This is a genomic window from Hydrogenophaga sp. L76 (assembly GCF_057654755.1).
This window is the reverse complement of sequence record NZ_CM172807.1, coordinates 845,940-902,624: the sequence shown is the minus strand read 5'-3', so window position 1 is coordinate 902,624 and position 56,685 is coordinate 845,940. Positions and strand designations below refer to the sequence as shown.

Genomic DNA, 56,685 nt, shown 5'->3' with positions numbered 1-56,685 from the left:
CCGTGGCGCGCGCCCACGCGCTGTGCGAAGACGACGCGGTCATCGGTTCGGCCTTCTACGTGATGGACCATGTGGAGGGCCGCATCTTCTGGGACCCGACCCTGCCGGGCATGACGCCGGCCGAGCGCGGCGCCATCTTCGACGAGCTCAACCGCGTGCTGGCCGCCCTGCACAAGGTGCAACCGGCCAGCGTCGGCCTGGCCGACTATGGCCGCCCCGGTGCCTACCTGGAGCGCCAGGTGGCGCGCTGGACGCGGCAGTACAAGGCCGCCGAGACAGAACCCATCGAAGCCGCCGACCGCCTGATCGAATGGCTGCCCCGGCACATGCCACCCGAGGGCGAAAGCCGCATCGTGCACGGCGACTACAGGATCGACAACGTGATCTTCCACCCCACCGAGCCGCGCATCCTGGCCGTGCTCGACTGGGAACTCTCCACCCTGGGCGATCCCCTGGTGGACTTTGCCTACCACTGCATGAGCTGGCGCATGCCACCGACCTCTCGCGGGTTGGCGGGCGTGAACATCGCGGCCCTGGGCATCCCGAGCGAGGCGCACTACCTGGCCAGCTACCTGATGCGCACCGGCCGCAGCGCCGCGGTCCCCGCGCGCGACTGGAACTACTACCTGGTGTTCAACATGTTCCGCCTGGTCGGCATCCTGCAGGGCATTGCCAAGCGCGCCCAGTTGGGCAACGCGTCCAACGCCAGCGCGGAGGAAACCGGCAAGCGCGCCCGTCCCCTGGCCGAACAGGCCTGGGCGCTGGCCCAGACCCTCTAGGGCCTGTTCACACTATTTTTCCAAGATGCGTTGCGGATCAAAAAGGCCATGCGCAAGGCGCGAAACGCAGCCGGGGTCGCCCCCGGCAAGGCTTCGCAACGCCGCGCATGGCCTTTTTGGCCGCAACCCGAAGGGAATGGGTTGAAAACAGCGCCACTCGTTGTTGCACTCCTAGGCCAGACACCCAGTCTGGCCGTCGTCTCGCGCCTAGATTGGCGCTGTTTTCAACCCATTCGCACTTGGAAAAATAGTGTGAGCAGGCCCTAGTCTCAAACCACCTTTCCCGAACGGAGCCCCCATGGATTTCGACCATTCCCCCAAGGTCCAGGACCTGCAAGCCCGCGTGCGCGCCTTCCTGGACGAACACATCATCCCGGCCGAACCGGTGTTCGAGGCCGAAATGAAAGCCTTCCGCGCCGCCGGCAACCCCTGGCAGGAGCCGCCGGTGATGGAGGAACTCAAACACAAGGCCAAGGCCGCCGAGCTGTGGAACCTGTTCCTGCCGGAGTCGCCGCTGGGCGCGGGCCTGAGCAACCTGGAGTACGCGCCGCTGGCCGAGATCATGGGCCGCTCGCCCATCGGCTCCGAACCCTTCAACTGCTCGGCGCCCGACACCGGCAACATGGAGACCATCGTGCGCTACGGCACCCCGGCGCAACAGGAACGCTGGCTGCAGCCACTGCTGGACGGCCATATCCGCTCGGCCTTTGCCATGACCGAACCGGCCGTGGCCTCCAGCGACGCCACCAACATCGAAGCGCGCATTCAGCGCGATGGCGACCACTACGTCATCAACGGCCGCAAGTGGTGGACCTCGGGCGCCAACGACCCGCGCTGCCAGGTGCTGATCTTCATGGGCAAGACCAACCCCGACGCGCCCAAGCACTCGCAGCAGTCGATGATCCTGGTGCCCATGGACGCCCCGGGCGTGCAGGTGCTGCGGTCGCTGCCCGTGTTCGGCTACGACGACGCGCCCCACGGCCACGCCGAGGTGCAATTCACCGACGTGCGCGTCCCGGTGGAGAACATCCTGCTGGGCGAGGGCCGCGGCTTCGAGATCGCCCAGGGCCGTCTGGGCCCGGGCCGCATCCACCACTGCATGCGGGTGATCGGCCGCGCCGAGCGCGCGCTGGAAGACATGTGCCGCCGCGCCACCCAGCGCACGGCTTTCGGCCGCACGCTGGCCGAACAGGGCGTGACGCGCGAACGCATCGCGCAGTCGCGCATCCTGATCGACCAGGCGCGTTTTCTGGTGCTGCACGCCGCCTGGAAGATGGACAAGGTCGGCAACAAGGCGGCCAAACAGGAGATCGCCATGATCAAGGTGGCCGCGCCGTCGATGGCCTTGCAGGTGATCGACTGGGCCATGCAGGTGCACGGCGGCGCCGGCGTGAGCGACGACTTCGGTCTGGCGCGCTCCTATGCGTCCACGCGCACGCTGCGTTTCGCCGACGGCCCGGACGAGGTGCACCGCAACGCCATCGCGAAGGAAGAGATCGGCCGTTTCCTGGCCCGCCAGACATGAATACCCTGCACCACGACCACTGGCCGCCCGGACTGCCCCGGCAGCTGACGCTGCCCGAGACCAGCCTGTGGTTCAACGCCGAGGTCTCGGCCCGGCGCTACCCCGACAAACCCTTTATCGTCTACTACGACTCGCCACTGGGCTTTGGCCGCTTCCGCGACGATGCCGAGCGCCTGGCGGGTCACCTGCAGCAGGTCTGCGGCGTGCAGGCCGGCGACCGCGTGCTGCTCTACCTGCAGAACAGCCCGCAGTGGGTGATCGGCTACTACGCCATCCTGCGCGCCAACGCGGTGGTGGTTCCGGTCAACCCGATGAACATGAGCGAGGAGCTGGCGCATTACGTGGCCGACAGCGGCGCGCGCGTGGCCATCACCGCCCAGGACCTGCTGGCGCAGCTGACGCCCCATCACAGCGCCCATGGCGCCGCGGGGGCCGATGCGCTGGACCATGTGGTGGTCGCCACCTACAGCGACTACCTGCACACCGCCACCGACCTGCGCCTGCCCGACTTCGTGACCGCGCCGCGCCAGCGCGTGGACGGTGCCGGCCTGCACGCCTGGGCCGACGCACTGGCCGCGAACCACGCGCCCGGCCCGCACACCGCCGGCCCCGACGACCTGTGCGTGATGCCCTACACCTCGGGCACCACCGGCCACCCCAAGGGCTGCATGCACACACACCGCAGCGCGCAATGCACCGCCATCGGCGGCATGCAGTGGTTCGCACGCAACCAGGACTCGGTCGCGCTGTCGGTGCTGCCCTTCTTCCACGTCACCGGCATGGCCGGCGGCATGAACGGCCCGCTGTTCCTGGGCGGGACCATCGTGGTCATGTCGCGCTGGGACCGCGAGGTGGCGGCCGAGCTGATGCAGCGCCACGGCATCACCGGCTGGCAGGCCATCAGCACCATGGTGGTGGATTTCCTGGCCAACCCGCGCATCGGCGAATACGACCTCTCGCGCCTGGTCGGCATCCGCGGCGGCGGCGCCGCCATGCCCGCCGCGGTGGCCCAGAAACTCAAGGACCTGCTGGGGCTGGACTATGTCGAGGGCTACGGCATGTCCGAGACCATGGCGGCCACCCACATCAACCCGCCGCAGCGCCCCAAGGCCCAGTGCCTGGGCATCCCGGTGTTCGACGTCGATGCCCGCATCATCGACCCCGCGACGCTGCAGGAGCTGCCCCCGGGCGAAACCGGCGAGATCGTGGTGCACGCGCCGCAGGTCATGCAGGGCTACTGGCGCAACGAGGCGGCCACGGCCGAGGCGTTCCTCACCATCGACGGCCGGCGCTTCCTGCGCACCGGCGACCTCGCCCGCATCGACGAAGACGGTTACTTCTTCATGATGGACCGCCTCAAACGCATGATCAACGCCAGCGGCTACAAGGTCTGGCCGGCCGAGGTGGAGGCGATGATGTACCACCACCCCGCCATCCTGGAGGTCTGCGTGATCGGCGCGCAGGACCCCAGACGCGGCGAGACCGTCAAGGCCGTGGTGGTGCTGAAACCGGAACACCGGGGACAGGTCGGCGAGGCCGACATCGTGCAATGGGCGCACGATCACATGGCCGCCTACAAGAGCCCGCGCATCGTCGAATTCACCGAGGCCCTGCCCAAGTCGGGCACCGGCAAGATCATGTGGCGCCAGTTGCAGGAGCGCCAAAACCAGCAGGACACATCAGGAGCCACACCATGAGCACCCGTCAGAAAGCCCGCGCCGTCATCGCCCGCGCACACGGCGCCCCCGTCACCGTCGAAGACATCTGGGTCGACCCGCCCCGGGCCGGCGAGGTCATGGTGAAGATCTCGGCCTGCGGCGTCTGCCACAGCGACCTGTCAGCCGCCAAAGGCGTGATCCCGCTGCCACCACCGGTGGTGCTGGGCCACGAAGGCGCGGGCACCGTGGTGGCGGTGGGCGACGGCGTCAAGGGTCTGGCGGTGGGCGACCGTGTGGTCTCGTCTTTCGTCAGCATGTGCGGCCACTGCCGCTACTGCACCACCGGCCGCCCCCAGCTGTGCGACCAGGCGGGCAAGGCCGCCTTCACCCTGCCCGACGGCAGCACGCGCCTGACCGACATGGCCGGCCAGCCGCTGAACATCTTCTCGGGCTGCGGCGTGATGGCCGACTACGCCACGCTGCACCAGGACAACGTGGTGAAGATCGGGCAGGACGTCTCCATGGAGTGCTGCGCGCTGGTCAGCTGCGGCGTCATGACCGGCGTGGGCGCGGTGGTCAACACCGCGCGCCTGACGGCGGGCTCGATCGCCGTGGTCTTCGGCGCGGGCGGCGTGGGCCTGAACGCCATCCAGGGCTGCCGCATCGCGGGCGCGGCCATGATCGTCGCGGTGGACCGCGCCGACAGCAAGCTCGAACTGGCCCGCCTGTTCGGCGCCACCCACACCGTCAACGCCAGCGGCGACGAGAACATCGTCAAGACACTGAAGAAGCTCACCGGCGGCGGCGCCGACTACGCGTTTGAATGCGTGGGCTACGGCGAGGTGGTGGCCCAGGCCTATGGCTGCCTGCGCAAGGGCGGCACCGCGGTGGCCGTGGGTGTGGCCGGCGTCAAGGACACGACCTCGATCAGGACGCTCACGTTGTCAATGGAGGAAAAGACGCTGACCGGCAGCTACTACGGCTCGGCCCGTCCGCGCGAAGACTTCCCGCGCCTGATCTCGCTCTACCAGGGCGGGCGCCTCAAGCTCGACGAGCTCATCACCCACCGCTATCGCATCGACGAAGCGCCGCAGGCCTTTGAAGATCTGGCCCAAGGCCGCAACGCCCGCGGCATGATCGTTTTCGACTGACCCGGACAACCCCAGGAGACCCCCATGAAAGCCCTGCGCTGCAACGCCTTCGGCCCCATCAACACCCTCGTGGTCGAAGACATTCCGAGCCCCTCGCCCGCTGCGGGCCAGGTGCTGGTGGACGTGCACGCCGCGTCCATCAACTTCCCCGACGCGCTGATGGTCCAGGGCCTCTACCAGGTCAAGCCGCCCCTGCCCTTCACGCCCGGCGCCGAGCTGGCCGGTGTGGTCAGCGCGGTGGGCGACGGGGTGAGCCACGTGAAGGTCGGCGACCGTGTGGTCTGCTCCACGGGCACCGGCGCCTTCGCCGAACAGGCGGTGGCCGATGCCGCCAAGGTGATCCCTCTGCCCGAGGGCATGGACTACGCGGCCGGCGCCTCCTTCGTGCTGGTCTATGGCACTTCGCTGCACGCGCTGCAGACCATCGGCAAGCTGCAGGCGGGCGAGACCCTGCTGGTGCTCGGCGCAGCCGGCGGCGTGGGCATCGCGGCCATCGAGATCGCCAAGGCCCTGGGCGCGCGCGTGATCGCCGCCGCGTCCAGCGATGAAAAACGCGCCCTGGCGAAACAGGCCGGCGCCGACGAGACGGTGGACTACACCCAGCCCGAGTGGCGACGCGAGGTCGAGCGCCTGACCAACGGCCAAGGGGCCAACGTGGTGTACGACGCCGTCGGCGGCCCCTATGCCGAACCGGCCCTGCGCGCCACCGCCTGGCGCGGGCGCTACCTGGTGGTGGGCTTCGCGGCGGGCGACATCCCCAAGCTGCCGCTGAACCTGACCCTGCTCAAGGAGCGCGCCATCCTCGGCGTGTTCTGGGGCGCGGCCATGGCCAAAGATCCGAAGCAGCTGCTGGCCGATCTGAAGCAACTGGCCGGCTGGTTCCAGGCGGGCAAGCTCAAGCCGCCGGTGACCGAACGCGTGACGCTGTCGCAGGCGGCCGACGCCATCGAGCGCCTGGCCAGCCGCAGGGCGATGGGCAAGCTGGTGGTGCTGCCGCGCGGCTGAGAAGCGTCAAGCGCGGGATCAGCGCGCTTCAGCCGCCCGAGAGGCTGCCCGCGCCCTCCTGCAGCCCGGCGGCCAGGTGCCGGGTGCAGTTGAACAGGCGCACGGTGTGCGGTGTCGTGGCGTCCACCTGCGTGACCGCGGTGTTGCCCAGCCGCTCCCCGCGTTGGCCGGTGCCCGGCGCCAGCGGCAGGCCGGCCAGCCACTGGCCGATGGTCAGGCCGTGCGACACCACCACCAGCGCGCCACCCAGGTGCGCCTGCAGGGACAGCAAGGCCGCCCAGGCCTGGCGGCAACGCGCCGCGAAATCCGCTGCGGACTCGCCACCGGGCGGTGCGGCTTCCGTGTGCAGCGCATCGGCGGGCAGGCTGTCGTAAGGCAACCCGCGCCAGTCGCCAAAGTCGCGCTCGCGGAACGCGGGCGACAGCGCCACCTTCAGGTTATGGCAGCGGCCCGCGATCGCTTCGGCGGTCTGCCGCGCGCGCGCCAGGTCGCTGCTGACGATGCCGGCCACACCGTCGCCGGCGAGCCGCCGCGCCACGGCACCCGCCTGCTGCAGGCCCAGCGCCGACAGCGGCGTGTCGGGTGGCTGCAGCACACGCGCCGCATTCAGCGCCGTTTCGCCATGACGCACCAGGATGATCTGCATCGGCGCATTCTGGTCCATGCCTTGCCCCCGGATCAAGGCCGACCGGCGTGGGGCACGGCGACCTGCGTGAACTCGATGCGGCCCTCGCGCCGCGCGCCCGCTTCCGGGCCGAAGGCCGGCGCGGTACAGATGAACAGGGTGCGGCCATCGGCCCCTCCGAGCATGCAGGCGAAGCTGCCGCGCTCCCCGGTGGGGATCGTTTGCACCACACCGCGCTGTTCCATCACGCGCAGCACCCGGTGGCCGCGCGCATCGGCCACCCAGATGGCACCTTCGGCGTCCAGGCACAGGCCATCGGGGAAGGCGCCGGTCAGATCGGCCCAGACACGCCGGCCCGAAAGCCCGCCCTGGTCGTCCACATCGAACGCGGTCAGCCGCTGCGCGTGCGTTTCGGCCACCACCAGCGTGCGGCCGTCCGGCGTCAGCGCCATGCCGTTGGGAAACGTCACCTCGGTGGCGGCGACGTGCAGGCTGCCGTCGGGATCGACCCGCATCAGCTGCGTGCTGCGCACCGGCGCTTTCGCGTAGAGATCAAATCCGAAGTTGCCGACATAGGCGCGCCCCGCGGCATCGACCAGCAGGTCGTTGCAGTGCCCACCCACCTGCGGCGACAGGTCGGCCACACACTGCAAGCCGCCGTCGCGCAGGGCCAGCAGGCGCCGGTCGTGCATGGACACCACCAGCAGGCTGCCATCCGGGCGCCAGCCCAGGCCGCTGGGACTGTGCGGCACGGTGCATTCGACGCGCACGTCGCCGGCCATGTCGACCGACATCACCTGCGCCTGGAAGAAATCAGAAAACCACAGCCGACCCTGGTGCCAGCGCGGCGCCTCGGCAAACCCCAGTCCGCCGACCAGGGTGGTCAGTGTCGCGGACGGGGTGAGCCAAGGCATCGCCGTTCACTGGAAGCTGGCGATGGCCATTTCCTTGATCTTGCCGTTCTCCACCACCGCCACACGGGTCTTGGCGGTCGATCCGCCCTTGGCGTCCACTCCGTCGAGGTTGTGCGGGTTCTGGCTCAGCTTGAGGGCCTTGAAGCCCTTGTCCAGGTTGGCGCGGATCGCGGCCGCGTCGCTGGTGGTGCCGGCCAGCTTCATGGCCTGCGCGGTGGCCAGCATGGCGGTGTAGTTCAGCGACATTTCCGAGGCAGGGTCGCGGCCGGGATAGGCCTTGAGCCAGCTGCCCACGAAGGCCTTGGCGCCCGGGGTGGCGTCATCGATCAGCGGCAGCACGCCAATGGCGCCTTCGAGCATGGCGTAGTTGCCGCCCAGGATGGGTTTCATCTGGTCCATCTTGGCCTGGTCGATGATGACAAAGCCGCCCTTGAAGCCCAGTTCGCGCGCCTGCTTGACCACCAGTGCGGTCGGCTCCGAAGCGCCGCCGATGAACAGCACGTCGGGCTTGGACGCCAGCACCTTGCTCACACCGCTGTAGAAGTCGGTGGCGCGGTTGTAGCTCATGGGGTTCTCGGCCACCACCTGGCCGCCGGCGGCCGTCCAGGCCGGCACAAAGGCCTTGGTCCAGGCCTTGGCGTAGTCGTGGTCGGCGTTGGCCACGGCCATTCTCTTGCCGAACTTGGTCTGTGCGTGTTTGACGAAGGCCGGGATGTAGGAGGTGAATTCCGGCGGGATACGCAGCGTCAGCGGGTTGCCGCGGGCGGTGATCTCCGGCACGCTGGTGTAGGACAGCAGCAGGGTCTTGGTGGCGACGTTCTTGGTCTGGATGGCAAAGCTGCCACCCGAATGCGGTGTCATCACGGCCGGGGTCTTGTGCTCCTGCACCAGGCGCTGGAAGTTGATGCCGGTCTCGGCCGGGTTGTACTTGTCGTCCAGCGCGACCACCTCGAACTTCACCTTCTTGCCCGCGACCTCGAAGCCCGAGGCATTGAGCTCGTCGATGGCGAACTTCATGCCGTCGAGCGTGTTCTTGCCGTACTGCGCGGCGCCGCCGCTGAGCGGGCCGGAGTAGCCGATCTTGACGATCTCCTGCGCGTGGGCCGGTGCCGAAGCGAGGAAGCCTGCCACGGCGATGGCGCCGGCGATCTGGGTGAATTGCCTTCTGATCATGAGTGTCTCCTGGGGGTGGGTGGAAAGAATCGAGCGGCGCTCGTGGGTGGCAAACGATGAAGCGGTTCCGACGTGGTCAGGCGCCGATGTAGGCCTTGCGCACGGCCTCGTTGTTCATCAGGCTGTCGCGGTCGCCTTCGAGCACGATGCGGCCGCGCTCGATGACGTAGGCGCGGCTGGCGATCTTCAGCGCCGCATAGGCGTTCTGTTCGGCCAGCAGCACCGTGGTGCCCGTCTGGTTGATGCCCTTGACGACCTCGAACACCTGCTTGACCACCAGCGGCGCGAGGCCGAGCGAGGGTTCATCAAGCAGCAGCACCTTGGGCCTGCCCATGAGCGCGCGACCGATCGCCACCATCTGCTGCTGGCCGCCGCTGAGCGAGCCGGCGGCATCGTGGCACTTCTCCGCCAGGATGGGGAACAGGGTCATCACCTCGTCCAGGCGGCGCTGGTTCTCGGCCTTGTCGCGGTGGTAGACGTAGGCGCCGAGCATCAGGTTCTTGAGCACCGACATCTGCAGGAACAGCTTGCGTCCTTCGGGGCACTGCACCACGCCCTGGCGCACCACCTGCGAGGGTTTCATGCCCTTGAGCGAGGCATCGCCCAGCGCGATGTCGCCGCCCGAGATCGGCGTGAGGCCCGAGAGCGCACGGAAGATCGAACTCTTGCCCGCGCCGTTGGCGCCCAGCAGCACCACCAGCTCACCGGAGTTGACGTGCAGGCTGACGTTTTCCAGCGCGCGGAAGGCGCCGTAGTGGAGCGAGACATCCTTAAATGTCAGCATGGTCGCTCCCCAGGTAGGCGTCGATCACGGCCGGGTTGGCCCTGACTTCGGCGGGTGTGCCTTCAGCGATCTTCTCGCCGTAGCTGAGCACCAGGATCTTGTCGGCCAGGCTCATGATCATGTCCATCTTGTGTTCGATCAGGCAGACCGTCAGGCCACTCTTGATCATCTTGCGGATCAGCTCGGCCAGGCCCACGGTTTCTTCCGGGTTCACGCCGCCGGCGGGCTCGTCCAGCAGCACCAGGCGCGGCTCGGTGGCCAGCGCCAGCGCAAAGGCCACGCGCTTGCGCTCTTCCTGCGAGATGTCGCCAGCGAGCCGGTTTTCCAGGTGCGCCAGGCCCACGAAGTCCAGCGCGTTGCGCGCCTTCTCGCGGCAGATGCGCTCTTCTTCGCGCAGGCGGCCGGAGCCGACCAGCACGTCCAGCAGGCCCGAGCGCGTGCGCAGGCGGTGGCCGACGATCAGGTTGTCGAGCACGCTGGCGTTGTCAAACAGCGTGGTGGACTGGAAGGTGCGCGCGACGCCCAGCCGGGCGACCGCGTCGGTGCGCAGCGAGGTGATGTCGCGCCCGTCGTAGGTGATGGTGCCCGAGGTGGGCCGGTGCACACCGCTGATGAGGTTGAAGAAGGTCGTCTTGCCGGCGCCGTTGGGACCGATGATGGCGTTGATCTTGCCCTCTTCGACCGTGGTCGAGACGTTGTTGACGGCCGCGTTGCCGCCGAATTTTTTGGTCAGGTGTTCGATCTTGAGCATGGCGTTCACTCCTGCCCGGCGCTGCTTTGCGCCGCGGCCTTGCGCGCGCGCCATCCCAGCCAGGTGCCCACCACGCCGTGCGGCAGGTAGATCACCAGCAGGATCAGGATGGGGCCGAAGATGACGAATCGGTATTCCTGCAGGAACTGCAGGTACTGCGTGATCCACGGCACCGAGAGGGAACCGAGCAGCGGACCGATCAGCGTGCCCAGGCCGCCGACGAGCATGTACATGGTCATGTCGAAGGTGTGGGCGACGCTGGCCAGGTCCGGCCCGAGGAAACGCACGAAGCCGGCGTACAGCGCACCCGCCCAGCCTGCGTACAACACTGAGATCAGGAAGGCCAGCAGCTTGTTGCGCATCAGGTTGATGCCCAGGGCCTCGGCCAGGTCGTCGCCGTTGCGGATGGCCATGAAGGTGCGGCCCAGCAGCGAATTGACGATGCGCCGCATGACCCACACGCCCAGCACCAGGAAGAAGTACATCAGGTAGTACTGCGCGATCGGGGACTCGAAGGCGAAGTCGCCGATCGGCTCGGGCGCCGGGATGCCGATGATGCCGACCGGGCCATGGGTGAGGTCGTCCCACTTCTCGATCACCAGGTAAATGATGTAGCCCACACACAGCGTGAAGATCGAGAAGTAGTGGCCCTTGAGCCGCAGCGAAACCCAGCCCAGCGGCAGGCCGATGGCCACGGTGATCACGCCGGACAGGAAGAACGACAGCCAGTAGGAATAGCCGTGGTCCACGGTGAGGATGCCCACGGCGTAGGCACCGATCGCCATGAAGCCGGCGTGCGCCAGGTTGAACTGCCCCGTGTAGCCGACGATGAGGTTCAGCCCCAGCGTGGCGATGGCGAACAGGTAGGCGGTGGACATCACCGTGAGGTGGTAGTCGTTGCCGGCGACGAAGGGAAACAGCAGGCCGGCGAGCAGCAGCAAGGCCCAGCCCAGGGGACCGTGAAGACGGTTGAGCATGTCAGTGGGCTCCCTTGAAGATGCCCTGCGGACGGAACGACAGGATCACCACCAGCGCGACGAAGGCGATGATGTCCTTGTAATGGTCGGACACATAAAAAGCGCCGAATGACTCGGCAAAACCGATGATCAGCCCGCCCAGGATGGCGCCGGGCACGCTGCCCATGCCGCCCAGGATGATGATCACGAACGCCTTGGTGATCACCAGGTGGCCCATGGCCGGGTAGACCAGGTTGATCGGCGCGTACAGCGTGGCAGCGAACGCCGCCAGCACGCCCGAAACCGCAAAGGTCAGCATGGCCACGCGGTTGGCGTCGATGCCCACCAGCGACGCACCTTCTCGGTTCTGCGCCATGGCGATGATGGTCGAGCCCATCACGGTGCGCGTCAGGAACAGGTGCAGCGCCAGCATCAGCGTGAAGGCCGCGGCAATGATGAGCAGCCGCTGCGCCGGGGCGGTGACGCCACCGATGTCGAAGATGCCGGTGTAGGGCGTGGGCATGCGCAGGAAATCTGGGCCCCAGACCACCTGCACGCCCGCCTCCAGGAACAGCAGCAAGCCGATGGCCGCGATCATCGGGTGCAGGCCGGTCTCGTTGCGCAGCGGGTGGAACACCAGCCGCTCGGCCAGCGCCGCCAGCACCGCCACCACCGCCGCCGCGCCCAGCATGGCCAGCCAGTAGTTGACCTCCAGCCGGGTCATCAGCGTGTAGGCGATGAAGGCACCGACCATGTAGAAGGCGCCGTGCGCGAAGTTCGGCACATGCAGGATGCCGTAGACCAGGGTCAGCCCCAGCGCCACCAGGCTGTAGATGCCACCGAGCGTCAGCCCGTTGAGCACCTGCTGAAAAAAGATGTCCACGTTGCGAGCACTTTCAGGAGTTGATGGGGTGCCTGGCTGTTCATGCCGAGCGCGTTTTTGGCACTATATCCTGCACGGTGGAACAACAAGCAAGGGGAAAACCCTGCCAACATCACCTGTGTGACAGCAAAAAAATCCCTTGTCACGCGCGTTCAAGACATGTTGGAAACCCCAGCCGATGATTCTTGGTTCTGCACAGCAAACCCGTTCCACCGCCCCAACCCACATCACCATGACAAGCTGCGCCTCGCCATACCTGCTCTACGGCTCCGAACTGAGCTACTTCACCGGCAAGGTGCGCGCGTACCTGCGCCGGGCCGGTCTGCACTTTGAAGAAGTGCTCTCGGACGCCGAGGTGTACCGGCAGGTCATCGTGCCGGACGTCGGAGCGGCCGTCGTTCCCGTCGTGCGAACGCCCGAAGGCACGCTGCTGCAGGACAGCACCGAGAGCATCGAAACGCTTGACGCCCGCCACGCGGGACGCGGCGGTGTGCCGTCGGTCCACCCCGCAGGGCCGGTACAGAAACTGGTGAGCCTGATGCTGGAGACCTATGGCGACGAGTGGCTGGTCATACCGGCCATGCACTACCGCTGGCACCACAACCGGGACTGGCGGTGGCGCAGTTTGGCGCACTCAATGCGCCACAAGCCACGCCAGAAGAGCAACTGCTCATCGGCGCCCGCCGCGCGGCACCCTTTGCTGCAGCAGCCGAGTTGCTGGGCGCCACGCCCGACATGCCGGCCGCCGTGGAGGCGAGCTATGAACAGCTGCTCAAGGAGCTGGATACCCACTTGGCGCAGCACCCTGCCCTGCTCGGCGCCGCCGCCACCCTGGGCGACTTCGGGCTCATCGGACCGCTGTACGCCCACCTCTGGCGCGACCCGGCGTCCGGCGAGCTGATGCGGCGCCTGGCGCCCCATGTGGCGCGCTGGGTCGAGCAACTGCAGTTCCGGCCAAGCGGTTTGCTCGGCCAACCGCTGCCCGACGACGCCATTCCCGAGACGCTCAAACCGGTGCTGCGACGCATGGCCCGCGAACAGTTGCCGGTCCTAGTGGACAGTGCACACCTGGTCCGGCAATGGATGACCGACCACCCCGGCCAGCCCCTGCCGCGCACGCTGGGGCAACACCGGTTCACGCTGGAGGGCTGCACCGGCGAGCGCATCGTGCGCCCCTACAGCCTGTGGATGCTGCAGCGCGTTCGAGACCATCTCGCCAGCCTGAGCAAGGCAGACCATCATCGCCTGACCTCATGATCAACAACCTCCCCCATTCGTGTCGGTTGTGTACGGTCTGGTGGCATCCTGGACAGCCCGACCGGAAGGGATGATCCCTGCAAGAACACCGCGATCGACCCGGCCAGCTTCACGTCTCTGGCATCAGGTGACTTGGCAAGGGCCTGGCCAATGTGCAACCAGGCACGCAACGCCTCGGTCCGGGTGGTCCGCGATTTCGGGCTGCTCTTGTCCTCTGGCCTGGCTTTCCTCAAGCGTCCGTCATCCCTGGCCTTCAGCCGCCACAGTGCTTCCGAGTTCCTGGTCTGAAACCGCGTGGCCTGCCGGGTGGCTTCGGCCTCCACCCCATAGCCGCGCAATTTGTCGGCAAAGGTCTCGCGCCACCGTTGCAGATCGGCCTTGCGCGGGTTGAGTCGTTTGCCGTAGATCGACTCAGCCCGTACGCTGAGGTGCACATGCGGGTTCGCCTGGTGATCGTGCAGCACCATCACGTACTTGTGGTTGGCCAGCTCGGTCTTTGCAAATTCGCTCGCCGCCTGCTGGACGATCCGTGGGTCCATGCCGCGTGGCATGGACAACATGATGTTGAAGGCCTCGCGCCTGTGTCCTTCGTCTGCGATCAGGCTGCCGCCGTAGCGCCACTCGTCGCTCAGCTCGTAGACAGCCGACCGTCCTTGCAGGATTTCGCCCTGTTCGTTTTCCATGCCAAGACGGCCGTTCTTGCTGATGTACCGGAAGTGGGCTGCAATGGCCAGCATGCCCCGCCCTCCCCCGGTGACCTTGACCATGACCTGGGGTGCTCGCTTCACCACGGTGGATTCAATGCGCTTGCGGATGGCGTCCGCGCGCTGGTGCATGCCCCCATCACCCAGCCTGGGTTGCGGCCTGACCTTGACCACCCGGTTGCCAGGGTAGAACAGGCGATCACCCCACTGGACGAGTAACCCGTCGATGTCCGGTGATTGGCTCATGGCGTTCTCCTTGAAGTCACCGGTTGGACCGGTGGATGGTCTGTGGATGACCCACGCGGGCGCAGATCGGCCATCAAGGTTGCCGCCTGGGCGAGGTGACGCCGGACGTCTCCGTCCAGCGTGTCGAGCATGTCGCGGTAGGCCACTGCTTTTTGCACGTTGCTCTGGGCGAGCAGGCGCGAGAGGGTGTGGATGTTCCGGCTGAGGCTGGAGAGCTTCGCGTTGGACTTGATGAGTTCAACGATTTCTACGGTGCGGCTGGCGCCTGTGGTCAGGGCAGGAACACCCATGATCAAACCCGCCAGGTAGGCATCACGCGACATCTGTGCGGTGTGCGCACCGACCACCAGTCGCCTGGCCTCGGGGGTTGTCAATCTGATTGACAACTTGACCCGGGGCTCGTGCGACGCGCCAAAGCGCCCGGTATCGACGACCAACTGAGAGACAGACTCGGACTGTCCGAGTTCGCGGACCACAGCGCGTCGAACCAGCACCGACACGCTCTCCCGGCGGGCCTGAGCGCAGCTCACCAGCGCGGCCTTGAGGCCGCGCATGTCGACTGTGATGAAGTCGGGGTTGCGAGTCTTCATGGGTCCCTCAAAGTTCAAACGAGAGCGAAGCGAGTGGTTTGTGAAATCGGCGGCGGGCCGCCTATCTCTGCACTCATCCATGCAGACAGTCTGTCCCTGGATCGAGCACCCTGACGTGCTGGATTCGGGCGCAAATCCAGCACGTGAAAGGGCTGTAGGAGGGTCGAAGATGGGTGTCAACGCAAGGCACCCATCACACGACTGAACAGAAAGTGCTCAGCAACTGCACAGGTTGAACAGCCAGCGCACAGGCACTGCACAAACTGAACAGCAACCGATCAACTGCTGCACGAAAAATGAATAGAAATGACGCGATAAAACTGGTCCCGAACGAAGCGCCCGGCCGGAGCTCGCGCAAAGCTCGGCGCTTTGCGCCCGAGATGCGAGCGCTGCGTGCCCAGGGCTACAACTTCGAGGCCATTCGTCTGGCGCTGGCTTCCTCTGGTGTGCACGTCAGCAATGCAACTGTGCAGCGCGAAGTGGCCAGCCGGATCTTGGCCTTCTTGTGGCTGGTGTTGCTGCGGTGGCACTCTTTATCTGGCCTCCTCGACATAGGCCGGTGGTCCTGTCGCAGTGAGCCTCCCTGCCCGCGTCCACCCACGGCTGTCGCTGCACAGCCGAACTTGAAAAATCGAAGGTCGCTTGAAGGCTGAACTGAGTCACTCTCGGTTGACCTCTTGCACGACAGTGGCGGCCGTCAACGGTCATTCGACGGTCGACCTTACGTATGACCGCTTCACGCTGGAGACCGGGTACTCGCCCATCAATGCCCGCGGACCGGCAGCGAACGACCGGATGGGCTCAAGGCGACCAGGCACTTCCGCCACCCTTTGCTATCTTTCGTGAGGCTTGGCTGCATTGCCGCTCGGAACCGAACCAGGCACTAAGTCCGAGCCGTTGAATGCGATCATTCAAGGCCAGCGTCGAGAGTTGCGTTACTCTTCGCTCACGCCGACTCTAGTACGAGTGGCCAGGAGACTGCTGATGGAAGCCCAGGTCGCGAACAATTCGCCCCTGTATCTGTTTGAGAGATTTGAAGTCGGCGTGATCCACCTCAACGCCGAACGCAACGTGGTGGCAATGAACGATTTCGCCCGCAAGGTGCTGCCAGTGGGGGAGAAGCAGCCGTTCGACAAGCTGGTGACCTCGTTCCACCCCGAACGATCCAAACCCAAGGTCGACTTCCTGCTCGACCAGGCCTCGGGCTGCCCGGTCGCCAGTTCCACGCCCATGACCATGATCATCAACATCCCCGAACAGGTGTTGCTGATCAAGGTGACGCGGCTGGGCGACCACCTGGGCGCGACCACCGGCTTTGTGCTGGTGTTCTACGACGTGACCCAGGTCGTGAGTCAAGAGGCGCCGGTCACGGCCGAGCTGCCGGCGCCCGTGAACCTACGGCTCAACCGCATCCCCATGGTCGCGAACCACAAGGTGGCGTTTGTGGACACCGCCGACGTGCTCTGCCTCGAATCGCAGGCGCACTACACCCGCGTGCACGCGCGCGACGGTTTTCACTTCTGCAACCTCAGCATCGGCGACCTGCAAGCGCGCCTGGACCCGGCGCAGTTCATGCGCGTGCACCGTTGCTTCATCGTCAACCTGCAGGCAGTGGCCGAGCTGGGACGTGAGGGCAGCAAGACGCAGGTCGTGCTCAAAGGCAAACACCGCGAGCCGATCCCCGTGGCGCGCGGCGAGGTAGCTCGGCTGCGAGAAGCCCTGGGTCTACTGACCAGGTACTGAATCAAGCTGGTTTCAGCACCCTGGGACTTACCCGGATTGCCAGGCCAGACGCGCTTGATCTGAGCGTTTCGTGCAACGCAGCGTGCGGTTCGAGCGGAAAACAAGTCATTTTGTGAACCGATGAGTTAGTAACCCGACTTTGTTGTCGGGATACGGTTCTCCCCCAGACTGGGTTGTCGTTGACAAATGTCAATCGCGCCACCCCATCAAGAGGAGACAAGCATGATTCCACCGCGTTTCGAGTACCACGCGCCCAAGTCGGTCGGCGAGGCCGTGGCCCTGCTGGGCCAGCTCGGCTCCGAGGCCAAGTTGCTGGCCGGCGGCCACAGCCTGCTGCCCATGATGAAGCTGCGCTTTGCCGAACCGGCGCACCTGATCGACATCAACCGCATCCCCGAACTGCGCGGCATCCGCGAAGCCGGCGGCACCGTGGTGATCGGCGCCATGACCACGGAGAACGAGCTGATCAATTCCCCAGTGATCCAGGCCAAGCTGCCGCTGCTGGCCGAGGCCGCCAAGCTGATCGCCGACCCGCAGGTGCGCAACCGCGGCACCATCGGCGGCGACATCGCCCACGGCGATCCGGGCAACGACCACCCCGCCCTCTCCATCGCCATCGAAGCGTCCTTCGTGCTCGAAGGCCCGAGCGGCCGCCGCACCGTGCCCGCCGACGGCTTTTTCCTCGGCACCTACATGACGCTGCTGGAAGAGAACGAGGTCATGTGCGAGATCCACGCCCCGGCCTTCGCGCAGGGCACGGGATACGCTTACGAAAAACTCAAGCGCAAGACCGGCGACTGGGCCACGGCCGGCTGTGCGGTGGTCATGCGCAAGAGCGGCAACACCGTGAGCCACGTGCGCATCGCGCTGACCAACGTGGCTCCCACCGCGCTGCGCGCCGAGGCCGCCGAAGCCGTCTTGCTCGGCCAGCCGGTCAACGCCGCCACGCTGCAGGCCGCCGCAGACGAGGCCACCGCCATCTGCGACCCCGCCGAAGACCTGCGCGGCGACATCGAATACAAGACCGCCATGGCCGGCGAAATGGTCAAGCGCGCCCTGGCCAAGGCCTGGGCCCGTTGCGCATAAACACAGGAGACAACCCCATGGCCAAAAAACTCATCACCGTCCACGTCAACGGCAAGGCGCAGGAAAAAGCGGTCGAGCCGCGCACCCTGCTGATCCACTTCCTGCGCGAAGAACTCAACCTCACCGGCGCCCACATCGGCTGCGAAACCAGTCACTGCGGCGCCTGCACGGTCGACATCGACGGCCAGTCCGTCAAGAGCTGCACCCACCTGGCGGTGCAGTGCAACGGCTCCGAAGTGCTGACGGTGGAAGGCCTGGCCAACAAGGGCGTGCTGCACGCCGTGCAGGAAGGCTTTTACAAAGAGCACGGTCTGCAGTGCGGCTTCTGCACTCCCGGCATGCTGATGCGCGCCTACCGCTTCCTGCAGGAAAACCCCAACCCCAACGAAGAAGAGATCCGCCACGGCATGGCCGGCAACCTGTGCCGCTGCACGGGTTACCAGAACATCGTCAAGGCGGTGCAATACGCCGCCAAGAAGCTGCAAGAACCCGTCACGGCCTGATCAGGAGAACCCCACATGAATGCACCGGTACAAACCGCCGAAGCCCGTGAACTCGCCCTGGCTGGCATGGGCGTCTCGCGCCTGCGCAAGGAAGACGCCCGATTCATCCAGGGCAAGGGCAACTACGTCGACGACATCAAGATGGCGGGCATGCTGCACATGGACATCGTGCGCTCACCGATCGCCCACGGACGCATCGTCAGGATCAACAAAGAGAAAGCCCTGGCGATCCCCGGTGTGCACGCCGTGCTCACCGCCGACGACCTGAAGCCACTCAAGCTGCACTGGATGCCCACACTCGCGGGCGACGTGGCCGCCGTGCTGGCCGACGAAAAGGTGCACTTCCAGATGCAGGAAGTGGCCATCGTGATCGCCGACGACCGCTACATCGCCGCCGACGCGGTGGAGGCCGTGGAGGTCGAATACGACGAGCTGCCTGTGGTGCTCGACCCCTACGCCGCGCTGTTGCCCGACGCCCCGGTGCTGCGCGAAGACTTGGCCGGCAAGACCAGCGGCGCGCACGGCCCGCGCGAGCACCACAACCACATCTTCACCTGGGACGCGGGCGACAAGGCCGCGGCCGACGCGGCGTTCGACAACGCGGCGGTCAAGGTGAGCCAGCACATGTACTACCCGCGCGTGCACCCCTGCCCGCTGGAAACCTGCGGCTGCGTGGCCAGCTTCGACCCGATCAAGGGTGAGCTCACCACCTACATCACCTCGCAGGCGCCGCACGTGGTGCGCACGGTGGTGTCCATGCTCTCGGGCATTCCGGAGAGCAAGGTGCGCATCGTCAGCCCCGACATCGGCGGCGGCTTCGGCAACAAGGTCGGCATCTACCCCGGCTATGTGTGCGCGATCGTCTCCAGCATCGTGCTCGGCCGTCCGGTGAAATGGGTCGAGGACCGCATCGAAAACATCTCGTCCACCGCCTTTGCCCGCGACTACCACATGGACGGCGAGATCGCCGCCACCGCCGACGGCAAGATCACCGGCCTGCGCGTGAACGTGGTGGCCGACCACGGCGCGTTCGACGCCTGCGCCGATCCGACCAAGTTCCCGGCCGGCATGTTCCACATCGTCTCCGGCAGCTACGACATCCCGGCCGCGCACTGTTCGGTCAAGGGTGTCTACACCAACAAGGCGCCCGGTGGCGTGGCCTACCGCTGCAGCTTCCGCGTGACGGAAGCGGTCTACCTGGTCGAGCGCATGGTCGATGTGCTGGCGCAGAAGCTGAACATGGACAAGGCCGAGATCCGCGCCAAGAACTTCATCAAGAAAGAGCAGTTCCCCTACACCAGCGCCTTCGGATTTGAGTTCGACAGCGGCGACTACCAGACCGCGCTCGACAAGGTGCTGGCGGCCGTGGACTACAAGGGCCTGCGCGCAGAGCAGGCCGCCAAGCGCGCCGACCCGAACAGCCCCACGCTGATGGGCATCGGCCTCGTCACCTTCACCGAGGTGGTGGGCGCGGGCCCGAGCAAGATGTGCGACATCCTGGGCGTGGGCATGTTCGACTCCTGCGAGATCCGCATCCACCCGACCGGCTCGGCCATCGCCCGCATGGGCACGATCACGCAGGGCCAGGGTCACCAGACCACCTACGCGCAGATCATCGCCACCGAGCTTGGCATTCCCAGCGAGGTGATCCAGGTCGAAGAAGGCGACACCAGTACCGCGCCCTACGGCCTGGGCACCTACGGCTCACGCTCCACGCCGGTGGCCGGCGCCGCCATCGCACTGGCCGCGCGCAAGATCCACGCGAAGGCGCGTAAGATCGCGGCCCACATGCTGGAGGTGAACGAGAACGACCTCGACTGGGAAGTGGACCGCTTCAAGGTCAAGGGCGACGACAGCAAGTTCAAGACCATGGCCGACGTGGCCTGGCAGGCCTACCACCAGCCGCCCGCCGGGCTGGAGCCTGGCCTGGAAGCAGTGCACTACTACGACCCGCCGAACTTCACCTTCCCGTTCGGCATCTACCTCTGCGTGGTCGACATCGACCGAGCCACCGGCGAGACCAAGGTCCGCCGCTTCTACGCGCTCGACGACTGCGGCACCCGCATCAACCCGATGATCATCGAGGGCCAGATCCACGGCGGCCTGACCGAAGGTTTCGCGGTGGCCATGGGCCAGCAGATGCCGTTCGACGCGCAGGGCAACCTGCTCGGCAACACGCTGATGGACTACTTCCTGCCCACCTTCGTGGAAACGCCGCACTGGGAAACCGACCACACGGTGACGCCCTCGCCACACCATCCGCTGGGTGCCAAGGGCGTGGCCGAGTCGCCGCACGTGGGGAGCATTCCGACCTTCACCTCGGCCATCGTGGATGCGTTTTCGCACCAGGGCATGACGCACATGGACATGCCGCACAACGCGTTCCGGGTGTGGAAAGAACTCAAGGCAAGAGGTTTGAATCTGTGAACCACCCCCGCCGCGCTGCGCGCGACCCCCTCAAGGGGGCGGCGCTGGCGGCCGGGCAAAGCCCGATCCACGGCGCCCTGGGCTGGCGCGTGCTCAGGCGCTGCGTCTCGAGCTCCGGTGTGGCGATCCACTGATTCCTGATTCAACATAGGTACTCCGACATGGAAGTCAAACTCGACAAACGCTACCCCCTCGACGTGGACCCAGCCCGCGCCTGGGCCATCCTCGCCGACCTCAAGGCGGTGGCCGGCTGCATGCCCGGTGCAGAGCTCACCGAGCAGCTGTCCGACACCTCGTACAAGGGCGGCGTGAAGGTGAAGGTGGGCCCGGCGGTGGCCCAGTTCGGCGGCACGGTGGACGTGCTGGAACAAAGCGAGGCCGACCGCAAGATGGTGCTGCGCGGCAAGGGCGCCGACAAGGGCGGTTCGTCCGCCTCGATGGACCTGATCGCGGTGATCGAAGCCGACCCGGCCAACCCGGCGCACAGCGTGCTGCACGGCGACGCCTCGGTCATCGTCAACGGCAAGTTCGCTCAGTTCGGCGGCCGCATGATGGTGCAGGTGTCCGAGATGATCCTGGTGCAGTTCGTCGAGAACTTCCGCCAGGCGGCGCTGGCGCTGCCCGCGCCGGCCTCGGTGGAGATCGCCGAGGACGCTGCGGTGGCGTTCGGTGGCGCTCCCGAACAAGCCACGCCCCTCACGGTGGCCGCGGCGCCACCCCGTCCCGCCCCGCCGGTGGCGCAGGAGATCAACGGACTGGCCATCGTTTGGGCGCTCATCAAAAACTGGTGGCAGGGTCTCTTTGGCAAGAAGGCTTGAGCATGCAAACGCCGGCTGCACCGGGTGACCGCCAGCTGCGCGAGCAGCTGCAGCAGGTGGGTTACCTCGCTGACGCCGACCTCGCCACCACGGTGTGGTTAGCGGGCGAGTTGCAGCGGCCCTTGCTGCTGGAAGGCGACGCGGGCGTGGGCAAGACAGCGCTGGCCACGGCACTCGCCGAGGCCCAGGGCGCGGTGCTCGTGCGCCTGCAGTGTTTCGAGGGCCTGGATCTGGCGCAGGCGGCCTACGAGTGGAACTATGGTCGACAGCTGATGGCGATCCGCCTGCACGACGGCCAGCCCGGCACGGTGAAAGAGGCCGACGTGTTCAGCCGCGAGTTCCTGCTGGAGCGCCCGCTGCTCAAGGCCATCAGCCAGGACGGCCCCTGCGTGCTGCTGATCGACGAGATCGACCGCGCCGACGAGGCCTTCGAGGCCTTCCTGCTCGAAGTGCTGGCCGACTACCAGATCACCGTGCCCGAGATCGGTACGCTGCGCGCGCTTCACATCCCGCGCGTCATCCTCACCAGCAACGGCACGCGCGAACTCTCGGACGCGCTGCGTCGCCGCTGCCTGTACCACCACCTCGACTACCCCACGCTGGCGCGCGAGATCGCCATCGTGAAAACCGCCCTGCCCGAGGCCGACACCCGGCTGGTCGAAGAAGCGGTGCAGTTCGTGCAGCGGCTGCGCAATGAAGATTTGTCCAAGATCCCCGGTATCGCCGAGACGCTGGACTGGGTCAACGCGCTGCACCGCATGCACCACCACACGCTGCCCGAGGACATGGCGGTGCTGCTGACCACGCTGGGCTGCCTGCTCAAGACGCGGGAAGACCGCTTCGGCCTCGGCGCCGATCGCGCGCGCCAACTGATCGAGGGCCGGCGCACGGTGGGCGTGGCCGAAAAAGCCCCGGCCAACGCGGCCGCCTCATGAACACCACGCCCGCGCTTGCCCCCAGCGAAACCCTCGCCGGTTTCGCGGCACTGCTGCGCGACCACGGGCTGAGCGTGGGCGTGGCCGAGCAGCAGGCCATGCTGCAGGCGGCAATGGTGCTGGGTGGACCGAACGGCCCGCGCCTGAACGCGGCCTGGCGCGCCATCGCCTGCCACAGCGCACGCGAATGGCGGCTCTGGCCCGACCTCTTTGCCCGCTACTGGCACCCCGAGCGCCTGCGAGGCCAGGTGCGCGTGAGTGGGCAGACGCGACCACAGCGCGACCTGCGCCAGGCCGTGCAGCAGATGCACGAGCAGATGGACCACGCCGCGCAGCCACCGCCCACCGCCGCCAAAGCCGCACCCCAGACCGCCGCCGATGCGCCACACGCGGGCGCGGGCGACAGCGAGGCCGGCACGCCGCGTGCCATGGGCGGCGCCAGCCGCAGCGAGCCCCAGCTGGAAGCCCTGCACCAGCGCGACGGCCAGATGTGGCTGCCGCAAGAGCTGGGCGCCCTGCAGCGCCTGGCGCGCCAGATCACTGCGCAGCTGCGACCACTGCCGACACGCCGCTGGCGCAACGCCCACCCCGGCCAGCGGCTGGACCTGCGCCAGACCCTGCGCCGCAGCGTGGCCTGGGGCGGCGAGCCGCTGGCGCCGGCCTGGCAGGTCAAGCGCGTGGAGCCACCGCGCCTGTTCATATTGGCCGACGTGAGCCGCTCGATGGAGAGCCATGCCGCGCTGTTCCTGCGCATCGCACGCGCCTTCGCGCTGGAGGCCCAGGCCCGCGTGTTCGTGTTCCACACCCGGCTGGCCGAGGTCACGCCGCTGATGCAGCGCGACTCGGCCACGGTGCAAGAAAAGATCAACGCCGTGACCGCCGGTTTCGGCGCCGGCACCCGCATCGCCGCCAGCCTGCAGGACTTCGCCCGTGTGCACGCCCGCGCCCAGCTGCGGCGCGGCGCGCGCGTGTGGGTGATGTCCGACGGCTTCGACACCGACGCACCCGAACACCTGGCCGACGCGCTGCGCGCCCTGCGTGGCCACGGCGCGCGCATCACCTGGTTCCACCCCACGCGCCAGGCGCCCGCCGCGGCCGCGGTTCGGAACGCCCGCGAACACATCCACCGCTTCGTGCCGCTGGCCAGCCTCGCCGACCTGGTTGCGGCGCGGCCGGTGCTGCACTAGAAACACACCCACAGGAGACACGCCATGAACCGCAACCAATGGATCGCCGACGCCGCCCGGCTGCAGGCCGAAGACCGCGCGTTTGCACTCGTGACCGTGCTGCGCGCGCAGGCGCCCACCTCAGCCAAGGCGGGCGACAAGGCACTGGTCACCGCCGACGGCCAGATCCACGGCTGGATCGGCGGCGGCTGCGCGCAACCGGCGGTGGTCAAGACCGTGCGCCAGGCCCTGGCCAGCGGCCAGCCGCAGAGCATCCGCATTGCGCCCACCGACGAGACCGCCGAGCGCACGCTGGGTGACGTGCTGGAGTTCGGTATGGCCTGCCACTCGGGTGGCACGCTGGAGCTGTTCATCGACCCGGTGCTGCCGGCCCCTCAGCTGGTGGTGTTCGGCGACTCGCCGGTGGCGCGCGCGCTGACCGGGCTGGCGCCGCGCATCGGCCTGCAGACGGTGCTGGTGGTCGAGGGCGCGCAGGCTGGCGACTTCCCCGACGCGGCGCGTGTGATCGGCAGCGACAGCGCCGACGCGGTCGTGCAGGCCCTGCCGGACGGCGGCTTGGTGGTGGTGGCCACCCAGGGACGGCGCGACCTGCAGGCCCTCAGGGCCGCGCTGGCGCTGAAGCCGCCGACGCTGTGGTTCGTGGCCAGCGAACGCAAGGCCAACGTGCTGCGCCAGAGCCTGATCAGCGCGGGCGAAGACCCGGCGCAGGTGGCCGCCATCGTGGCCCCCGCGGGCGAGCCCATCGGCGCGCAGACGCCGGAAGAGATCGCGCTGGCGGTGCTGGCGACCGTGGTCGCGGCGCGGCGCGGTCGGCCTGCGCGTGCCGCCGCCACCCCAGAGGCAGCGAAGCCGGCGCCGAAGTTCAAGCTCGATCTGCCACCCATGGAAATGGGCAGCTGCTGCGGCGGCGGTGCGGCCAAGCCTGCGGAAGCAGAATCGGTCAGCGAAGCGGCCCCGCCGGTGGTGGCCACGAAGTCTTGTTGTGGAGGTAGCTGACGTGGGATGCATCCTGAAGGGCGGCGGCGGTCTGTACAGCCGCGTGGTGGTGGGCGCGGTGCTGCTCGCGGCCGGTTCGGCCTCGCGCATGGGTAACAAACCCAAGTGCCTGCTGGAGCTGGGCGGCGTTCCGCTGATCCGGCGCCAGCTGATCGCGCTCTCGGGCGCGGGCGTGGACGAGCTGGTGGTGGTGCTGGGGCACCACGCCGAGCGCATCGAACCCGAGGTGCGCGACTTCCCGGTCACGCTGGTGCGCAACCTGGACCCGGACGCGGGCCAGGTATCGTCGCTGCGGCTGGGCCTGCAGGCGCTGACCGGCAAGATCGACAGTGTGCTGGTCGCGCTGGCCGACCAGCCGCTGATCAACTCGCAAGACATCAACGACCTGATCGGTGCGTACAAGAAGCGGCCCGAAGGCACCGAAGTGGTCCAGCCCACGGTGGACGGCCTGCCGGGCAACCCGGTGATGTTGAGCCAGAGCGTGCGAGAGCAGATCCTTGCGGGCCTAGCCAGCGTCGGCTGCAGGCAGTGGCAGTCGGCGAACCCGCAGGCCGTGCACCGCTGGGCCAGCAGCAACCAGCGCTACCGCACCGACGTGGACATCCCGGAGGACATCGAGGCCCTGGCCGCCCGCACCGGTCACCGGCTCCTGTGGCCCAAAGACCTGCTGACCGAAGCCTGAGCCACCTGAGTCCATGACCCCGGATCCGCTGCTCCCGCTCTGGTCCACGCCGCTGGGCGTGCATCGCTTCGCGCAGGCACACGACATCAACCCGCTGCTGGTGCGCGTGTTCCGCGCCCTGCGCGCGAGCGACGAGCGCGCCGATCCGGCGGCGGCCTTCTACGCCAGCCGCGACGACCTGCTGCAGCGCATCCGGCTCCCCGAATGGGAAGCGTTGGTGAAATTCACCGTGGATGGCCTGCGCCAGACCGTCGCGCTCGCCAATCAGGGCGCCTGGCCCGAGGCCGCGCCAGGCCTGCAGATCGCCTTGCGCGGCCTCTGGTTCCAGATCGCCAACCGGGGTAGCCACCACGACGTGCACACGCACGGCAACTGTTCGTGGTCGGGCGTGTACTGTGTGCAGATTGACGAAGTGACACAGCGCCAAGCCCATCCGCTGCTGGGCGCCACCAACGGCGTGACGCGCTTCTACGGCCCACACTTCAACCACCTGGGCGGCGCCCACATGGACTTCGGCAACGCCTACCTGCAGTCAGCCCACATCGACATCGAGCCGGTGCCCGGCCAGCTGGTGGTGTTCCCGTCGTGGCTGCCCCACCAGGCCATGCCGTACGACGGCGAAGCCGACCGTATCATCGTCTCGTTCAATGCCAGCGTGCACGCGGTGGCGGGCTCCGACCAGCTGCACGGCTACAGCCATGTCTAGGATTCACTTGCCCCCCGAGGCCCTCGCGCTGGCCCGCTGGACCGCGCTGCTCATGGGCTGGGTGTGGCTGGGCGCACAGGGTCAGCGACTGGGCTGGTCGGTGGCCAGCGGCGTGCTGCCTGTGGCGCTGTGGTGGGCGCTGCGGCTGCTGTTCGCCCAGGCCGGCCTGCCCGCGCGGCTCGCGCCAACGGTTGCCCCCCTGCTGGGCGCCACCACGGCGCTGGGTGCGCTGCTCGTGGGCCAATGGCAACCCGCCGCCACCGGCCACGTGGCTCTGCTGGTGCTCGCCACCGTGTGGGCCGCGTGGTCGGCCTCGCTGGACGTGCCGGTGGCGCGCGGCGCGTGCCGCCGCAGCTGGTCGGGCGGGCCGCCGCTGCTGGCCGCGGCGCTCACCGCGCTGTGCACCACCGGCGCACTGCCAGCGATGCACAGCCTGTGGGCCGCGTCGGTGGTGCTGCTGCTCGCGGCGGCGCTGGGCCGCCCGCCCACGGTGCCCAACGCGCCAGACGCCGCTCCCTCCGCTGCCAGCGCCCTGCCGGCCACGGCGATGGGCCTGATGATGGGCACGCTGTGGCTGAACAATGCCTGGTGCAGCGCCGCAGGCTGGTCGCCGGCCACCGCGGTCATGGTGCATCTGGGCGCCATGGCGGCGCTGCCAGTTCTCACCCGCCTCGACCTGGTGCCGCGCCACCTGAGCGCACCGTGGGCCGAGCGCCTGCCGCTCGCGCTGCTGGCATTGGGTGCGGGCGTGTTGCTCGCCGGCACGGGTGCCACCCATGGGCTGGTGGGCATGGGCCTGCTGGCGCTGGCCTGGTCGGTGCACGCGGGGCGGCATCGGTCCGAAGCGTTCCCTCCCTCGCCTCTCGCTGTCGCTGGTTGGTCCTTGTGTGGACCGGCGCTGCTGCTCGCCGTGGGCTGGCTCAGCCCCACGACCGGCCCATGGGCCCAGCAACTGGCTTACAGCCTCATCGGCGGCGCTGCCCTTCTCGCGCTGCTCGCGACCGGTTGGCGCCCGACGCCACCCCACCCCCTTCCCCTTGCACGGAGCGATTCCCCATGAACAGCATCGACATCGACGTGATCCGCACCGCCCTCGACTGGCAAGGCCGTGGCCACCGCGTGGTGCTCGGCACCGTGGTGCGCACCTGGGGCTCGGCGCCGCGCCCGCCGGGTTCGCTGATGGTGATCCGCGACGACGGCCAGGTGGCTGGATCGGTCTCGGGCGGCTGCATCGAAGACGACCTGATCGGCCGCGTGGCGCGCGGCGATCTGGCACTGCGCCGGCCCGAAACCACCACCTACGGCGAGACGGCCGAGGAGGCGCGCCGCTTCGGCCTGCCCTGCGGTGGCACGGTGCAGATCGTGCTGGAGCCGCTCTCGCCGCAATCGCAATTGCGCGAACTGCTGAGCAGCATCCAGAACCACAAGCGTGTGCAGCGCAGGCTCGACATGGCCACCGGCCTGGTGCGCCACGAGCCCGCCCTAGAGGGTGACCGCGTCGGCTTCGACGGCGCCACGCTCACCACCGTGCACGGTCCGCGCCTACGCCTGCTCATCATCGGCGGCGGCCAGCTGTCGCGTTACCTGGCAAGCATGGCCGTCATGCTCGACTACCAGGTCACCGTCTGCGAGCCGCGCACGGAATACCACGAAGGCTGGGAGTCCGTGGTTGGCGTGACGCTGTCCACCACGATGCCCGACGACCTGGTGCTGGCCATGCACCTGGACCACAACAGCGCCGTGGTCGCAGTCACCCACGACCCCAAGCTCGATGACCTTGCGCTCATGGAGGCGCTGCGCACCCCCGCGTTTTACGTTGGCGCACTTGGCTCGCTGCAAAACAACGCCAAGCGCCGCGAACGCCTACTGGAGTTCGACGTTAGCCCAGAAGAAGCCGATCGCCTGCACGGTCCTGTGGGGCTGAACCTCGGGGCCCTCACGCCTCCCGAAATCGCCATGAGCATCGTGGCCGAGATGACTGCATTGCGGCGTGGCATGGACTTGAGCGGCCCGCTGAGCAACTGGGTGGGGTCCCAGACGATTTGCAAATCCTGTTAGGTGGAGCTGGCATATGGTGGCCCCTGTTGTTTGAACAGCATTCCCCGTTCTTTGGACTTCCCTGATCAGATAGACAACCTGTCCCTATCCTTTGAGCGTAGGAAGCAGAGATCACGCTCTACGGATTGGTAGCCTGCCCGAAAAAGAACCTGGAGCGCAGACAGTGAGGCGGCGCCGACCGGGTCGCGCAAACCTGTGGCCGCAGTCCCTCCTATAGAAGCCGTTCGAGTCAGTGTACGTCGCCACGCCGAAAAGCCGCTTCGAGGCAGAAGGCGTGAACTCACCTAGGCGCACCCACCAGCAGCACTCGCTGCAATGACGCAAGTGGAAAATCGAAGGTCGCTTCAAGGCTGACTGCAGCCGGTCAGATTTTTAGAGCCCAATCACAGCCGCCGCCCGAACCTGCCACTCCATGTCTGCCAGGCGGCCGACTGTTGCACCTCCAGCAGCGGCCACTCAACAGGGTTGAGCCACACGAAGGGCCGTGCGACTGCTAGCCGCTGAGGCCACCGGCTCTTCGGGCCCCGTAGCGACCGTTCTGTCCTGCTAACTAGCAGTCATAGGGGTTGGGCGGCGTGGCCTCATATCAACTCGCTCAACCATCCACGCCAGTAGCGCAGCCGCGCAAGTTCCTGCAAATAGCATGGGTAGCGCCATATCCCCCGCGAGACGCCAGCCGGCAATGCTCAAAAGCGCTGCGGTCGAACAAAAACCCACAAGTCCTACTGAGACGATTCGAAGCATGTATTGGAGACCCCCACGCCGCAAAAGCGCATGCGCGATTCCCGTGCAAACAGCAGGGAGCAAGCCAAGCAGGTAACTGAAGACCGCATGCATCAGCGCCATCTTGGTCATCGCAGCTAGCAAACGGTCGTTCATGCGTCCATCGAGTACCGCGCTCGCGAGAGGCGGTAGAAACTCAAACCCCCAGAACAACAGTCCGCCTAGAGGCGGTGCCAATAGCGCGTATAAAACAACGAGACGAAATGGTCGCATGAGATGGAAGGTCCGCTTCTGGCCGACTCCTGAAGTCTAGCCTTTGGAGCTGAGCAGCTACTCATCAAGATGGGATCGCCGGCCACTTTCGAAAAGGAAGCCCGCCCACCATGTAGGAGGGCACCCGAAGCAGCCTTTCCGATGCAGTTGGCCTTACGCTCCCACCGATCCATGAATCAAGTTCTGTACCGCGAAAACGCGCTGCAGCTGCACTGGAAATGGCTGCTGGTAATTGCCCATGAAGATGACGTAGACCAAGTCCAGCGAGGGAACCACAACCAGGCGTTGGCCTCCGTAGCCAATGCCCATCACTGCCGGAGAGCCGTCGCGGCGCGGCGCCAGGTACCAGTGGTAACCATACTGCACACCTTCAAAGGCCGGGATCCGTGGTGTGAGACTCGCCGTGATCCAGTCGGCTTGCACGATCTGATTGCCCTGCGAGGAGCCACGCTCCAAGATCAGTTGCCCGATGCGCGCCAAGTCGCTTGCCCGAAGCCGCAGCCCAGAAGCCGCTGCCGCTTCTCCATTGAAGCCGGGCGTCCATTCGGCCTGCTCAATGCCCAGTGGCTCGAACAGGCGCGAGCGGGCGAAGTCGAGCAGCGGTACCCCGGCGCCGCGCGCGACCAAGTGCCCCAGAATCGCGGTGGTGCCCCCGCTGTAGCGCCAAGCGGTCCCCGGCGCCGACTCGACTGGCCGCGACAGGACGTACCGGTAGCGGTCCGCGCTGTTCTCCATCGCGATCTCGCTGTTGCGCGGGTCGCTGTAGGGTAGATCCTCGTTCCACGATAGCCCCATCGTCATGGACAGCAGGTGGGCAATGTGGATAGCGCGCCGTTGTCGGTCCGGCGCCAGGTCGGCGTAGGCGGGAAAGGCGTCCAGCACGGGCGTATCGAGAGCGGGCACCTTACCTTCAGCCAGTGCCATGCCATACAGCAGGCCCACGATGCTCTTGCTGACCGAGCGAAGGTCATGCAGCGTGTCCGCGTCGAAGGTGACGGTACCCAGCGGAGTGCCCCAGCGTTCGTCCGTGCCTGTGTAGTAGCGCTCCAAGGCCACCTTGCCGTGCCGCGCTATGAACACAGCGTGCAAGTTCGCCAGCTCGCCACTGTGCACGCCCTGGTCCAGGCGTTCGCCGAGATCGAGCGCGACGCCGGCGACCGCGCCGCTGTTACGCGGCCAAGCCCCACCGGCCGCATGCAGCGGCGGGTGCCCAAGGACGGCCGCAGCGCCAACAGCGCCCAGCAATGATCGCCTGCTTGCGGAGGGGGGGGTCGATGTATTCATTCACTCTTCCCAGTAGAAAGGCACAGGATAGCTCGGGATGCTCGCCTCTGCGACTACCACCGTCCGGACCGGCCGATAGCCTTTGTTGGCCGATTCCTGAAATATAGCTTCTGCGCGCGAGCGTTCACCGGTCAAGGTGGGATGGCCGGATGCATACTGACAAGCGCATGATCTGAGACCCTCAACTCGATGGGAGACCATCATGGAAACCTCAGGCAATACAGTTCATCACGAACCGTGGAACAAGGGCAAGATCGTCGGGCAAAAGGCCCCCTTCAAGGTGAAGGACATTTGGGCTCTGCGTGTACGACTTCAAATGGAAGGTCGGGTCCGCGAGCTCGCACTCTTCAACCTCGGCATAGACAGCAAGCTTCGCGGATGCGACCTCGTCGCACTCAAGGTACGTGACGTGTCCCATGGTGATCAGGTGGCCACGCGCGCCATCGTCATGCAGCACAAGACCAAGCGCCCAGTCCAGTTCGAAATCACGGGAGTTACCCGAGAGGCCCTGCAGGCCTGGATCAAGCAAGCCGCGCTGAAATCAGATGACTTTCTGTTCCCCAGCCGGCTCCACGATTCGCCACATCTGGGGACTCGGCAGTACGCCCGGATTCTTGGGCGCTGGGTGTGTGACCTTGGCCTTGATCGTTCTGAATATGGGACCCACTCGATGCGAAGGACCAAGGCAACGTTGATCTATCGACGCACAAAAAACCTCCGAGCCGTGCAACTGCTGCTCGGCCACTCCAAGCTGGAATCGACCGTGCGGTACCTGGGCATCGAGGTCGACGATGCTCTTGAAATCTCAGAACAGACTGAGATCTGAGGTTTTCATGGGGGGCGGCCTTTGCTCCGGCGCTGGGGCGGCCGCCTTCAAAGGCAGCTATGTGGCGTCGAACAGGAGCAGATCTTTCGGCCAGAAGCTGTCGTCCGGTAGGTAGCTGTGAAAGGCAGTTCTAGGTTGATCACAGTCAATCAAGCACTGTGAAATTTGCGACAGATGTCGTTAGCCATCACTGTTGACGGTGCTTAACTTGCGCACAGGCGTCGTCTGCAAGCACCCCATACCTTCCAAGGCGGCCTCCACCGCCTCATCCAGCGGCGTATGCGGCTCATGCCCAAGCGTCGAGACCAGCTTGGCGTTGCTCATCTTTACCCGCGTGCTCCACAAATAGCGCATCTGACATAGCTCTCGCAGGGTCGGTACAAAGGGCGCAGCAAGCACGGTAAGCCACCAGGGGAAGGCTCTCACTTTGGGCTTGACTCCTCCGCGCTTGACTACCACGCGGCAGATCGCTTCCGCCAACTGGGTGCCGTCTGCGTCCCAATGACCGGCCATGTGGAAGGCGGCAAAGGGATCCAACGTGCTACGCAGCTGCAACAGCTCCACCATAGTGCGGGCTACGTCGGGTAGGTAAGACCACTGGTGGCCCATGCCGGGTGCGTTGGGCACACTAATAGACTTAACCGGCTGACCGGGCTTTAGCATGCCCTGCGAGAACCAGCTACTGCCCAGCTTGGGTCCGAAGAAGTCCCCCGCACGCACCAGGAGCACTCTGCAGTTCTGGCTGCTGGCCTGCTTCAGACGCTGCTCCATCTCCACACGTATGCTTCCCTTCCGGGTGATGGGCTGCTGCGGTGAATCCTCATGTAACGTGGGAAAGGAGCTGGGACCGTAGTTGTAGACTGTGCCAGGCAGCACGATAGTAGCTCCGTTAGCATGCGCGGCGGCGATGGTGTTGTCCAGCATGGGCAGTACCAGCTCACCCCAACGACGATAACCGGGTGGGTTGACTGCGTGCACTATGACGGAACAGCCTTCTGCTGCTGCCAGCACGTCCTCGCGGTTCATGGCGTCGCCGCGAATCCAGACCATGCCGTCGCGCCGCTCAATTTGCTGCTCACCGCTTCGGCGCAATGCACGCACTGTCCAGCCAGCATCGCGTAATTGCCGAGCCATTTCGCCACCAATGCCGCCGGTGGCTCCTAGAACCAAGGCCGTGTTGCTTTCCATTCATTACCCCCGGATGTGTTGCGATGGCAAGGAGTTTCTAGCGGGCACTGCTATTAAGCAATTGACCAAGATGTGATAGTCGCCATACATTTTCGTATGACCATCAACAACACCGATATTGGCTGGGAGCTGTATCGCACCTTTTTGGGCGTACTGGAAGAGGGCTCGCTGTCCGGTGCAGCGCGCTCCATGGGAATTGCCCAGCCCACCGTGGGGCGGCATGTCGACGCACTGGAAACAGCATTGGGCGTGACGCTGTTTACCCGTTCGCAAACGGGGCTACTACCGGTAATCCCCCCAATTTCCACAGTCCGCAGAAGTAGAACGGTTATGCAGCCATGGCCAGATGCTGCTTTGGGGTGAATCCGCCCAGGGCCATGTTCGGGCGGTCGTGATTGTAGGACCACATCCATTGCGTGGCGAAGTCCTGAACCTCTTCAAGGCTTGACCAGTGATACTGGGATAACCATTCGTATCGCACCGTCCGGTTGAACCGCTCAACGTAGGCGTTTTGCTGCGGCTTACCAGGCTGGATGTATTCGATCTGGATGCCCCATTCACTGGCCCAGTTCTGAATGGTGCCGCTGATGTTCTCCGGCCCGTTGTCGCAACGAATCACCAGCGGCTTGCCTCGCCAGGCAATGATCTGCTTCAGCGCCCGGATCACCCGCTCACTGGGCAGCGAGAAGTCCACCTCAATGCCAAGCGCCTCACGGTTGAAGTCGTCGATCACGTTGAACAAGCGCAGATTCCTGCCGTCCTCCAGCCTGTCGTGCATGAAGTCCATGGACCAGACCTGATTGATAGCCTGCGGCACGGCCAATGGTTGCGGCTTCTCCCGCATCAGCCGCTTGCGTGGCTTGATGCGCAGGTTGAGCTCCAGCTCGCGGTAAATGCGGTAGACCCGTTTGTGGTTCCAGCCAAAATTCTTCACGTTGCGCAGGTACAGGTAGCACAGGCCGAATCCCCAGTTGCGGTGGTTGTCCGTCAGGCGCATCAGCCAGTTGGCAATCTCCTCGTTCTCGGCGTTTTGTTTGCACTCGTAGCGGTAGCAGGATTCACTGATCGAGAACACCGCACAGGCGACTCGTATGGCGACGGCACGCTGCTGCACGACTTCCTTGGCCATCTCGCGCCGACGAGATGGCCGTGTTACTTTTTTGCGAGGTACTCGTTGGCGATTTCAGCCTTGAGCTTCTCCTCCAGATACATCTTCCTGAGGCGCCGGTTCTCGTCTTCAAGCTCCTTCATGCGGGCCATCATGGAGGTGTCCATACCGCCGAACTTGGCACGCCACTTGTAAAAAGTAGCGGTACTGATCCCCACCTCCCGGCAGATCTCTGGCACCGCCAGACCGGCCTCAACTCGCTTCAAGGCAGCCATGATCTGGCTGTCGGTAAATCTCGACTTCTTCACGTAGAACTTCCTTCTTGGAAAATTCTACTTCTGGGAACTTTGGTTTTTCGGGGGGATTACCTACCCACCGAGGCGGCGCTAGCGCTGCAGCCGTTTGCCCTGACCATGTACAGCGCTGCCGCTGCGCTGAAGCGCGCGGCCGAAAGCCAAGGCTCAGGTATCCAAGGCACAGTGCGAGTTACGGCCAGCGAGGTGATAGGGCAAGAGGTATTACCACCTATCCTGGCGAAACTGCAGGACACACACCCGGACCTGACGGTAGAACTGGTGCTGACCAACAGGGTGCAGGACCTCCTGCAGCGCGAAGCCGACATCGCCGTGCGCATGACACAGCCCAGACAGGAGCAACTAATTGCCCGATGCGTTGGAGTGATGCCACTTGGCTTTCATGCGCACAAACGCTATCTGGACAAGCACGGGACTCCCAGCTCTCTGGCTGATCTGGCTCAGCACGCGCTGATTGGCTTTGATGAAGAGACGCCGTTCGTGCGTGCCGCACGCAAGGCATTCCCAATCTGGAACCGCGAAAACTTTGCGGTGCGTACCGACAACGACATGGCACAGATTGCGCTGATCCGAGCTGGCTGCGGTATTGGCGTGTGCCAAATGCATATAGCGGCGCGCGACCTGAATCTGGTGAACATATTGCCTGGCAGCATTCCGCTGAGCCTGGAGACCTGGCTCACCATGCACGAAGATCTGCGCAATAACCCGAGCTGCAAGGTGACATTTGATGCACTGTTGAAGGGGCTACAAGACTACGTGACTCCCTAGCAAGTCGACATCGATCTGACCAGATGAGGTTGCTTGCCAATGACTGAAGAACCTGACTTAGTTGACGGTGTGAGAAAAGAGCCTTGGCGTCTACCAAGGCTCTTTTTCATATTTCCGGCGCTTTTACTACGCAGGCAGGGCGACCAGTGGGTTTCCGTACATAGGGTCATCCTTTTTTGAGGCCAGTGCCTTTTCAAGGTTGATGCCCAGGGCCTTGGCTACGCCTGCACCGTATGCAGGGTCTGCGGCGTGGCAATTGCGGATGTGACGGAACTTGATGAACTCTGGAGCGTCGCCCATGGCTCTGCCGGTGTTGCCAAAAAGCGCTTCCTTCTGACCGTCGTTCATTAGACGGAACAACTTGCCAGGTTGCTCGAAGTAGTTGTGGTCATCTTTGTCGTAGCTCCAGTGGGCTGCATTGCCGGTGAGCTTGAGCGGCGGCTCCGAGAACTGCGGCTGGCCCTGCCATTGGCCAAAGCTGTTGGGTTCGTAGTGCGGCAAAGCACCATAGTTGCCATCGACCCGCCCCTGACCATCGCGGTGGTTGCTGTGCACTGGGCAGCGAGCCTGATTGACAGGGATCTGGTGGTAATTTACGCCCAGTCGATAGCGCTGAGCATCGGCGTAGTTGAAAAGGCGTGCTTGCAGCATACGGTCCGGACTGACACCGATACCAGGTACCAGATTGCTAGGGGAAAAGGCCACCTGTTCAACGTCGGCGAAAAAGTTCTCGGAGTTTTTGTTCAGCTCGAACTCACCAACTTCGATGAGCGGATAGTCGCCCTTGTACCAGACCTTGGTCAGATCGAACGGATGCAAGGCGTACTTCTCCGCATCAGCCTCTGGCATGACCTGAATAAACATCGTCCACTTGGGATATTCGCCACGTTCGATGGCTTCATACAGATCGCGCTGATGGGTTTCACGATCCTGGGCGACCAATTCGCCGGCCTCTGCATCGGTAAGGTTCTTGATGCCCTGCTGGGTCCGGAAATGCATCTTGACCCAGAAACGCTCGCCGGCCTGGTTCCAGAGGCTGTAGGTGTGCGAGCTGAAACCGTGCATATGACGGTAGCTGGCAGGGATGCCGCGATCGCTCATGACGACAGTGACTTGGTGCAGAGCTTCGGGCAGAAGCGTCCAGTAATCCCAATTGTTGGTGGCGCTGCGCAAGTTTGTGCGAGGGTCGCGTTTGACGGCCTTATTCAGATCAGGGAACTGGCGAGGATCGCGGATGAAGAACACCGGAGTGTTATTGCCCACCATGTCCCAGTTTCCCTCTTCGGTATAGAACTTCAGAGCAAAACCACGGATATCGCGCTCGGCATCGGCCGCACCGCGCTCCCCAGCTACCGTAGTGAAGCGGGCAAACATCTCCGTCTTCTTTCCTACCTCGCTGAAAATCTTAGCGCGGGTGTACTTGGTGATGTCGTGCGTGACCGTGAATGTGCCGAAGGCACCCGATCCCTTGGCGTGCATGCGGCGCTCTGGGATGACCTCGCGCACAAAACCGGCCAGCTTTTCATTCAGCCAGACATCCTGAGCCAATAAGGGGCCGCGAGGACCTGCAGTGAGGCTGTCGCGGTTAGTGACCACGGGGGCGCCGAAGTCAGTAGTCATGTGGGTTACGGGGCACTTTTTGGTGTCGTCGCTCATGAATTTCTCCTAATTGGTTGTGGGGCCATCAACGACTATAGGCTAGTTGTTTGATCGCAAGTTTTGATGGTGCAATCTTTTACCTTGAATAGAAGAAAGCATTATGGGCCAGGTTCTGCACGGAAGTGCCACAACGACAAAGGTTGTCCGTCGATCAATACAAAATAGTCAACGCTTTCTGCGCGCCATGAAATCAACCTGAAAACGATAGTGAGGTGGAAGAAACGGACCCCGATCACAGGTCGGCCTATAGGGTCGCATGACTGCTTAGGGTCGCGAGCGTGAGTTCGGCCCTTCGAGCAGCTGACATTCGACCGCGAGTTGGCTGAGCCATCTGCGGCCAGCCACGCTGGATGACTGCAGCCCCTTCGATACCTGTCATTGATGCCGCCGTGCTGCCGGGTGAGCCGATGACGGCTTCGTGCCAGGCACCGTGAACCCAACTCCCGGGCGCGACCGGCTCCAAACGCTGCAAAGCGGTATCTGGAGCGCAAAAGGCGCTTCATGCTGGGTCCAGACAGACGCGCCGAGCAACGAAAACTACACAGGGTGTTGCTTCAGCCTACAAGTTCATGCCTTCTGCGTCGTTCGCCGCCGCATCGATCTTCGCCTTCCCCCTGACGATGATCTCCCTCGCGGAATCACCACGCATCCAGCAGTCCACCATGTCCGCCCAGACTTGCATGAGGGCCCGCCGAGGCCCGGACAACCGAGCATGGTTGTAGGCGGCAGCGACTTGGTCCTTTCTCTGGTGGGCCAGGCAGGCTTCCACCAATGCTTCCGGGAAGAGCGCGTCGTTGAGGCGTGACGAGAACGTTCGGCGCAGGTCGTGCACGGAGACTGGCAGAAACAGCTCCTGACTGGGTGTTCGATCCTTGTTGATCCGGTCCACCGAAGCGGCGATCGTCCGGTTCAGCGTGGCTTGGCTGATCGGCTCGGCGGAGTCATACCGGCTTGGATGGAGAAAGTTGCTCGACGGAAAGCAGGTTCGAAGCGTTGTCAAAATGTCCAGGGCCTGCTCTGCCAGATACACCGTATGCGGCTTGCCTGCCTTCATCCTTGCGGCGGGGATCAGCCACTGGGCCCGTTCCCAGTCCACTTCCGCCCAGGTGGCCCCGATGAACTCACCTTTGCGCACACCCGTCAGCAGCAAGAACCTGACGGCCAGCCGCAGTGTCGGGGCAGTGCCCGTCATCTCCAGTCCGTCGAGCAAGGTCTTGATTTCGTGGCGGCTCAGGTTGCGCTCACGCGGGACAAACGTCGCGTAGGCCTTCCGAGCGAGCGCTTCCGCCGGATTGGCGATGTCGACGCCCTTGCCATTGGCGAACCGGTAGATCTGCAACACCAGTTCCCTGGCGTGCACGGCAGGACCTGGGCCTCGTTCAGTCTTGACGCGGTCGAGCAACTCACCCAGCGCGACCGGCTTGATTTCATCGAGGTTCAACTTCCCGAACGGGCCGGCCAGGATGCGGTCGTAGATCGAACGCCGCAAAGCCAGAGTGCTGTCGGCCAGGCGCTCGGCGCCGCTCTTGGTGTCGGACTTGAACTCAAAGTACCGCTTCGCCCAGCGCCCGAAATTCATGGCGTCGGCGACTTCGCTGCGCTGCTCGACCTTGGCCCGGGCGGGTGATCGCCCGGAACTGACATCGACACGCGCCCGAGCCAGCAGGAGGCGCGCCTCCTCCAGTGTCACATCCATGCCGTAGGCCAGGTGAGATCGCTGAGCATGGCGGGCCACCGGTTCATGGCGTCCGATGGTCAGCGTCTCGCGTCGGCCGCTCAATCGGTAGTCGTAGCGGAAGGACCTGCTGCCACTGGGCGAGACGACGACGTAGAGACCGTTGCCTCCGTCGCTGACCTTGTAGGCCCTCTCGCCCGGCAGTAGTTCTCGCAGTTTGATTTCCGTCAATCCGTGGCGCGTTCTCGCGCTTACCAGCCCAACCCGCGCCCGTTCCATCGAGGTGTTCATGAGGTCTCCGATCCGTTGCATTTCGCAGGACCGAAATACCGTCATGGGGTCTGACGGTATCGCTGCAGGCCTGCCAGCTTAGGTGTCCGGATACCGTCAAGTCAACCGTCAGAACGCCTGGGACGCCCTGGGATTCGATGGGACGTCGCGGGACGCTAAGTCCTTGTCCCTAAAGGGAAATCGGGTTTTCCTGGGATGTTCCGAAACACCTTGGGACGATCTTGGCTCATTCCCACTCGATCGTCGCTGGCGGCTTGGAGCTCACGTCGTAGGTCACACGGTTGATGCCGCGTACTTCGTTGATGATCCGGCTCGACACCTTTTTCAGCAAGGCATACGGCAGCTCGGCCCAGTCGGCGGTCATGAAGTCGCTGGTCTGCACGGCGCGCAGCGCCACCACGTAGTCGTAGGTGCGGCCGTCGCCCATCACACCCACGCTCTTGACCGGCAGGAACACGGTGAAGGCCTGACTCGTGAGGTCGTACCAGCTCTTGCCGCTGGGGTGGTCGATGGTGGAACGCAGCTCTTCGATGAAGATGGCGTCGGCCCGGCGCAGCAGGTCGGCGTACTCCTTCTTCACCTCGCCCAGGATGCGCACGCCCAGGCCCGGCCCCGGGAAGGGGTGGCGGTAGACCATGTCATGCGGCAGGCCGAGCGCCACGCCGAGTTCGCGCACCTCGTCCTTGAACAGATCACGCAGCGGTTCCAGCAACTTCAGGCCCAGCTGCTCGGGCAGGCCACCCACGTTGTGGTGGCTCTTGATGGTGACGGCCTTCTTGCTCTTGGCGCCACCGGATTCGATCACATCCGGGTAAATTGTGCCTTGTGCCAACCACTTGGCACCTTTTGTTGATGCACCACTTGAAATGAGTTTGGCCGCCTCGGCCTTGAAAACCTCGACGAATTCGCGGCCGATGATCTTGCGTTTGGCTTCCGGATCGCTCACCCCGGCCAGGTGGCCGAGGAACTGGTCGGCGGCGTCCACGCGGATCACTTTGGCGTGAAGCTTGCCGACGAACATGTCCATCACCATGTCGCCCTCGTTCAGGCGCAGCAGGCCGTGATCAACGAACACGCAGGTGAGTTGGTCGCCGATGGCGCGGTGGATCAGTGCCGCGGCCACCGACGAATCCACGCCACCGGAAAGGCCCAGGATGACCTCTTCGTCGCCCACCTGGTCGCGGATCTTCTGCACCGCTTCTTCGATGTGGTCGCGCATCACCCAGTCGGCCCGCGTGGCGCAGATGTCGAGCACGAAGCGCTCCAGCAGCGCCCTGCCCTGCACCGTGTGCGTCACTTCGGGGTGGAACTGCACGGCGTAGTAGCCGCGATCCACATCGGCCATGCCGGCGATGGGGCAGCTGTCGGTGCTGGCCATGAGCTTGAATCCCGCAGGCATCTCGGTGACCTTGTCGCCGTGGCTCATCCACACCTTGAGCATGCCGTGGCCTTCCGGGGTGTGGAAGTCGGCGATGTCTTTCAGCAACGGTGTGTGGCCACGCGCGCGTACTTCGGCGTAGCCAAACTCGCGCGTGGTGCCCGCCTCGACCTTGCCGCCCAGTTGCTGCGCCATGGTCTGCATGCCGTAGCAAATGCCCAGCACCGGCACGCCCAGTTCAAACACCGCATCGGGCGCCTTGTCGTCCACCTCGTAGACGCTGGCGTGGCTGCCGGAGAGGATCACGCCCTTGAGCTGGCCGTCGGCGGCGAACTCGCGCACCCATTCGCTGCTCACGTCGCAAGGATGCACCTCGCAGTACACATGCGCCTCGCGCACGCGGCGGGCGATGAGCTGGGTGACCTGGGAACCAAAATCAAGAATGAGGATTTTCTGGTGTTGCATGGCGGACGGTGGACTTCAGAAAAACAAAGGTCGCCCTGAAGACGACCCGTGGTGGCGAGAGGCTGCTCCAACCCAGGGCAGCGCGGAACCGGCTTCGCCGGGCCGCCAGTGCCGCCCCTTGGGGGTGACGCCGCAGGCGGCGCGGGGGGGTCATTCAGCTCTGTAGTTCGGGGCTTCCTTGGTGATCTGCACGTCGTGCACATGGCTCTCGCGGATGCCGGCCGAGGTGATCTCGACGAACTCTGCCTTGTGCCGCATGTGCTCGATGGTCGGGCAACCGCAGTAGCCCATGGAAGCGCGCAGGCCGCCAGACATCTGGTAAATGATGGACACGACCGAGCCCTTGTAGGGCACGCGGCCTTCGATGCCTTCAGGCACCAGCTTGTCGGCATTGGGGTTGCCGGTGCTGCTCTCCTGGAAATAGCGGTCGGCGCTGCCCTGCTGCATGGCACCGATGGACCCCATGCCGCGGTAGCTCTTGTAGCTGCGGCCCTGGAACAACACGATCTCGCCCGGGGCTTCTTCGGTGCCGGCGAACATGCCACCCATCATCACGGTGTTGGCGCCGGCTGCGATGGCCTTGGCGATGTCACCGCTGTAGCGGATACCGCCGTCGGCGATCATGGGCACGCCGGTGCCCTGCAGGGCGGTGGCCACGTTGTCGATGGCCATGATCTGGGGCACGCCCACGCCGGCCACGATACGTGTGGTGCAGATCGAGCCCGGGCCGATGCCGACCTTGACGCCGTCAGCACCGGCTTCCACCAGCGCCATGGCCGCACCGCCGGTGGCGATGTTGCCACCGATCACGTCCACCTGCGGGTAGTTCTGCTTGACCCAGCGCACGCGGTCGATCACACCCTTGCTGTGGCCATGGGCGGTGTCCACCACGATGGCGTCCACACCGGCTTTCACCAGGGCTTCCACGCGTTCTTCGGTACCCTCGCCCACACCCACCGCGGCGCCCACGCGCAGACGGCCCGCAGCATCGCGCGCGGCGCTGGGGAAGTTGAGCTGCTTGGTGATGTCCTTCACCGTGATCAGGCCCTTGAGCTCAAAGTTGTCGTTCACGAGCAGCAGGCGTTCCAGCTTGTGCTTGTTGAGCAGGGTCTTGGCCTCGGCCGGTGTGGTGCCGTCGGGCATGGTGATCAGGCGCTCGCGCGGCGTCATGATCTCGCTGACCGGCAGGTCGTAGCGGGTTTCAAAGCGCAGGTCGCGGCCGGTAACGATGCCGACCACGCGGCCTGCCTCCAGCACCGGGAAGCCCGAAATGCCCAGGTCGTCGGACAGCTTCATGACCTCACGGATCGTGGTCTGCGGCGTGATGACCACCGGATCGCGCAGAACGCCCGACTCGTAACGTTTGACCTTGGCCACATGGGCGGCCTGCTCGGCTGGGGTGAGGTTTTTGTGGATGATGCCGATGCCGCCTTCCTGGGCAATGGCAATCGCCAGCCGGGCCTCGGTCACGGTGTCCATCGCAGCCGAGACCAAGGGCAGGTTCAGCTTGATGTTGCGGGAGAACTGGGTGGCGAGGGAGGTGTCCTTGGGAAGGACCTGGGAGTACGCTGGCACCAACAAGACATCGTCGAAGGTGAGCGCTTTGCCGAGTAGGCGCATGGGGTAAAGCTCCAAAAACACTATTGTATCCGGGCGCCCAGTGCCGTTGCGGAGTGCCCATGCCTTCCCGTGCAGCGTATGAGCGAAGCAAAAATGCCTCTGCGAATCAACTCTGGCACCGGCGCGGCAGGCCAGACGCCCTAGGCGCCGGATGGAAACGTTAAACTGGATGGATGGAACTCTCAACCTTTTCCCTGGCCGGTTACCTCAAGTTCGCGCTCGGCGCGTTGACTGTTTTGGCCTGCAGCAGCGCCCCCGCCCAATGGCTGTGGATTGATTCTGCCGGCAACAAGGTGTTCAGCGACACCGCCCCGGCGCCCGGGGTGCCTGACAAGAACATTCTGAAGCGGCCCGGCTTGCGCAGCGCCCCCGCAACGGTGGAAACTGAAACGCCGGTTGGGGCACCCCAGGCGGCCGCGCCCTTGAGCCCACCCAAACCCAGTGGGCGCGACGCGGCGCTGGAAGCGAAGAAAAAGCAGGCCGAAGAAGCCGAACTGGCGAAACAGAAAGCAGAGGCCGAAAAAATGGCCAAGGCACGGGCAGAAAACTGCGATCGAGCACGGCGTGCCAAAGCGACACTGGATTCGGGCGTTCGTGTGGCGACCACCAACGCCAAGGGTGAACGCGAGATCATGGACGACCAGGCTCGGGCGGCCGAAACCCAAAGGCTCAGCGAGATCATCCGCACCGATTGTGGCCCGGCTCCCCAGGCCCAAACCCAAGCCCAGTAAGACCACTGTCCGAGGGATGGATTCATCCCTCCAAGGACGATCAGTAGCCCGCTTTGGAGCCCGGCCGGCGCCGGGCAAACAAGCCTGCCCCGCGGGCACCCTGCCCCACAAAACGCTCCCTGCGTGCCACCTTCGGGTCCACCCGGAGAGCGCGGTACACCTCCACCCGATCACCCTCCCGCAGCACCGTGGACGGCGTGGCTTTGTGCCCCCAGATACCCAGAGCCAGCGGCTCATTCCGTATTTCCGGAAAAAGACTCAGCCAGCCGCTTTCCGTCAGCGCCTGGGCGACGCTGCAGCCTTCGGCAACCTGCAACACCCGTTCATGCACCGTGCGCGGCGCACTGGCGTAGACCAGCGTGACGTTCATGCGCCGTACACCGCGTCGGCGCGCTTCACGAAGGCATCCACCAGATTGCCCGCGATCTTGTCAAACACGGGCCCCACCAGCTTGGCCAGTGTGTTGCTGGAGAACCCGTAGGTCAGACGGAACTCCACCTTGCAGGCCCGCTCCGTACCGTCACCCAGGGGCGTGAAATCCCAGCAGCCTTCCAGATGCGAAAACGGTCCATCCACCAGCTCCATCAGCACCTGGCGGTCGTCCACGTGGGTGTTGCGGGTCGTGAAACTGTGGCGCAGGCCGCTGATGGACATGCCCACTTTGGCCACCATGCCCTCTTCGCCGCGTTCAACCACTTCGCCGTGGTCGCACCAGGGCAAAAACTGCGGATAGTGGTGCACATCGGTCACCAGCGCGAACATCTCGTGGGCGCTGTGCCAGAGCAAAACAGACTTTTGAATCGTTTTCATACAATCAGGCGGGCATTTCAGGCAAGCCGCCAACAATGACATGCCGCCCGGCAGCTTCTTCGCTGCCATTGTATTGGCCAGAAACGGCCGCAACTGACACTCCATGGCCACCAAACCCAGTAAAAGCGCGTCCACCAAGGGCGTCGACAGCCGCATTGCCGACAACAAAAAGGCGCTGTTCAACTACGCGATTGAAGAGCGTTTCGAGGCCGGCATGGTGCTTGAAGGCTGGGAGGTCAAAGCGCTGCGCGAGGGCAAGGTGCAGCTGACCGATGGCTATGTCGTCATCCGCGAAGGCGAACTGTTCCTGATCGGCTGCCAGATCAACCCGCTCAACACGGCTTCGACCCACGTCAGCCCGGACTCGGTGCGCACCAAAAAGCTGCTGCTGCACCGCGACCAGATCAGCCGCCTCATCGGCAAGATCGAGCAGAAGGGCTACACCCTGGTGCCGCTCAACCTGCACTGGAAAAACGGCAAGGTGAAGTGTGAAATGGCGCTGGCCAAGGGCAAGGCCGAGCACGACAAGCGCGACACCATCAAGGAGCGCGAAGGCAAGCGCGAGGTCGAGCGGGCCATGAAGAGCCGCAGCCGCTGACCTGGGCTGTCGAGCAATGGGAATACCGATGGAAGCAGGAGGAAGGCGTCTTTGAAATACCTGTTCATCCACCAGAACTTTCCAGGCCAGTTCCGTCACCTGGCGCCTGCGTTGTCGGCGCAACCGGGCAACCAGGTGGTGGCGCTGATGGTGCAGCCGAAGGGCGAGCCGCAGACCTGGCGCGGGGTGCGGGTGCTGCCCTACCCGCTTCAGGGCGCCAACACACCGGGGCTGCACCCCTGGCTGGTCGATATCGAAACCAAGACGTTGCGGGCCACGGCCTGCTGGCAGGCGGCGCGATCACTGCGCAACCAGGGCTTTGTGCCCGACGTGATCGTGGCACACCCTGGATGGGGTGAACCGCTGTTCGTGAAGCAGGTCTGGCCTCGGGCCCGGCTGGGGTTGTACGCCGAGTTTTTCTACCAGCTCGACGGCGCCGATGTGGGCTTCGACCCCGAGTTCGAACCACCCGATCCGCAAGCCGATGCCTGCCGCCTGCAGATGAAGAACCTCAACAACCTGGCCCACCTGGACCAGGCGGACGGGGCACTGAGCCCGACGCACTGGCAAGCCAGCACCTTTCCCCCGGCCTGGCGCGACCGCATCTGCGTGGCGCACGACGGCATTGACACCGATGTGCTGTGCCCCGACCCCGATGTGCGTTTTCCGTTGCCGAACGGTGCGCGGGCGCTGACCCGTGACGACGAGGTGATCACCTATGTGGCGCGGAATCTGGAACCCTATCGCGGCGTTCATGTGCTCATGAGGGCCTTGCCCGCCTTGTTGCGCGAGCGACCGAACGCGCAGGTGCTGCTGGTGGGCGGCGAAGAGACGGGCTATGGGGCCGCTGCACCTGCCGGGCGCACCTGGCGCGAGGTGTTCTGCAGCGAAGTGCAGGACCAGATGCCTGCATCGGATTGGGCCCGGGTGCACTTTCTCGGACGGCTGGAACGCGAGGCGTTCACCCGGCTGCTGCAGGTGTCGCGGGTGCATGTGTACCTGAGCTACCCTTTTGTGCTGAGCTGGAGCCTGCTCGAGGCCATGAGCGTGGGCGCCGCGATCGTGGCGAGCGATACCGCGCCGGTGCGCGAGGTGATCACGCCGGGTGAAACCGGGAGACTCGTGGATTTTTTCGACCGGGCGGGGCTGGTGCGATCCATTGGCGCGCTGCTGGACGACGCCAGCGAACGCCAGCGGCTGGGCGCCGCGGCGCGTGCCTTCGCCCAGTCACACTACGATCTCGGCCGCGTGTGCCTGCCGCAACAGCTGGCCTGGGTGCAGAGTCTGTCGGCCGGTCTCTGACGATCCGATCAGCTCAGGGACCGCAGCGGATGCGCGTGCGCAGGCCAGGGGCTGACGAAGAACGGCTCAACCATCTCGGGTGTCACCGCGTCAACGCGTGCGGGGTTCCAGCGCGGAGCGTGGTCCTTGTCCACCGCCAGCGCGCGGATGCCCTCCACCGTTTCACTCGCCGCGCCGGGGCGCAACTGGAAACAATGGCGCACCATGTCGCGCTCCATGCGCAAGGCGTCGGCCAGGCCCATGCGACGGGCCCGGCGCACCTGCTCCAGCACCACGTGCAGCATCAGCGGCGAGCGCTTGTTCAACACCGCCAGTGTCTGTGCCGCCCAGTCGCCAGGGGTCGTGGCCAGCGCTGACACGATCGCCCCCACGCTGTCCAGCGAAAACACCCGGTCGATCTCTGCCAGCGGCCAGGTGACGCGCGTGAAGACCTTTTGTTCGTGGTTGCGGCACCAGCGCTCGACGGCCTCGCCGCTTTCAAACGGCGTCTGGCCCAGCGTTTCCCACAAGCCGGTCAGGCGGCCGCTGTCCATCAAGGCATCGGCCAGGCCCATGGTCATGGCCTCGGTACCACCCAGTGCGTGTCCCGTGAGCCCGAGGTATTCCCCCAGGCGACCGGGGCAACGGCTCAGGAAATAGCCGCCCCCCACGTCGGGAAACAGGCCGATACCGGTTTCGGGCATGGCCAGTTTGCTGCGCTCGGTGACGATGCGCAGGCTGGCCCCCTGGCTGATGCCCATGCCACCCCCCATGACGATGCCGTCCATGAACGCGATATAGGGCTTGGCGTAGGTGTGGACCAGGTGGTTGAGCGCGTACTCCTCGGTGAAGAAGTCCTCCAGCTCGGGGTTGCCGGCCAGCGCTGCCTGATGGAAGAACCGGATGTCGCCGCCCGCACAGAAAGCACCGAACGGGCCTTCCTTGCCCATGCCGCGCACCACCACGGCCAGCACATGGGTGTCGTCGCGCCAGGCGATCAGGGCGGCGGTGATGTCGCGGATCATGCCCAGCGACAGGGCGTTGAGCGCCCTGGGCCGGTTCAGCGTGATGCAGCCGACGCGGCCGCGGACTTCGGCCACGACCTGGGTTTCGGAATGGGGCGTTTTGGTCATGGAAATGATCCTCGGTTCAATCGGTCTGGGATTCGCAGGCGTCGGCACTCAGGGTCTGTATGCGGGGTGTACCCGCGCGCGACCGCCAGCCCATCAGTTCGTTGATCACCAGGGCAACGATCACCAGGCTGCCCCCGGCGAGCACCTCGGGCCCCGGCACCTCGTTCGCCAGCCACCATGCAAGGACGATGCCGAAGATCACCTCCAGCAGGGCCAGCAGGGACACTTCGGGCGCCTTGAGCACGCGCGCGCAGACGACCGACAGCACGCAGGGAATGGCCAGTTGCACCAGACCCAGCAAGGCCAGCCAGCCGATGTCACCCCCGGTGGCCTCAAACGGCACCGCAAGCGCAAACGTGTAGAGCGAGGACAAGACCGCACCGAGCAGCACCGACGGCACGAGGTCGATCGACTCACCATGCGACTGGCTGCGCTGCACCACGGTCCAGTTCACGGCAGCGGCCACCGGCACGCACAGCGCCACAAGAGAGCCCAGCAACAGACCCGATGCGCTGGCCTCTGCGTCGGACAAGGCGGCCAGCATCTGGCTCCCGTACATGTAGGCAATGCCCGCGCCGGCCGCCACGATGGCCAGCCAGGTGCGCAACGGCAGGCGCTGCCCGATGGCAAAGCGCGCCAGCAAGGCCGTCATCAAAGGGCCCAGCGCCATGATGATGAGAACGTTGGCCACGCTGGTGAAGGTCAGCGCCAGCATGAAGGCGGTGAACATCACGCTCCAGCACACGCCGGACACCCAGAAGGCACGCGACTCGGGCAACAGGCCCCAGTATTGATGGAGGGTTCTGCCGATGACCGAGCGCTCTGGCGAATCGAGTGCCTGCACGCGCCCCTGACGGCTGGCCACACGCCACACCGGCAGGATGATCAGCAACGACAAGGCCGTGAACGCGCTGCGCCAGAAGGTCACCTCAAAGCGTGCTGCCGATTCCAGCTGGCGCGACACCACCCCGGCGATGGACCACATCAGGGTCACCGCGATCATCAGGAACACCGCCTGGGTGTGGCTCAGGCGGCTCAAGGCGCGAAAAGGCATGGTGCTGAATCAACAACACGGCGCCAGGCCGTGTTGAAGATGCATCAGTCGCGGTTGCGCTTGCGGTCGCTTTCTTTCAGGAAGCGCTTGCGCAGACGGACCGACTTGGGCGTGATTTCGACCAGCTCGTCGTCTTCGATGAATTCGACACCGTACTCGAGGTTCAGGTCGATTGGCGGCGTGATCTTGATCGCGTCTTCCTTGCCCGATACACGGAAGTTGGTCAGCTGCTTGGTGCGCGTGGCGTTGACCACGAGGTCGTTGTCGCGGCTGTGGATGCCGACGATCATGCCTTCGTACACCGGGTCACCGGCCTTGACGAACATGCGGCCACGGTCGTCCAGCTTGCCCAGGGCGTAGGTGAAGATTTCACCGTCGTCCATGGAGATCAGCACGCCGTTCTTGCGGCTGGCGATGTCGCCCTTGTGCGCTTCGTAGCTGTCGAAGATGTTGGAAATCAGGCCGGAACCACGGGTCAGGTTCAGGAATTCGTTGGTGAAACCGATCAGGCCACGGGCCGGGATGCGGTATTCCAGGCGCACGCGGCCACGGCCGTCCGGCTCCATGTTGACCAACTCGCCCTTGCGTTCGCCCAGGGCCTGCATCACGCCGCCCTGGTGCTGCTCTTCGATGTCGGCCGTCACCAGCTCGATCGGCTCGTGGCGTTCGCCGTTGACATCGCGGAAAACCACGCGCGGCTTGGAAACAGCCAGCTCGTAGCCTTCGCGGCGCATGTTTTCCAGCAGGATGGTCAGGTGCAGTTCACCGCGGCCCATCACCTCGAAAATGCCGTCTTCGCTGGTTTCGCTGACGCGCAGCGCCACGTTCGATTGCAGTTCTTTTTGCAGACGGTCCCAGATCTGGCGGCTGGTCACGAACTTGCCTTCGCGGCCGGCCAGCGGGCTGGTGTTCACGCAGAAGTTCATGGTCAGGGTCGGTTCGTCGACCTTGAGCATCGGCAGGGGTGCGGGGGTGAGGGGATCGGTCACGGTCACGCCGATGCCGATGTCGGCGATGCCGTTGATCAGCACGATCTCGCCGGGGCCGGCTTCGCTGGCCTGCACGCGGTCCAGGCCCTGGAAGGTCAGCACCTGGTTGATGCGGCCCTTGATGGTCTTGCCGTCGGGACCTTCCATCACCAGCACGTCCATGTTGGGCTTGATCGTGCCCTGGCTGATGCGGCCCACGCCGATGCGGCCGACGAAGGTCGAGAAATCGAGTGCGGAAATCTGCAGCTGCAGCGGCGCAGCAGGATCGCCCGTTTGCGCGGGCACGTGCTTGAGCACGGTTTCAAACAGGGCCGACATGTCGGGGCCCCACTGCTCGCCCGGCGCGCCCTCTTCCAGCGAGGACCAGCCGTTGATGCCGGAGGCGTAGACCACCGGGAAGTCCAGCTGCTCGTCGTTGGCACCCAGCTTGTCGAACAGGTCGAAAGCGGCGTTCACCACCTTGTCGGGGTTGGCGCCGGGCTTGTCCACCTTGTTGACCACCACGATGGGCTTGAGGCCCAGGGCCAGCGCCTTCTTGGTCACGAAGCGGGTCTGCGGCATCGGGCCTTCCTGGGCGTCGATCAACAGCACCACACCGTCCACCATGGACAGGGCGCGTTCGACTTCGCCACCGAAGTCCGCGTGGCCGGGGGTGTCGACGATGTTGATGTGCGTGCCCTGCCAGCTCACGGCGCAGTTCTTGGCCAGGATGGTGATGCCACGCTCTTTTTCGATGGCGTTGTTGTCCATCACCGTGTCCACGACTTTTTCGTGCTCGGCGAAGGTGCCCGACTGGCGCAGCAGCTGGTCGACCATGGTGGTTTTGCCGTGGTCGACGTGGGCGATGATGGCGATGTTGCGGATCTGTTTGCTCATGTTGCGGTTTCCAGGATTTGCTGTATTTCGATGGGGCTCAGCAGCCGCCCCGGGATGAGTTCGCCGCCCTCGGTGTGGCCACTGCCGAGCAGGACCGCCGAGGGGTTTGAGGTTTCGGTGGAGGTCGCCGGCGCGGGGCCGAACACCGCCACCTGGCTCTGGTCAGGCCAATCGCCTCGCCTGCGCACACCACTGAGGTAGCGCCCGGCATTGTCGGCGTCCAGCGTGACCGGCACGTGTCCTTCTAGCAAGACCTGGACCGGCGCCAGGTGCGCCAGACGCTGACCTTCGTCTTCCGAAGCCAGCGCATCCAGGGTGATGCACTGTGTGACGTCAAAAGGCCCGGTGGCGGTGCGGCGCAGCATGGTCAGGTGCCCGCCACAGCCCAGCGCTTCGCCGATGTCTTCCCCAAGGGTGCGGATGTAGGTGCCCTTGCTGCAGCGCACGCGCAGTTGCAGGCAAGGCGTGTCGCCATCAAGCTGCATGTCCAGCAGGTCCAGATCGTGAATCACCACCTGGCGCGCTTCGCGCTCGACCGTCTGGCCGTCGCGGGCGTATTCGTACAGCGGTTTGCCGTCTTTTTTCAGCGCACTGTGCATGGGCGGCACCTGCGCGATCGGACCCATGAAGCGGTCGAGCACCTCGACCACCTGGCCCGGGGTACAGGTCACGGCGCGGGTCTCGATCACCTCCCCCTCTGCATCGCCGGTGCTGGTCTTCAGGCCCAGGCGCACGGTGGTCTCATAGGTCTTGTCCGCGTCAAGGTGCAACTGGCTGAACTTGGTGGCGGCACCGAAACACAGTGGCAGCACACCCGTGGCGAGCGGGTCCAGCGTGCCGGTGTGGCCGGCTTTTTCGGCGCGCAGCAACCACTTGGCCTTTTGCAAGGCCTGATTGCTGGAGAGACCCAGCGGTTTGTCTAGCAGCAGCACCCCATGCACAGGGCGCCGTTGCACCCTGGTGCTTTGGCGCTGCATGGTCATTCCTCGTCTTTGGAACGCGAAGCCACCGCCTTGGATATCAAGGCGTTCATGTCTGACGCGCGCTCGGTGGTGCGGTCAAATATGAAGTGCAGCGTGGGCACGGTGTGGATATGCAGCCGCTTGAAAAGCCCGCTGCGCAGAAATCCGGCGGCGGCGTCCAGGCCTTGCTGGGTTTCTTCAGGGTCGCCAGTCAACAGGCTGAAGAACACCTTGGCGTGCGCGTAGTCGGGCGTGACCTCAACCGCGTTGATCGTGATCATGCCGACCCGGCGGTCTTTGAGCTCGCGCGCAATCAGCTCGGCCAGATCGCGCTGGATCTGGTCGGCCACGCGGAAACCGCGGTTGGGAGTGGAAGACTTCTTGACAGCCATGACGGTGCTCGAAACGTACCCCGATCAGAGGGTACGCGCCACTTCCTTGATCTCAAAGAACTCGAGCTGATCGCCCTCTTTGATGTCGTTGTAATTCTTGAGCTTGATACCGCACTCAAAGCCTTCCTTGACTTCGCGAACGTCGTCTTTCAGGCGCTTCAAGGTGTCGATCTCGCCGGTGTAGATCACCACGTTGTCGCGCAGCAGACGGAAGTGTGCGTTGCGGGTGACCTGACCCGAAGTGACCATACAGCCTGCCACGGTACCGATCTTGGACGCCACGAACACGGTGCGGATCTCGGCCGAGCCGATGATTTCTTCGCGTTTCTCGGGCGCCAGCATGCCGGACATCGCCGCTTTCAACTCATCGACGGCGTCGTAGATGATGTTGTAGTAACGCAGATCCACGTCGTTGCCTTCGGCCAGCTTGCGCGCACCCACGTCGGCGCGCACGTTGAAACCGATGATCACGGCCTTGGAGGCGATGGCCAGGTTGACGTCGGACTCGCTGATGCCACCCACGCCGGAGAACACCATTTGCACCTTGACCTCGTCGGTCGAGAGCTTGAGCAACGAAGCGCCCAGGGCTTCCTGGGAACCCTGCACATCGGCCTTGACGATGATGGGCAAGACCTTGACTTCGCCCGCCGACATGTCGGTGAACATGTTTTCCAGCTTGGCGGCCTGTTGCCGGGCCAGCTTGGTGTTGCGGAACTTGCCGGCGCGGTAGGTGGCGATCTCGCGCGCACGGCGCTCGTCGGTCATCACCATGAAATCGTCACCGGCCTGCGGGACTTCCGACAGACCCTGGATTTCCACCGAAATGGAAGGACCGGCGGACTTGATGGTCTTGCCGTTCTCGTCGAGCATGGCGCGCACGCGGCCCGAGGTCTGACCAACCAGGATCACGTCGCCGGTCTTGAGCGTACCGCTCTGAACCAGCACCGTGGCCACGGCACCGCGGCCCTTGTCCAGACGCGCTTCAATCACCAGGCCCTTGGCCATGGCATCGACAGGCGCCTTGAGCTCCAGCACTTCGGCCTGCAGCAGCACCTGCTCCAGCAGGGCATCCACGCCCTCGCCAGTTTTGGCCGACACGTTGACAAAGGGCACGTCGCCGCCAAACTCTTCGGGCACGACTTCTTCGGCCACCAGCTCCGAGCGCACCTTTTCCAGGTTGACGCCGGGTTTGTCGATCTTGGTCAATGCGACCACCATGGGAACACCCGCCGCTTTCGCGTGCTTGATGGCTTCCTTGGTTTGCGGCATGACGCCGTCATCGGCCGCGCACACCAGGATCACGATGTCGGTCGCCTGCGCACCACGGGCCCGCATGGCGGTGAACGCCTCGTGACCCGGGGTATCGAGGAAGGACACCATGCCACGCGGTGTTTCCACGTGGTAGGCACCGATGTGCTGGGTGATGCCACCGGCTTCACCCGCGGCCACCTTGGCCCGGCGGATGTAGTCCAGCAGCGAGGTCTTGCCGTGGTCCACGTGGCCCATCACGGTCACGACCGGGGCACGCGGCAACAGCTCGGCTTCGTGTTGTTCGCTGTCTTCGTCCGTGAACGCTTCTGGATCGTCCAGCGCGGCAACGATGGCCTTGTGACCCAGTTCTTCCACCAGGATCATGGCGGTGTCCTGGTCCAGCGGCTGGTTGATGGTGACCATCTGGCCCAGCTTCATCAACTGCTTGATGACTTCCGACGACTTCAGGCTCATCTTGTGCGCCAGTTCGGCGACCGTGATGGTCTCCGGCACGTGCACCTCAATGACCTTGAATTCGGTCGGCGCCACGAAGCTGCTCTGACCCGTGTCACGGCTGTCGCGGTCGTTGCGACGGCCACCACCGCGCGGACCACCGCGCCAGTTGGAGCGCCCGGCGCTGGTGTCACCGCGGGTCTTGATTTCTTTCTTCTTGGCCGCGTCGTCTTTCCAGGTGGAAGACAGGTTTTCGGATTTGACTTCTTTCTTGCCGGCACCGGCGGCGGCGCCAGCTGCAGCCGCGGTCGTGCCCGCGGGCTTGGCGCCCGGCGTGCCAGCGGGCTTGTGCAGCGTGCCCTTGATGGCCTTGGGATCCGGCGTGGGCTCGGGCTTCTTGGCGACCATGGTCTTGGCCGGCGCAGCCATCATGGCGCGGATGTTGGCGGCTTCGGCTTCGGCCTTGCGGCGACGCTCGATCAGGTCCTGGGCGCGCAGGTCGTCGGCCTTCTGGACCTCTGCCTTCTTGTCGGCCAGCACGCGAGCGGCCGATTCACGTTCCAGCGACGCGGCCTGGGCTTTTTCGTGTTCGGCGATGCGGGCTGCAGCGCTGCCCGCGGCATCGACTGAAGCCGTGGATTGGGCGGCTTCACGCTCGGCGCGTGCGGTGGCTTCGGCCGCTTCGGTCGCCAGACGTTCCTGCTCGGCTTTGGCAGCCCGGGCTTCTTCGGCTTCGCGTTGCAGGCGCTTCTGCGTCAGCTCTTCTTCCTGGCGGCGCAGCAGCTCTGCCTGGCGCCGCGCGTCTTCCTCGCGGCGAGCGAGTTCGGCTTCGTCGACCACCGGGGCGGCTGGCTCTTGTGGCTCGGCCACAGGTTCAGGCACGACCACCTCGTCATCGCGCTTGATGAAAGTGCGCTTCTTGCGCACCTCCACCTGGATCGTGCGGGCACGTCCGGTGGCATCGGCCTGCTTGATCTCGCTGGTGGACTTTTTCACCAGCGTGATCTTCTTGCGTTCACCGCCCGCAGTGCCGTGGCTGACCTTGAGGTGGTTCAGCAGCTTCTGCTTGTCGGACTCGGTGATCGGGTCGTTGCCCGCGTTCTTGGGCACCCCGGCCGCAGAGAGTTGCTCCAGCAGCGATGAGGTGGGCTTGTTCAGCTCGGCAGCCAATTCGGCGACGGTGGTACTTGTCATAGGTTCTTTTCTCCGCTCAGGCCTCCGCGGTTCCGTTCGATGCAGGCGTTTCGTCATTGGTGAACCAGTGAGCGCGGGCCTTCATGATCAGAGCGGTAGCCTCTTCAGGCGTCTGGCCGGTGATGTCGGTCAATTCGTCGGTGGCCAGGTCAGCCAGCTCGTCGCGGGTGTGCACACCACCGTCGGCCAGCTTGGCAACCAGTTCCAGGGTGACGCCATCGAGATCGCGCAGGTCTTGCGAGACTTCCTCGACGCTTTCTTCCCGGGCAATTTCCATGGTCAGCAGGGCATCCTTGGCGCGCGTGCGCAACTCGTTGACCGTGTCTTCGTCGAACGATTCGATCTCCAGCATTTCCTGCAGCGGCACATAGGCCACTTCTTCGAGGCTGGTGAAGCCTTCTTCGATGAGGATGTCGGCGATTTCCTGGTCCACGTCCAGCTTGGCCATGAAGATCTTGCGGATGCCGTCGGCTTCTTCGGCCTGCTTCTGGGCCGACTCGTCAGCCGTCATGATGTTGATGCGCCAGCCGGTCAGCTCCGAAGCCAGGCGCACATTCTGCCCACCGCGGCCGATCGCGATCGCCAGGTTTTCTTCATCCACCACCACATCCATGGCGTGACGCTCTTCGTCCACCACGATCGAGACCACGTTGGCTGGCGCCAGAGCGCCAATGACGAACTGGGCCGGGTCTTCGGACCACAACACGATGTCGACGCGTTCACCAGCGAGCTCGTTGGTCACGCCGTTGACACGCGAGCCGCGCACGCCGACACAGGTGCCGATGGGGTCGATGCGTTTGTCGTGCGAGAGCACGGCGATCTTGGCGCGTGAACCGGGATCGCGGGCGCAGGTCTTGATTTCCAGCAGGCCTTGTTCGATCTCGGGCACCTCCTGGCGGAAGAGCTCGATCATGAAGGAAGGGGCTGATCGCGACAGCAGGATGGGGGCGCCGCGCAGGGTCAGGTCCACATCCATGATCATGGCGCGCACGCGGTCACCGGTCCGGAAGTTTTCTTTCGGGATCGTCTCGCTGCGCTTCAAACGGCCTTCGACACGGCCGCTCTCGATGATGAGATCGCCCTTGTCCATGCGCTTGACGGTGCCGACAAAGATCTTGTCCCCACGCGACATGAAGTCATTGAGCAGCATCTCGCGCTCGGCATCGCGGATCTTCTGCAGGATCACCTGTTTGGCCGCCATGGCACCGATGCGGCCGATGGGCACACTTTCAACCGGCTTCTCGATGTAGTCGCCTTCTTCGATGTCGGGAATTTCATCGCGCGCATCGGTCAGCAGTTCCTCGGCATCGGGATTCTGCAGGCCCGCTTCGTCGGGCACGACGAGCCAACGGCGGAAAGTCTCGTAGGAGCCATCGTCCGGACTCATGGCCACGCGGATGTCCACGTCGCCCTTGTAGAGTTTTTTGGTGGCCGAGGCCAGCGCCAGTTCCACAGCGCTCAGCACAATGTCCCGTTCGACATTTTTCTCGCGCGAGATGGCATCGATCAGCATCAACATTTCGCGGTTCATATCACTCGCCCACCTTTCCGAAGCTCTTTTCCAGAGTCACAAACATTTTTTGCATAAATGGTTCGCACAAATCACACTTCAAACCGGATCCGATCCACCTGAAGCCGACTGGCGACCCTTGAAATTCACAATAGGCGCCAACCGGGCCTGCTGGACATCGTCCAGCACAAAGCCCAGCGCCTGCAACGGCGGCGGAACGCGCTTCTTGCTCACACGCTGCCCGGGCTTGGGTTCGGGCGCATCGCTCCAGACCAGTTGCCAGGAAACCCCATCAGCAGCCCGCTCCAGCGTGCCGCGAAACTTTTTTCGACTGGCGGAAATGCCCGAATCCGTGACGCCGATCGGCGCCTTCAGCGTGAGGTCAACCGTGTGACCCTCAAAACGGATGTAGTCGACTTCATGACGCAAGGGACGATCGATACCCGGCGAACCCACCTCCAGCCGGCGGTATTCGAGACCTTCGACTTCCAGCAGATAGTGCAGCTGGCGCGTCACCTTCTCGCAATCTTCCACCGTCACGAACTGGGGCACCGGTGCGGGCTGGCCCGCTTCTGGCTGTTGCCAGGGCAGATCGATCGTGACACGCAACAAACCACCGGCGGAACGCTCCAGATCCACCAGGTCAAAACCCAGTCCAGTGACGGTTTGCGTGACGGTTTCTTGCCAGGCCATTGGTGCGGTATCTGCCTTGTTCGGTGTTGGTTGGAAAAGCGTTCGGCCAAAAAAAATGGGCCGGTAGTAACCCGCCCATTTGGTCGTGAAGCTCACATTGTAACCTGTCCGAGACCCCTATTGCAATATCCGAGCCACCGACGCCATCAAATACCCAACACCCACTGAATGATGTTTTTGGCAACAAAGCCCAGCATGCCCAGCGAGAGCACCAGAAACAGGATGAACGAGCCGAATTTGCCCGCCTTGGACTCCAACGCGAGGTTGAACACGATGAACAGCATGTACAGGATGAACGCGCCGACACCGAAGGTCAAGCCGAACTGGGCGATCTGGCCCTCGGTGTAGCCGAAAAGGGTGGTTTCCATGGAAAACGGTCGCGGTGCGGCTCAGACGGCGGGCGCCGTGGACGTGGGGGGTTCGGGGCAGAGGTCGCGGTAGGCGTGCCAGCTGGCATGGGCCACCAGGGGGATGACCACGATCAGGCCCAGCAAGGCGGTGATCATGCCCATACCCACCAGCATGCCGATCAGCACCGCCCACCAGACCAGCGGCCCGGGGTGATCGGCCACGGCGCGCCAACTCGCTGTCACCGCCATGCTGACGGGAACGCTCTTGTCCACCAGCATCGGTATGGCGACCACGCTGGAGGCAAAAACCGGCGCAGCGAGCAGCGAGCCCATCAGGAGCCAGACCTCGAACAGGCCGGGTTCCCGCACCAGCACCACGTGGCGCAAAAAATCAACCGGCTTGTTGATAGGGATCTCGGACCAGAGTGTGATCAGGCCGGCGGAGGTCAATACCCAGCCGGTACCCGCCAGGCCCAGCAGCAGGCCAAAGCGCACCAGGCGCCCATCAAACGTGCGCCACAGCGCGAACACATCGGCCAGGCCCGCCTGCCGCCCGACGGCTCGTTCACGGCTGACGTGGTACAGGCCGGTCGCCAGCACCGGGGCGACGATCAGGAAGCCGGAGAAGGCCCCTGCAAGCAGCCAGAATTTCTCGCGCGCCGCCCACATCAGCAACCAGCCGAAGGCCGTGATC

General features: G+C 64.9%; 53 protein-coding genes and 3 pseudogenes (2 of these 56 running past the window's edge). 28 read left to right on the top strand and 28 right to left on the bottom strand.

The annotated features are described in order from the left end of the window. From AC23D4_RS04250 to AC23D4_RS04230, 5 genes are all read left to right on the top strand, one after another. On the top strand, positions 1-779 hold the 3' portion of the coding sequence (locus tag AC23D4_RS04250; RefSeq protein WP_472887894.1) for a phosphotransferase. It extends 286 nt beyond the left edge of the window; 779 of the gene's 1,065 nt are visible here — the last part of the coding sequence; its start codon lies beyond the left edge, outside the window; the stop codon is at positions 777-779. 298 nt (positions 780-1,077) lie between these two features. After that, on the top strand, positions 1,078-2,304 hold the full coding sequence (locus tag AC23D4_RS04245; RefSeq protein ID WP_472887895.1) for an acyl-CoA dehydrogenase family protein: 1,227 nt from the start codon (positions 1,078-1,080) through the stop codon (positions 2,302-2,304). Beyond that, positions 2,301-4,001, top strand: coding sequence for a long-chain fatty acid--CoA ligase (locus AC23D4_RS04240; RefSeq protein WP_472887896.1), 1,701 nt, complete (start codon positions 2,301-2,303; stop codon positions 3,999-4,001). The genes AC23D4_RS04245 and AC23D4_RS04240 overlap by 4 nt, the downstream gene beginning before the upstream one ends. Next, positions 3,998-5,113, top strand: coding sequence for a zinc-binding dehydrogenase (locus tag AC23D4_RS04235; RefSeq protein WP_472887897.1), 1,116 nt, complete (start codon positions 3,998-4,000; stop codon positions 5,111-5,113). The genes AC23D4_RS04240 and AC23D4_RS04235 overlap by 4 nt, the downstream gene beginning before the upstream one ends. Positions 5,114-5,137: 24 nt before the next feature. After that, positions 5,138-6,118: an NADPH:quinone oxidoreductase family protein gene (locus AC23D4_RS04230; protein ID WP_310567272.1), complete on the top strand. Its 981-nt coding sequence runs from the start codon at positions 5,138-5,140 to the stop codon at positions 6,116-6,118. A 28-nt stretch (positions 6,119-6,146) separates the two neighbouring features. Here the strand turns inward: AC23D4_RS04230 and AC23D4_RS04225 are convergent, their stop codons facing one another. The 7 genes from AC23D4_RS04225 to AC23D4_RS04195 form a co-directional block, all read right to left on the bottom strand. Then, a complete protein-coding gene (locus AC23D4_RS04225; RefSeq protein WP_472887898.1) occupies positions 6,147-6,764 on the bottom strand; it encodes a histidine phosphatase family protein in 618 nt (205 codons plus the stop codon). Positions 6,765-6,796: 32 nt separating this feature from the next. After that, positions 6,797-7,657: an SMP-30/gluconolactonase/LRE family protein gene (locus tag AC23D4_RS04220; protein ID WP_472887899.1), complete on the bottom strand. Its 861-nt coding sequence runs from the start codon at positions 7,655-7,657 to the stop codon at positions 6,797-6,799. A 6-nt stretch (positions 7,658-7,663) separates the two neighbouring features. Beyond that, positions 7,664-8,830 carry an ABC transporter substrate-binding protein gene (locus AC23D4_RS04215; RefSeq protein ID WP_310567275.1) on the bottom strand — a complete coding sequence of 389 codons (1,167 nt, stop codon included), beginning with the start codon at positions 8,828-8,830 and terminating at the stop codon, positions 7,664-7,666. A gap of 76 nt (positions 8,831-8,906) precedes the next feature. Then, complete coding sequence (locus AC23D4_RS04210; protein WP_472887900.1) at positions 8,907-9,614, bottom strand: ABC transporter ATP-binding protein; 708 nt, start codon at positions 9,612-9,614, stop codon at positions 8,907-8,909. Further along, positions 9,601-10,365: an ABC transporter ATP-binding protein gene (locus AC23D4_RS04205; RefSeq protein WP_310567277.1), complete on the bottom strand. Its 765-nt coding sequence runs from the start codon at positions 10,363-10,365 to the stop codon at positions 9,601-9,603. The genes AC23D4_RS04210 and AC23D4_RS04205 overlap by 14 nt, the downstream gene beginning before the upstream one ends. 5 nt (positions 10,366-10,370) lie before the next feature. Continuing rightward, the gene (locus AC23D4_RS04200; RefSeq protein ID WP_310567278.1) at positions 10,371-11,342 is read right to left on the bottom strand and encodes a branched-chain amino acid ABC transporter permease; all 972 of its coding nucleotides are present in this window, start codon (positions 11,340-11,342) and stop codon (positions 10,371-10,373) included. A gap of 1 nt (position 11,343) precedes the next feature. Then, a complete protein-coding gene (locus tag AC23D4_RS04195) occupies positions 11,344-12,204 on the bottom strand; it encodes a branched-chain amino acid ABC transporter permease (RefSeq protein ID WP_472887901.1) in 861 nt (286 codons plus the stop codon). 178 nt (positions 12,205-12,382) lie between these two features. On the opposite strand from AC23D4_RS04195, the pseudogene AC23D4_RS04190 reads away from it, so the two are divergent. Both AC23D4_RS04190 and AC23D4_RS04185 read left to right on the top strand, forming a co-directional pair. Next, positions 12,383-12,628: pseudogene (locus tag AC23D4_RS04190) on the top strand (glutathione S-transferase N-terminal domain-containing protein); the annotation flags it as partial. A gap of 137 nt (positions 12,629-12,765) precedes the next feature. Next, positions 12,766-13,461, top strand: coding sequence for a glutathione S-transferase family protein (locus AC23D4_RS04185; RefSeq protein WP_472888011.1), 696 nt, complete (start codon positions 12,766-12,768; stop codon positions 13,459-13,461). On the opposite strand, the gene AC23D4_RS04180 is transcribed toward AC23D4_RS04185, so the two are convergent. Continuing rightward, positions 13,443-14,411: a relaxase/mobilization nuclease domain-containing protein gene (locus AC23D4_RS04180; protein ID WP_472887902.1), complete on the bottom strand. Its 969-nt coding sequence runs from the start codon at positions 14,409-14,411 to the stop codon at positions 13,443-13,445. The two genes, AC23D4_RS04185 and AC23D4_RS04180, sit on opposite strands and share 19 nt — an antisense overlap. Beyond that, a complete protein-coding gene (locus AC23D4_RS04175) occupies positions 14,408-15,001 on the bottom strand; it encodes a hypothetical protein (RefSeq protein ID WP_472887903.1) in 594 nt (197 codons plus the stop codon). The genes AC23D4_RS04180 and AC23D4_RS04175 overlap by 4 nt, the downstream gene beginning before the upstream one ends. Before the next feature lie 984 nt (positions 15,002-15,985). Here AC23D4_RS04175 and AC23D4_RS04170 point away from each other — a divergent pair. From AC23D4_RS04170 to AC23D4_RS04110, 13 genes are all read left to right on the top strand, one after another. Continuing rightward, positions 15,986-16,744 carry a LytTR family transcriptional regulator gene (locus AC23D4_RS04170; RefSeq protein WP_291216866.1) on the top strand — a complete coding sequence of 253 codons (759 nt, stop codon included), beginning with the start codon at positions 15,986-15,988 and terminating at the stop codon, positions 16,742-16,744. 222 nt (positions 16,745-16,966) lie between these two features. Then, a complete protein-coding gene (locus AC23D4_RS04165; RefSeq protein WP_291216868.1) occupies positions 16,967-17,830 on the top strand; it encodes an FAD binding domain-containing protein in 864 nt (287 codons plus the stop codon). Positions 17,831-17,847: 17 nt separating this feature from the next. After that, positions 17,848-18,333: a (2Fe-2S)-binding protein gene (locus AC23D4_RS04160; RefSeq protein WP_291216871.1), complete on the top strand. Its 486-nt coding sequence runs from the start codon at positions 17,848-17,850 to the stop codon at positions 18,331-18,333. 15 nt (positions 18,334-18,348) lie between these two features. After that, a complete protein-coding gene (locus AC23D4_RS04155) occupies positions 18,349-20,760 on the top strand; it encodes an aerobic carbon-monoxide dehydrogenase large subunit (protein WP_291216874.1) in 2,412 nt (803 codons plus the stop codon). Next, positions 20,757-20,894 carry a hypothetical protein gene (locus tag AC23D4_RS04150; RefSeq protein ID WP_297655411.1) on the top strand — a complete coding sequence of 46 codons (138 nt, stop codon included), beginning with the start codon at positions 20,757-20,759 and terminating at the stop codon, positions 20,892-20,894. The genes AC23D4_RS04155 and AC23D4_RS04150 overlap by 4 nt, the downstream gene beginning before the upstream one ends. 27 nt (positions 20,895-20,921) lie before the next feature. After that, positions 20,922-21,578, top strand: a complete 657-nt coding sequence (locus tag AC23D4_RS04145) for an SRPBCC family protein (RefSeq protein ID WP_291216877.1) — start codon at positions 20,922-20,924, stop codon at positions 21,576-21,578. Positions 21,579-21,580: 2 nt separating this feature from the next. Continuing rightward, a complete protein-coding gene (locus tag AC23D4_RS04140) occupies positions 21,581-22,513 on the top strand; it encodes an AAA family ATPase (protein ID WP_297655408.1) in 933 nt (310 codons plus the stop codon). Further along, positions 22,510-23,700, top strand: a complete 1,191-nt coding sequence (locus AC23D4_RS04135) for a VWA domain-containing protein (protein ID WP_291216881.1) — start codon at positions 22,510-22,512, stop codon at positions 23,698-23,700. The genes AC23D4_RS04140 and AC23D4_RS04135 overlap by 4 nt, the downstream gene beginning before the upstream one ends. A 24-nt stretch (positions 23,701-23,724) precedes the next feature. Beyond that, positions 23,725-24,696 (top strand): XdhC family protein, encoded by a 972-nt coding sequence (locus AC23D4_RS04130; RefSeq protein ID WP_297655404.1) that lies wholly within the window; start codon positions 23,725-23,727, stop codon positions 24,694-24,696. 1 nt (position 24,697) lies between these two features. Further along, positions 24,698-25,378, top strand: coding sequence for a nucleotidyltransferase family protein (locus AC23D4_RS04125; RefSeq protein ID WP_291216886.1), 681 nt, complete (start codon positions 24,698-24,700; stop codon positions 25,376-25,378). Positions 25,379-25,391: 13 nt separating this feature from the next. Continuing rightward, entirely contained in the window at positions 25,392-26,084 is a 693-nt protein-coding gene (locus AC23D4_RS04120) for a TIGR02466 family protein (protein WP_291216889.1), read from the top strand. Continuing rightward, entirely contained in the window at positions 26,077-27,144 is a 1,068-nt protein-coding gene (locus tag AC23D4_RS04115; protein ID WP_291216892.1) for a hypothetical protein, read from the top strand. Before AC23D4_RS04120 ends, AC23D4_RS04115 begins: the two co-directional genes overlap by 8 nt. Continuing rightward, on the top strand, positions 27,141-28,142 hold the full coding sequence (locus tag AC23D4_RS04110; protein ID WP_291216895.1) for an XdhC family protein: 1,002 nt from the start codon (positions 27,141-27,143) through the stop codon (positions 28,140-28,142). Before AC23D4_RS04115 ends, AC23D4_RS04110 begins: the two co-directional genes overlap by 4 nt. Before the next feature lie 1,149 nt (positions 28,143-29,291). Here the strand turns inward: AC23D4_RS04110 and AC23D4_RS04105 are convergent. Beyond that, on the bottom strand, positions 29,292-30,194 hold the full coding sequence (locus tag AC23D4_RS04105) for a serine hydrolase domain-containing protein (protein WP_487623736.1): 903 nt from the start codon (positions 30,192-30,194) through the stop codon (positions 29,292-29,294). 27 nt (positions 30,195-30,221) lie between these two features. Here AC23D4_RS04105 and AC23D4_RS04100 point away from each other — a divergent pair, with 27 nt between their 5' ends. Then, positions 30,222-30,386 (top strand): hypothetical protein, encoded by a 165-nt coding sequence (locus AC23D4_RS04100; protein WP_472888012.1) that lies wholly within the window; start codon positions 30,222-30,224, stop codon positions 30,384-30,386. Between the two features lie 238 nt (positions 30,387-30,624). Further along, on the top strand, positions 30,625-31,248 hold the full coding sequence (locus AC23D4_RS04095) for a tyrosine-type recombinase/integrase (protein ID WP_472887904.1): 624 nt from the start codon (positions 30,625-30,627) through the stop codon (positions 31,246-31,248). Positions 31,249-31,428: 180 nt separating this feature from the next. Here AC23D4_RS04095 and AC23D4_RS04090 read toward each other — a convergent pair whose 3' ends face one another. Next, complete coding sequence (locus tag AC23D4_RS04090; RefSeq protein WP_406560095.1) at positions 31,429-32,436, bottom strand: SDR family oxidoreductase; 1,008 nt, start codon at positions 32,434-32,436, stop codon at positions 31,429-31,431. 96 nt (positions 32,437-32,532) lie between these two features. Here AC23D4_RS04090 and AC23D4_RS04085 point away from each other — a divergent pair. Continuing rightward, positions 32,533-32,724: pseudogene (locus tag AC23D4_RS04085) on the top strand (helix-turn-helix domain-containing protein); the annotation flags it as partial. Positions 32,725-32,764: 40 nt separating this feature from the next. Here the strand turns inward: AC23D4_RS04085 and AC23D4_RS04080 are convergent. Then, positions 32,765-33,852, bottom strand: a protein-coding gene (locus AC23D4_RS04080; protein WP_472887725.1) for an IS3 family transposase whose coding sequence is annotated in 2 segments (ribosomal slippage) — positions 32,765-33,600 and positions 33,600-33,852 — 1,089 coding nt in all. Because the reading frame shifts where the segments join, the coding sequence is not laid out codon by codon here. 105 nt (positions 33,853-33,957) lie between these two features. On the opposite strand from AC23D4_RS04080, the gene AC23D4_RS04075 reads away from it, so the two are divergent. After that, positions 33,958-34,626, top strand: coding sequence for a LysR substrate-binding domain-containing protein (locus AC23D4_RS04075; protein ID WP_487623694.1), 669 nt, complete (start codon positions 33,958-33,960; stop codon positions 34,624-34,626). A 126-nt stretch (positions 34,627-34,752) separates the two neighbouring features. On the opposite strand, the gene AC23D4_RS04070 is transcribed toward AC23D4_RS04075, so the two are convergent. Beyond that, entirely contained in the window at positions 34,753-36,282 is a 1,530-nt protein-coding gene (locus AC23D4_RS04070; protein WP_406560094.1) for a catalase, read from the bottom strand. 103 nt (positions 36,283-36,385) lie between these two features. On the opposite strand from AC23D4_RS04070, the pseudogene AC23D4_RS04065 reads away from it, so the two are divergent. Next, a pseudogene (locus AC23D4_RS04065) lies at positions 36,386-36,537 on the top strand (IS481 family transposase); the annotation flags it as partial. A 307-nt stretch (positions 36,538-36,844) separates the two neighbouring features. On the opposite strand, the gene AC23D4_RS04060 reads toward AC23D4_RS04065, so the two are convergent. From AC23D4_RS04060 to guaB, 3 genes are all read right to left on the bottom strand, one after another. Continuing rightward, a complete protein-coding gene (locus tag AC23D4_RS04060) occupies positions 36,845-38,251 on the bottom strand; it encodes a tyrosine-type recombinase/integrase (RefSeq protein WP_472887905.1) in 1,407 nt (468 codons plus the stop codon). Between the two features lie 226 nt (positions 38,252-38,477). After that, the gene (gene guaA, locus AC23D4_RS04055) at positions 38,478-40,094 is read right to left on the bottom strand and encodes a glutamine-hydrolyzing GMP synthase (protein ID WP_472887906.1); all 1,617 of its coding nucleotides are present in this window, start codon (positions 40,092-40,094) and stop codon (positions 38,478-38,480) included. Between the two features lie 150 nt (positions 40,095-40,244). Continuing rightward, entirely contained in the window at positions 40,245-41,714 is a 1,470-nt protein-coding gene (guaB, locus tag AC23D4_RS04050) for an IMP dehydrogenase (protein WP_472887907.1), read from the bottom strand. Positions 41,715-42,007: 293 nt separating this feature from the next. Here guaB and AC23D4_RS04045 point away from each other — a divergent pair, with 293 nt between their 5' ends. After that, positions 42,008-42,445: a DUF4124 domain-containing protein gene (locus AC23D4_RS04045; RefSeq protein ID WP_472887908.1), complete on the top strand. Its 438-nt coding sequence runs from the start codon at positions 42,008-42,010 to the stop codon at positions 42,443-42,445. 40 nt (positions 42,446-42,485) lie between these two features. On the opposite strand, the gene AC23D4_RS04040 is transcribed toward AC23D4_RS04045, so the two are convergent. Both AC23D4_RS04040 and AC23D4_RS04035 read right to left on the bottom strand, forming a co-directional pair. Continuing rightward, the gene (locus AC23D4_RS04040; RefSeq protein WP_472887909.1) at positions 42,486-42,815 is read right to left on the bottom strand and encodes an RnfH family protein; all 330 of its coding nucleotides are present in this window, start codon (positions 42,813-42,815) and stop codon (positions 42,486-42,488) included. Further along, a complete protein-coding gene (locus AC23D4_RS04035) occupies positions 42,812-43,255 on the bottom strand; it encodes a type II toxin-antitoxin system RatA family toxin (RefSeq protein ID WP_472887910.1) in 444 nt (147 codons plus the stop codon). Before AC23D4_RS04035 ends, AC23D4_RS04040 begins: the two co-directional genes overlap by 4 nt. A 103-nt stretch (positions 43,256-43,358) precedes the next feature. Here AC23D4_RS04035 and smpB point away from each other — a divergent pair, with 103 nt between their 5' ends. Then, a complete protein-coding gene (gene smpB / locus AC23D4_RS04030) occupies positions 43,359-43,853 on the top strand; it encodes an SsrA-binding protein SmpB (protein ID WP_472887911.1) in 495 nt (164 codons plus the stop codon). Between the two features lie 51 nt (positions 43,854-43,904). Further along, positions 43,905-45,155 carry a glycosyltransferase gene (locus AC23D4_RS04025; RefSeq protein ID WP_472887912.1) on the top strand — a complete coding sequence of 417 codons (1,251 nt, stop codon included), beginning with the start codon at positions 43,905-43,907 and terminating at the stop codon, positions 45,153-45,155. Between the two features lie 8 nt (positions 45,156-45,163). On the opposite strand, the gene AC23D4_RS04020 is transcribed toward AC23D4_RS04025, so the two are convergent. From AC23D4_RS04020 to AC23D4_RS03975, 10 genes are all read right to left on the bottom strand, one after another. Next, positions 45,164-46,267 carry an enoyl-CoA hydratase/isomerase family protein gene (locus AC23D4_RS04020; RefSeq protein WP_472887913.1) on the bottom strand — a complete coding sequence of 368 codons (1,104 nt, stop codon included), beginning with the start codon at positions 46,265-46,267 and terminating at the stop codon, positions 45,164-45,166. A gap of 16 nt (positions 46,268-46,283) precedes the next feature. Continuing rightward, entirely contained in the window at positions 46,284-47,321 is a 1,038-nt protein-coding gene (locus AC23D4_RS04015) for a DMT family transporter (RefSeq protein WP_472887914.1), read from the bottom strand. Between the two features lie 44 nt (positions 47,322-47,365). Then, the gene (gene typA, locus AC23D4_RS04010) at positions 47,366-49,186 is read right to left on the bottom strand and encodes a translational GTPase TypA (protein WP_472887915.1); all 1,821 of its coding nucleotides are present in this window, start codon (positions 49,184-49,186) and stop codon (positions 47,366-47,368) included. Further along, positions 49,183-50,163: a tRNA pseudouridine(55) synthase TruB gene (truB, locus tag AC23D4_RS04005; RefSeq protein ID WP_472887916.1), complete on the bottom strand. Its 981-nt coding sequence runs from the start codon at positions 50,161-50,163 to the stop codon at positions 49,183-49,185. The genes typA and truB overlap by 4 nt, the downstream gene beginning before the upstream one ends. Positions 50,164-50,165: 2 nt before the next feature. After that, on the bottom strand, positions 50,166-50,540 hold the full coding sequence (gene rbfA / locus AC23D4_RS04000) for a 30S ribosome-binding factor RbfA (RefSeq protein WP_305360126.1): 375 nt from the start codon (positions 50,538-50,540) through the stop codon (positions 50,166-50,168). A 24-nt stretch (positions 50,541-50,564) separates the two neighbouring features. After that, positions 50,565-53,438, bottom strand: coding sequence for a translation initiation factor IF-2 (infB, locus tag AC23D4_RS03995; RefSeq protein WP_472887917.1), 2,874 nt, complete (start codon positions 53,436-53,438; stop codon positions 50,565-50,567). 16 nt (positions 53,439-53,454) lie between these two features. Beyond that, positions 53,455-54,969 carry a transcription termination factor NusA gene (nusA, locus tag AC23D4_RS03990; protein ID WP_472887918.1) on the bottom strand — a complete coding sequence of 505 codons (1,515 nt, stop codon included), beginning with the start codon at positions 54,967-54,969 and terminating at the stop codon, positions 53,455-53,457. 78 nt (positions 54,970-55,047) lie between these two features. Beyond that, positions 55,048-55,641 (bottom strand): ribosome maturation factor RimP, encoded by a 594-nt coding sequence (gene rimP, locus AC23D4_RS03985; RefSeq protein WP_472888005.1) that lies wholly within the window; start codon positions 55,639-55,641, stop codon positions 55,048-55,050. Positions 55,642-55,787: 146 nt separating this feature from the next. Then, positions 55,788-56,009, bottom strand: a complete 222-nt coding sequence (locus tag AC23D4_RS03980; RefSeq protein WP_177134148.1) for a DUF2788 domain-containing protein — start codon at positions 56,007-56,009, stop codon at positions 55,788-55,790. Between the two features lie 21 nt (positions 56,010-56,030). Next, positions 56,031-56,685: the 3' portion of a DUF2189 domain-containing protein gene (locus AC23D4_RS03975; protein ID WP_487623693.1), read on the bottom strand. 83 nt of this gene lie beyond the right edge of the window; 655 of the gene's 738 nt are visible here — the last part of the coding sequence; its start codon lies beyond the right edge, outside the window — the gene reads right to left on this strand; it ends in the stop codon at positions 56,031-56,033.

Excerpts from the sequence above, each read along its gene's own strand:
- AC23D4_RS04245 (WP_472887895.1), top strand. The coding sequence starts at position 1,078 with ATGGATTTCGACCATTCCCCCAAGGTCCAGGACCTGCAAGCCCGCGTG.
- AC23D4_RS04240 (WP_472887896.1), top strand. The coding sequence starts at position 2,301 with ATGAATACCCTGCACCACGACCACTGGCCGCCCGGACTGCCCCGGCAG.
- AC23D4_RS04235 (WP_472887897.1), top strand. The coding sequence starts at position 3,998 with ATGAGCACCCGTCAGAAAGCCCGCGCCGTCATCGCCCGCGCACACGGC.
- AC23D4_RS04230 (WP_310567272.1), top strand. The coding sequence starts at position 5,138 with ATGAAAGCCCTGCGCTGCAACGCCTTCGGCCCCATCAACACCCTCGTG.
- AC23D4_RS04225 (WP_472887898.1), bottom strand. The coding sequence starts at position 6,764 with ATGCAGATCATCCTGGTGCGTCATGGCGAAACGGCGCTGAATGCGGCG.
- AC23D4_RS04220 (WP_472887899.1), bottom strand. The coding sequence starts at position 7,657 with ATGCCTTGGCTCACCCCGTCCGCGACACTGACCACCCTGGTCGGCGGA.
- AC23D4_RS04215 (WP_310567275.1), bottom strand. The coding sequence starts at position 8,830 with ATGATCAGAAGGCAATTCACCCAGATCGCCGGCGCCATCGCCGTGGCA.
- AC23D4_RS04210 (WP_472887900.1), bottom strand. The coding sequence starts at position 9,614 with ATGCTGACATTTAAGGATGTCTCGCTCCACTACGGCGCCTTCCGCGCG.
- AC23D4_RS04205 (WP_310567277.1), bottom strand. The coding sequence starts at position 10,365 with ATGCTCAAGATCGAACACCTGACCAAAAAATTCGGCGGCAACGCGGCC.
- AC23D4_RS04200 (WP_310567278.1), bottom strand. The coding sequence starts at position 11,342 with ATGCTCAACCGTCTTCACGGTCCCCTGGGCTGGGCCTTGCTGCTGCTC.
- AC23D4_RS04180 (WP_472887902.1), bottom strand. The coding sequence starts at position 14,411 with ATGAGCCAATCACCGGACATCGACGGGTTACTCGTCCAGTGGGGTGAT.
- AC23D4_RS04175 (WP_472887903.1), bottom strand. The coding sequence starts at position 15,001 with ATGAAGACTCGCAACCCCGACTTCATCACAGTCGACATGCGCGGCCTC.
- AC23D4_RS04170 (WP_291216866.1), top strand. The coding sequence starts at position 15,986 with ATGGAAGCCCAGGTCGCGAACAATTCGCCCCTGTATCTGTTTGAGAGA.
- AC23D4_RS04165 (WP_291216868.1), top strand. The coding sequence starts at position 16,967 with ATGATTCCACCGCGTTTCGAGTACCACGCGCCCAAGTCGGTCGGCGAG.
- AC23D4_RS04160 (WP_291216871.1), top strand. The coding sequence starts at position 17,848 with ATGGCCAAAAAACTCATCACCGTCCACGTCAACGGCAAGGCGCAGGAA.
- AC23D4_RS04155 (WP_291216874.1), top strand. The coding sequence starts at position 18,349 with ATGAATGCACCGGTACAAACCGCCGAAGCCCGTGAACTCGCCCTGGCT.
- AC23D4_RS04145 (WP_291216877.1), top strand. The coding sequence starts at position 20,922 with ATGGAAGTCAAACTCGACAAACGCTACCCCCTCGACGTGGACCCAGCC.
- AC23D4_RS04140 (WP_297655408.1), top strand. The coding sequence starts at position 21,581 with ATGCAAACGCCGGCTGCACCGGGTGACCGCCAGCTGCGCGAGCAGCTG.
- AC23D4_RS04135 (WP_291216881.1), top strand. The coding sequence starts at position 22,510 with ATGAACACCACGCCCGCGCTTGCCCCCAGCGAAACCCTCGCCGGTTTC.
- AC23D4_RS04130 (WP_297655404.1), top strand. The coding sequence starts at position 23,725 with ATGAACCGCAACCAATGGATCGCCGACGCCGCCCGGCTGCAGGCCGAA.
- AC23D4_RS04120 (WP_291216889.1), top strand. The coding sequence starts at position 25,392 with ATGACCCCGGATCCGCTGCTCCCGCTCTGGTCCACGCCGCTGGGCGTG.
- AC23D4_RS04115 (WP_291216892.1), top strand. The coding sequence starts at position 26,077 with ATGTCTAGGATTCACTTGCCCCCCGAGGCCCTCGCGCTGGCCCGCTGG.
- AC23D4_RS04110 (WP_291216895.1), top strand. The coding sequence starts at position 27,141 with ATGAACAGCATCGACATCGACGTGATCCGCACCGCCCTCGACTGGCAA.
- AC23D4_RS04095 (WP_472887904.1), top strand. The coding sequence starts at position 30,625 with ATGGAAACCTCAGGCAATACAGTTCATCACGAACCGTGGAACAAGGGC.
- AC23D4_RS04090 (WP_406560095.1), bottom strand. The coding sequence starts at position 32,436 with ATGGAAAGCAACACGGCCTTGGTTCTAGGAGCCACCGGCGGCATTGGT.
- AC23D4_RS04075 (WP_487623694.1), top strand. The coding sequence starts at position 33,958 with ATGTACAGCGCTGCCGCTGCGCTGAAGCGCGCGGCCGAAAGCCAAGGC.
- AC23D4_RS04070 (WP_406560094.1), bottom strand. The coding sequence starts at position 36,282 with ATGAGCGACGACACCAAAAAGTGCCCCGTAACCCACATGACTACTGAC.
- AC23D4_RS04060 (WP_472887905.1), bottom strand. The coding sequence starts at position 38,251 with ATGAACACCTCGATGGAACGGGCGCGGGTTGGGCTGGTAAGCGCGAGA.
- guaA (WP_472887906.1), bottom strand. The coding sequence starts at position 40,094 with ATGCAACACCAGAAAATCCTCATTCTTGATTTTGGTTCCCAGGTCACC.
- guaB (WP_472887907.1), bottom strand. The coding sequence starts at position 41,714 with ATGCGCCTACTCGGCAAAGCGCTCACCTTCGACGATGTCTTGTTGGTG.
- AC23D4_RS04040 (WP_472887909.1), bottom strand. The coding sequence starts at position 42,815 with ATGAACGTCACGCTGGTCTACGCCAGTGCGCCGCGCACGGTGCATGAA.
- AC23D4_RS04035 (WP_472887910.1), bottom strand. The coding sequence starts at position 43,255 with ATGAAAACGATTCAAAAGTCTGTTTTGCTCTGGCACAGCGCCCACGAG.
- smpB (WP_472887911.1), top strand. The coding sequence starts at position 43,359 with ATGGCCACCAAACCCAGTAAAAGCGCGTCCACCAAGGGCGTCGACAGC.
- AC23D4_RS04020 (WP_472887913.1), bottom strand. The coding sequence starts at position 46,267 with ATGACCAAAACGCCCCATTCCGAAACCCAGGTCGTGGCCGAAGTCCGC.
- AC23D4_RS04015 (WP_472887914.1), bottom strand. The coding sequence starts at position 47,321 with ATGCCTTTTCGCGCCTTGAGCCGCCTGAGCCACACCCAGGCGGTGTTC.
- typA (WP_472887915.1), bottom strand. The coding sequence starts at position 49,186 with ATGAGCAAACAGATCCGCAACATCGCCATCATCGCCCACGTCGACCAC.
- truB (WP_472887916.1), bottom strand. The coding sequence starts at position 50,163 with ATGCAGCGCCAAAGCACCAGGGTGCAACGGCGCCCTGTGCATGGGGTG.
- rbfA (WP_305360126.1), bottom strand. The coding sequence starts at position 50,540 with ATGGCTGTCAAGAAGTCTTCCACTCCCAACCGCGGTTTCCGCGTGGCC.
- infB (WP_472887917.1), bottom strand. The coding sequence starts at position 53,438 with ATGACAAGTACCACCGTCGCCGAATTGGCTGCCGAGCTGAACAAGCCC.
- nusA (WP_472887918.1), bottom strand. The coding sequence starts at position 54,969 with ATGAACCGCGAAATGTTGATGCTGATCGATGCCATCTCGCGCGAGAAA.
- rimP (WP_472888005.1), bottom strand. The coding sequence starts at position 55,641 with ATGGCCTGGCAAGAAACCGTCACGCAAACCGTCACTGGACTGGGTTTT.
- AC23D4_RS03980 (WP_177134148.1), bottom strand. The coding sequence starts at position 56,009 with ATGGAAACCACCCTTTTCGGCTACACCGAGGGCCAGATCGCCCAGTTC.